Below are 57,671 nucleotides of genomic sequence, written 5' to 3'. Positions count from 1 at the left end.
GGGATTGTCGACTGGCTGATAACGATAGCGCGCGGTCACGGTGTCCCGCCCTAACTCGATGGGCTGCAGGAGACCAGTTGGTCGGCCAGATTCCACCAACCAGTCTTCGGAGACATTGGGGCGGTCGAAGGCCAATGTCTCACTGCGCTGATGCTCGTAGCCGAGTTCAAGAGCATGCCCGCCTGCAAAGCGACCGCTCAATTTCACCAAATACCCTTCACCGCTGTATTCCGTGAGGTCCACCACCCCCCCATCCCCGGCCTCATAATCGGCCCGATCGGTGTAATTGGCGGAAAGAAACAACCCCCAATTGTCACTCAGCCGGGTGGCGAGGGTTTGGGACAATTTGAATCCTTCGCCATTGGAATAGTAGAGCCCCTTGCTCAAGCCCTTGAATTCCTCGTCGGGTCCGAGGAGGTCAAAGGCCCCCTTGGTCTCGAAGCGGACCGCGCCATTCAACGCGCCCAAGCCCTGCAAGGCATTGCCCGCCCCGGCCTCGATGGCCACCTGCTGGATGAGCTCGGGCTCCACAAACACCGAGCCCGCATGGTGATAGAGACTTCCCTGCACCGCACCATCCACCGTCACATTGCTGAGAGGCGATTCCAAGCCATTGACGAAAATTTGCTGGGCCTGCGCGCGACCGCCATTGACCATCACCGAAGGAGTATTCTGGAAAATATCGTTCAAATCGGCTGCCTGCAGATTCTCCAATTCCTCAGCATCAATGGACTCGGTAACGTGGGGAGAAAGCAGCTCGGCCACCGGCTCGTCCTCAGCGGTCACCGTGGACGGGTTCAAGGTCTCAAAGGCATCTTGAGAGAAAGCCAGTGGGCTGGCCGCGAGAAGAAAGACGGCGGAATAGGATGTCGTTCGCATGAGCGCCAGAAGCTGCTCGAAGCGCCCCTTTTCCTCTAGCGGTCGCTTGCCATTTTCAGACCGCCAGTTGCCTTCAACTCCCCCCTTCTCGCCCGAGCAGAAGTCATGGCGGCACGATTCACGCTTTCCTCTTGCGCCTGACGAGTACAGTTTGCGACCAGAAATGAAACTTTTCGAACCTTTCGACCTCACTCCAGGACTCACCCTGCCCAACCGCATCGTGATGGCCCCCCTCACCCGCAATCGTGCTGGAGACGGCAATGTCCCCACCGACCTGATGCGCGAATACTACCAACAGCGCGCCAGCTTCGGTCTCCTCATCTCCGAAGCCACCCCAGTCAACGAGGCAGGCCACGGCTATCCTTCCACCCCCGGCATCTATACCCCAGAACAGATCGAAGGCTGGAAGAAGATCACCGCCGCCGTCCACGAAGCAGGCGGACGCATCTTTTGCCAGCTCTGGCACTGCGGACGCATTTCCCACCCGGCCTATCAACCCAAGCACAAGTTCCCCCCCGCACCCTCCCCCATCGGGGCTCGCGACAGTCAAATCTGGAAGCCGGATTGGACCCCGGTGGAAAAAGTGGTCAAACCCCGCCAAATGAGCGCCGATGATATCGACTTCACCATCGAGGACTACCGCAAAGCCACCCGGGCTGCTCGCGAAGCCGGATTCGACGGGGTGGAAATCCATGGAGCCAATGGCTACCTCATCAACCAATTCCTGGCCCCCAATAGCAACAAACGCAAAGATGAATACGGAGGCTCCCTTCCCAACCGGACCCGCTTCCTTTGCGAGCTCCTCGACGCCGTGACCACGGAGTGGCCCGAGCGCGTCGCCCTGCGCCTCTCTCCTCCCGGCACTTTCAACGACATCGATAGTAGCGACGCCGAAGCACTCTACACCCACCTCATCGAAAAGCTCAACGACTACGATCTGGCCTATCTGCACCTCGTCGAGCCCCGCATGTTTGCCGACTACGACCTGGCGACCTACGACCTTCCACTTTCCAGCAAAACCTGGCGGCCCCTCTACAAAGGCACTCTCATCTCCTCCGGAGGCCACCAGAAGGAAAGCGCCACCGTGCTGCTCAACCATGCCCAGGCCGACCTCATCGCCTTTGGCCGTCTGGCCATCGCCAATCCCGACTTGCCGGAGCGCTTGCGCCTCGACGCCCCTCTCAACGACTACGACCGCGAAACCTTCTACGGAGGCACGGAAAAAGGCTACACCGACTACCCCACCCTCGCGGAAATGCCGGAACCGACCCCTGACCCAGCCCCCAATCCCACCCCTGATTCAGAGCAAAGGGAAAATCATGACACAGCCGACGAGGAGGAGAACACGACCACCCCCGCCGCACCCGAGCCAGGAGACACGGAGAAAGACCTCCCCCCGAGTTCAGAAGAACCTGATGAAAGTCAAACGGCTATCGACCCCACTCCCTCCGTCCAGACCGGAGAGGACCATCCGGGCGAAGAAGGACGCGAGCCCTGAAAAGGTCCGGCAACCTGCCTGCGAGCCATTTTTTTGAAACTTCTTTCACTGTGACCTTGTCGCTTCCCAGCTGATACGGTATACATACATTGTATGATAACGCAGACGGGACACTTGACGGAGGATCTAGAAAAAGACCTGGAGCTTGTTTCAGCCGAGCTTCACAATGAATTGGTGCGAGCCGAGCGGGAACTGGAGCTGGAACACGCCCAGCTGAAGGCCCTCGTCGGAGAGGACAATCCCGAGCTCGTGGAGCAAATGAAGGCCATGGAAGAGAGCATCACCCGACTCTACAATGGCCTCGAAAAGGCCGTCCTCTACCTTCAGCTGGCACAGGGGGAAAGCTACATCTTGCGCCAGCAAATGCAGAGCCGGCTCCCCGCTACCCGGCTGGACCGCCTATCGCCGGTAGCCTGAAAAAATCCTCCCTGACACGGACACACATTGCCGTAAGATTGTCTGGCTTCCAACGGGTTTTCAGGCACGCTAGCGTCATGGATAAAGAATTGGCTCTCATCGCGGACGATCCTTGGCTGGAGCCCTACGCCCATGCCATCACGGGTCGGCGTGATCGCTTCCGCGAAAGTCTGGCCCACAACGACTGGCGGGCCCGTGCGCAACTGCACCGGAAGCACGGCCTCCAGTTCGATGCCGAAGCACAACTCTGGTGCTACCGCGACTACGCTCCCAATGCCTATCAGCTCTCGCTGGTGGGCGACTTCAACAACTGGGACAAGAACGCCCATCCGGCCACCCGGCAGGAAAATGGCATCTGGGAGCTCACCCTCCCCGCCACCGCCCTTTCCCATCTCTCCAATTACAAAGTGTGCGTCAGCGGGGACAACGGCACCCACCACCGCCTCTCGCCCTTCACCTACTACGCCACCCAGAATCCCGAGAATCACGAATTCACCGGCACCATTTGGCAGCCCGCCAACCCCTACCAGTGGCAGAACGAAGCTCCCCCCAAGCCGACAGCCCCCCGCATCTACGAGGCCCACATCGGCCTCGCCACCGAGCGCGAAGGCGTTGGCACCTACGAGGAGTTCCGCACCTTCGTCCTGCCTCGCATTGCCAAGCTCGGCTACGACACTGTTCAACTCATGGCCATCGCCGAGCACCCCTACTACGGATCCTTCGGCTATCACGTGGCCAACTTCTTCGCCCCCGCCAGCCGCTTCGGCACCCCAGACGAGCTGCGCGCCCTCGTCGACGAAGCCCACGGCCTCGGCATCTCGGTCGTCCTCGATCTGGTCCACTCCCATACCGTCAAGAACTTTGCCGAAGGCCTTCGCGAGTTCGATGGCCGCGAGGGCTACCTCCTCCACGCCGGGCCCGCCGGCGAGCACGAGCAATGGGACTCCCTCCTCTTTGATTACGGTCATCCCGCTACCCTCGACTTCCTCCTCTCCAACCTCGCCTACTGGTTGGAAGAGTTTCGCTTCGATGGCTTCCGCTTCGACGGGGTGACCTCCATCCTTTATCACCACCACGGCGACACCACCTTCGACCACTACGACAAATACTTCTACGATGGCGTCGAATGGAACGCAGTCACCTACCTGCAACTGGCCAATCACCTCATCCGCGAAATCAATCCCGCCGCCCTCACCATCGCAGAAGACTTCTCCGGCCTGCCCGGCTGCTGCCGTCCCCCCGAAGATGGCGGCCTCGGCTTCGACTACCGCCTCGGCATGGGCATCCCCGACCATTGGATCAAGCTCCTCAAGCACACCCCCGACGAACAATGGAACCTCCAGGAAATCTGGCACCAGCTTTCCAACCGCCGCTCAGGGGAAAAAACCGTAGCCTACGCCGAGTCCCACGACCAAGCTCTGGTGGGAGATAAAACCCTCGCCTTCTGGCTCATGGACAAGGAGATGTATTGGCACATGAGCAAAGGTGACGAAAACCCCATCATCGACCGCGGCATCGCCCTGCACAAGATGATCCGCCTCCTCACCATGATCGCCGGAGGAGAAGCCTGGCTCAGCTTCATCGGCAACGAATTCGGCCACCCCGAGTGGCTCGACTTTCCCCGCGAGGGCAACAACTGGTCCTACAAATACGCCCGCCGTCAATGGTCCCTGGCTGATAATCCAGAGCTAAAATACGGCGGTTTACAAAACTTCGAAGCCGCCCTCCTCAAACTCGTGCGCGACCACCGCGTCCTCGAAGCCGCACCCGCGCAACTGCTCAATATCGACCAAGACAATCTTTCCATCCAGTTCGAGCGCGCCAACCTCCTCTTCGCCCTCAACTTCCACCCCCACCACAGCATCGAGGGCTATCAATTCCCCACCCACCTGCCAGGTAGCTACCGCCACCTCCTCGACACCGATCAAGCCGAGTTCGAGGGACACCAACGTCTCGCCGCTGGCACCACCCACGAGGCTCCGGAGGGGACAATCAGCATCTACCTCCCCGCTCGTTGCGGCGTGATTCTAGAAAAATGCTAAACCTCCGAAAAGGGGGCGACCCGCGCAGAGCGGTCTCCCCCTTTGCTTCCCCCCGCCTTTGCTTTTTTGCCTTTTCCCGCACCCGGTCTAGCCTGGAGGCATTCCCGTGAGCGACCGCCCTCTCCTTCCCCTCGACACCCGCCCCGCCCTCTTTCTCCCCGAGCTTGGGCTCCATCTCGACGCCCCCCGCAAGCAGGCCTTCTCCTTCGTCTCCCACGCCCACGCCGACCACTTTGCCCGCCACGAGCGCATTCTTTGCTCCCCCGAGACCGCCCACCTTCTCCGTCGGCGCTACCAGGTCGCCGCCGATCGCCTGCACCCTCTCGCCTACGGAGAACCCTGGCTCCATCAGGACCATGAAATCCGCCTCCTGCCAGCCGGACATATTTTCGGCTCCGCCATGCTCCATCTCACCCGAATCAGCGATGGATCCAGCCTCCTCTACACCGGAGACTTCAAACGACGCCCCTCATTGACCTGTCAACCAGCGCAACTCCAGCCCGCTGATTTTCTCATCATGGAGACCACCTTCGGCCTTCCCCGCTACCGCTTCCCTCCCCGACAGGAGCTCACCTCCCGCCTTCTCTCCTTCGTCAAAGACGCCTTCGCCGAGAACCGCACCCCCGTCGTGCTCGCCTACTCCCTTGGCAAAGCCCAGGAAGCCCACGCCATTCTCTCCGCCGCCGACCTCCCCACCGTGGCAGCAAAGAGCGTTTGCGAGATGTCCCAAGCCTGTCACGAAGCAGGTCTCACCCTACCACCCCCCCCAGCTCTCGCAGACCAAGTGCCCCCCGGACACACCCTCATCGCCCCGCCCCAGATTCGCCGCCAAAAGCGATTCGCCGCTCTCGGTCCCACCCGCACCGCCATGCTCTCCGGCTGGGGTCTCGATGCCAGCGCGCGCTATCGTTACCGCTGCGACGCCGTCATTCCCCTCTCCGACCATGCCGACTACGACGAACTGATCCAAACCGTGCAAAGCGTGAACCCGCAACGCATTCTCACCGTCCACGGGTCCACCCGCGCATTCGCCCGCGACCTCCGTCAACACGGCTACGAAGCCTGGTCCCTCGACGGCAATGACCAGCTCGAATTCCCCTTCCAAACCCTCTGAAAGCTTCCACCCTGAAAGAGAGAAGGCCCTTAAGTCTCTCAACTTAAGGGCCTTCATTTGGTTACGGGGCTCAGATTTGAACTGAGGACCTTCAGGTTATGAGCCTGACGAGCTACCTGGCTGCTCCACCCCGCGATTTTGTTAGTTCCAGTGGCTCTCGCCGCCGGGAGGGGGACGTTATCTCACTTTCCGACCGGTGCAAGAATCTTTTGCCAGTTTTTTTCGTTTTTTTTGGAAAGAGCTTTCTTTCACAGCCCCGGCCCAAAATCCGCACCTACAAATTGGCGGAGAGGGAAGGAATCGAACCCACCAGACCCCGTGAGAAGTCTCAACGGTTTTGAAGACCGCGGCGGCCACCAGGCACGCATTTCTCTCCGCCCTCAAGGTGAAGGTGTTTGCTCTCGGGCGCAAGTCTCTCTTCGCTTTCCGCACCTTTCCTCCCCAACCTCAGCGTTTGGCGGGCCGGAGGGCGTAGGCGCAGGCCGCAGCGAGGGCGAGGAGGAGGAGACAGGCTCCCACCAGTTCCGGCCGGCCGGAATTCGCGCTTCCATTGGCAAGGGCGAGGCGCAGGGTAAGGGGCTCACTCCCGGCCACCCGCACGGAGCGGCGGAAGATCAACTCCTGACCCTCGGCCGGCACGGGCACGGCGAGGGCCTGGGGGGCGGGCTCGCTGGTTTTCTGGTGCTTGAGCAAGCGGTCGGCAATGCGCCGTAGAAAGTCGTTCTCCTCGGCGGAGTTGCCCAGCAAGAGCTGCTCCAGATCGGTGGGCTTGAAGTTCACTTCCCCTTGCAAGATGCCATTGGCGGCAGCGGCCACTTCCAGTTCATTGTTGCGGGCACTGGCGGGGTCGTTGAGGGCGTTGTCGAGGTAGAGGCGCTGGCGCCGCGAATTGAGCCCGACCACGATTTGATCACTCTGCACGCGATTGAGTTTCACGCGGGCGTCTTCGTTGAAGGCTCCGTCGAGGCTGTAGTTGTTCGCCACATTCTGGTAGAGCAAAAGGGCCTCGGCCTGTTGCCCGGCCTGCAGGAGGCTGTCGGCCTTGTCGAAGGTGGCGATCGCTTTTTCTTTGGCCAAAGTGGAGCGGTCGGCGAGAGCACGCAGATAGGAGTCCTTGCCGAAGCGCTTGGAGGCCGCCGATTCCTCCTGCAAATCGAGATCACCGGCGATTGAGCCCAGCTCAAAGTCCTCCGGCACGATGACGCGCCAAACGATATCCTCCAGAGGGACGGAAATCTCCGGGCTACGAAAGGTCAGGCTCTCCGCCACTTCCCCGGCCTGGGCGTAGGCAAATTCCACCTCGGCGGCAGTCTCCCCGGCGCCGGGCACGACGTAGAAGAGGTAGCCCCCGCCATCGCGCACGATGTTCACGCTCTCGCCATTGACAAAGACATGAAAGAGCTCGGCTCCGCCCGGAAAAGCGATGCGCAGTGAGCTGCGTTGCACGACCTCGACCTGGAGCCGGGCGGCGGTGAGGCGATCACCGAGGGGTGAGACGACGGTAGTGAATTGCCCTTGCGAGACACGGAGCTTGAGGGCTTCCGCGATGGCATGCCGGGTGACCTGAACGGTAAGAGGGCCGGGCCCCGCGCGCAGGACGGCCGCCGGACTGCCCCCTTCCCCAGCGCGCCGCAGGGAACCGGGTAGAGCGGTCCAATCAACACGATACCACCCTTCTGGCAGGTCCGCGAAGGTCACCTCGAGATGACTTCCCGCGCGAAAAGCGAAGGTGGTGTTCGCTTGCCGGAGGGCAGGAAATTCCGCTCTGGTGAGCCGCTCCTGTCCGCCCGTCCGCTCGCCCGTGCGCTCCCACTCCAGGCGCACGGCCTGGGAGCCGAGGACGCGGCGCTGGAAGGTGATTTCCCAAAGTCCAGCCTCGCCGGGAACGGGAAAAATCCCGCTCACCGCCTCTCCACTAGCCCGCAGCGTCTTGGCCATTTCCTCGCTGAGGTCGGGCAAGGCGACCCGTAGGGTGCGGATGGCGGCATTCTCGATCTCCAGGGAAGCGAGCAAGAGATGGCGCGTCTGCCCTTCGCGCAGGGTCACTTCTTGCAAAATTTGCCCCGTCACCCAGGGTTCCAGTTCCTCGACACCGAGGGTCAGCTCCCACTCTTTTTGCAAAAGACGGTAGGCCAAGGCGGAGTCGCCCACCGTGCGCAAGCCGGCCGCCCGGGGGTCTAGTTCGGAGACATTCTTGCGCTCCAGGGTGCGCAGGCGCAGTCCTTGCTCGGCCCGGACAATCAGTTGCCCGCTTTGGCGAGTGGCCTCGGCGACCACCACCCGCGGGACAGTCCAGCGATCGCTCCGGGGAGAGTCGTCGCCGGTCTCCTCGCCTTCAAAGGTTCCCGTTTTGGCCAGGACGAGGGAGAAAGCATTTTCCCCCAGGGTCTGCCCGCCGAGATGAGCGATCACCACGCGCTCGCCGTTCTCTTCGCTCTCGTCCCAGTGGCTGAGCGCCTCCCCGCTGAAGGACTCCACCTCGAAGCCCGGAGGCAGCGGCAAGCGAAAGCGGAAAATGCCCGCTCGCAGGATGGTCACCCGCAGGTCGGATTTCAGCAAAATGCGTTCCGCTCCCAGCGAGAGCACTTCCTCGCTCTCGACCCGGATTTCGGGCTCCACCGGCACCATGCCCAGCTGCAGGGTGGCCGCCTCGGCCCCGTAGCGATAGGCCCGGTGCAGGACCTCCCCCTCGGCCCGCAGAAGACGGGAGGGAAAGTCGCGGGCGTGAATCTCCAGCAAGCCGGTGGCGGTGACCTTCCCGGCCTGGGCTTCGCCTCCGAAAGCCAGCCCCAGCGAGCCCACTTCGCGCTCGGCTCCTTTCACTCGCAGAGGAGCGAGGGCGAGCTCCAAGGGCAGGGCCCCGAGACTGCGCTGGGTGACGACGAGGAGGGAAAAATCCTCCGCTTGCGGAGTAGCGAGGTCGACCACCAGCTCGCGGCTGGCGACATCGAAGCGCCAGCCAGCCACCGGTCCCTCGCCCACCCGGCTCACGGTGAGCCCTTCCGGGACGAGCAGGCGCACCTGCCGAACGACCCCTTGCGCGGGGCGCAGAGTCGCGTGATGGCGCCCTTCCAAAAGCCCCGGACCGGGGAGGTAAGCATTGGCCACCTCCACGAAGAACGCGGTCTCCTCACGCAGGGGATCACGCTCGCGGGGACGCAGGGAGAGAGTCGTCTCGGCCTGAGGGAGCAAAAGAAGGCGCACTACCGGCTGCCCGTCCTCCGCGCCTTCCTCCACCACCAGGGCGGAATCGGAGACCACTTCCCAACCGGCCTTGGGGAGAGCGAGATCGAGTCGACTGACCGCCGCAGCCGGAGTGGGGAGGGTCAGGGAGGAAGGCTCGGCTGGCATCTGGTAGGAAAAAGTCGCCTCGCGCCATCCGGGATCGCGCCCGGCGCCCTCCTCCCTCGCGTCCCCGGCCTTTGCCTCCGGTGGGGACTCCTTGTCAGGCCCAGCAGTGAGCGTGAGCCAAAAGCCGCTTTCATCGGAAGAGAGAAGAAGCCCTTCCCCCGAGAATCCCCGCAAGGTCGCGGCCGGACCCAGCAACCGGAAGCGGTCACCCACCTCCCCCCGGAGGGTCAGCTGGCCTTCCGCCGCGAAGCGTTCTCCGCTCATCTCTGCCACCTGCCGCAAGGACTCCGCAGCCGGGATTTCCGCCCCTTCACCGCGCGGAGCGCCCGCGAGAGTCACGCCCAGCATGAGCCCGGCCAGACCGGCGGAAGGACGCAAGCCCTTCCCCCGGGTTCGCGGGGAGGACCTTTTTCCCCCCAAGAGGCTCAGCAAAATCAGCCCCATCGCGCCCCCCAAGAGAACGAAGAACCAGAAAGCCCCGCCTGGCAGCCAGAGAGCCCCGGCCCCGGCGGCGAGAAAAGCGGACAAGCGAATGCCCATTCCCCAGCCTCGCAGCGAGGCCAGAAGAGTCAGCAGGACACCCCCGCCCATGAGCGCCAGGCTCCAGACGTCCCACCCGAAGCGACCCTTCTCGGCGTGGACAAGACGCGCCACCACCTCTTCTCCGGGGGCGAGAACCGGCACGCTGATTGAGACTTGGGAAGAACCCGACCCGGGCTCCGCAAAGGAAAGCGTCAGCAAGTAAGCCAGGGCGAGGAAGGCGGCCATGAGCAAGCCAAAGGCCACCCAGCGGGCGGGACGGGCCAAAACCGCGACCGCTGCCAGCAAGGCCAGCAAAAGCAGAGTCGGGAAAAGCCCGCGCTCCACCAGCCAGACAAAGCCGCGTTCACCCTCTGCCAGAGCGGACCCGGCCCGCAGGCGCAGCTCGCGGCGCTCATCCCCGGCGATGTCCCAAGCGGTTTGCAGAACCGGAGCGGCCAGGGTCGGCAGGGCGAGATCAAGGGCGCGGGAAGACTGGGCGGCTTGACCGTAGCGCAGCGAAACCGCCACCCGCTCATTGGCATCGGTGCCCGGCGGCAAGGGAATGAGGGTGCTGCCCTCATCGACCCGGGCATTGACAGCCTCGCCGGCCACGCGAGTTTCCCACAAACTCACCCCGGCGGGCAAGGTCACGCGCAGAATCCGGCTCCCCCGGCTACTCAAACTGTAGTTCATATCGGTGACCACTTCTCCATCGCGCGAGACCCGGCTGCTCGCTTCCGCGAACTCCACCACCTGCGCCACGGTCTCGCCCGGTTCATACCAATCGATAGCCAGAGCCAACTCAAAGGGACGAGCGGTGTATTGATAAACGGCCAGCGAGGGAGCGGAGCTGGACAGACGGAACTCGGCCGGAAGCTCGAGGACATCGAGCTTCAGCAGCCCCCCGGAGGCGGTCGCGACCTCGCACTGCACCTGCACCGGGCTGACCACCTGCACATAGCCGCGCTCGTCGCGCACCCCCAGCGGCTGCACCCGCCCGGGCCGCAGGGAGCCCCCTTGCGCTCCTACTTTTTCCTCGCAGGTGAGCAAGAGAGTGAACAGTCCCATCACGGGCTGTTGCAGGGTCACAATGACCTCCTCGCCCTCCCGCCGCCAGGTGCGCACCTGCTGGCCATCGATGGCCACATTACCCACCTCGGCGGGCACGCGCAGACGCCACTCATCGACGGGACTCCCCGTCACAAAGTAGTTCACCACCACGCTGCCGTAGGCGGTGCCATCCTTGAGAGAATAGAGATGAAAGACATCGGCCTCCACACTGCCGGGCAGGCGCTCCACCTGCAAGGTCGCCGACCAGTCGCGCTCCCGCTGCCGGAAGGCCAGCTGCAGCCCCGCCGGTCGTTTGGGGAAATAAGAGAGGGGCTTTTCGGCCAACTTGACGGCTTCTCCCAGCGACACCCGCACCCCCGGTTCGGCGGCGATGCCCAGGTCCCCCCGCACCGCCTGGGCTCCCGGGTAGCCCAACTTGGGCAGGACCCAGTCCCCCTCCGGCAGTAACTCGTTATTCTCCAACTGCACCCGCAGGAGTTGGCGCCCGGCCACTTCTTCCGCGAAAAGTATGCGCAGCGAGCGCCGCTCGTTTTCCTCGCCACCACTCACCACGTAGTCGGCCACCGCCGCCCCGCTGACAGAGACCACCGCATGGGCTGCGGGAAGTTCCAGGGTCCACTCGCGCAGGGTGGACTCGCGGATATCCAGCTCGACCTCCGCACTGAGAGCCCGCCCGCTTTCCCCGAGCTGATAGAGCACGGTCTCGTTGACCATGACCTCGGGCACGATTTGGCTCGCCTGCAGGGAGAGAGCGTAGTCGGCGGAGGGAAAGCGGTAGACGAACTGTTGGCGGGCGGCCCGGCTCGCGCCGGGAAAAGCCTCGGGGGGAAGCTGCATCAGGCCCCGCTCGGGAGTGACCTGGAGATGCACCGCTCCCCCATCGCGCACCCGGAGGTGCCCGGAATGGCTCACCGCCGCACCGGGGGTGAGCTGCAGGGGAGAAGCCTCCACCGGAAAAGCCCCCAGGGCCAACTGGCTGGTGACCTGCAGCGAGACCGAGCCCGTGCGGGCCTCACGCAGAGCCACCACAAGCCCCTCCTCGTTCCGCTCCCATGAAAGCAAGTCTGGTCCCGTGACTGCGAGCACTTCGCCCGGCCCGGAGAGCTCCAGCTGCAGGCTGCTCATCTCCCCCTGCAGAATGCGGAAGGAAAAGTCGCTCTCTTGGCGCAACAGACCCGCCCCCACTTCCACATCGACCTCCGCTTGACTCGAAAAGAGGAGGGCCCCTTCCGACGCGGGCAAAGCCTTTTGCCAAGCCAGTTGAAAGCGTCCCCCGGCAGGAAGGTAGGCCAACCACTTTTCTCCTTCCGCCTGGGGAAGCAAGGTTTGCCCGGCGGGAAAGGTCACCTCCGAGAGCCCTCGTAGCTCAACCGGCAGCAGGGTGGCCGCCGGAATGGTGAAGTCCATTCCCCAACCCGCCTCCTGCGACAAGAGAGGAGCCAGAAAAGTGAGCGTCAGCGGATAACTCCCCGCCTGGGCCACTTCGACAAAGTAGGTGTCCCCGCGCAGAAAAAAACGCAGCCCGGCGACCTCGGGCAATTCGCCCACCGCTGCCGAGCCCTTCAGCAACGGGAGCTCGACCCCATCCTGCGAGGCGACCACCTGGCCCCGCAGCTGGAAACGCGCCCGTCCCCCCTCCTCCGTCACCGTCCCCCGCAGAGAGGCCGAGCGCAGGGCAACCCGCTCCCCGGGCGCACCATCCACCGCCACCGCGAGCAAGATCTCGCCCCCCGTGGCCGTCATCAACTCACGCGAGACCGGCCCCGCTCCCAAGAGATTTTGCCAACCACTCTGCTCGCGCTCCTGCCGTTTGGGGCTCACCTCGAGCAGCTTTTCAAAATGCCCCACCAACCCCTCGGCGATCGTGACCGTGATTTCGGACTGGAAGCCCACCGCCTCCCCGGAACCCAGATTCCACAAGCGGATTTCGGCAGGCAGTTCGGTCAGTTCCTGCTCGACTTGAATTTGAAAGCGATAGGACTCCTGCCCCTCCCGCACGGCGAGTTCGAGATAAGCCCCGTCCAGCCCCCGACGGGTGGACCAGCTTTGCAAAGGACTCTCCCCGCCTTCGTCCTCGTCCTCAGAGAGCGCAACCACCTCCCGCACCCGTCCCCCACCCTGCAGGGCAAAGGAAAAGGTCTCCGGCTTGCCCTGAATCACCTTCACCGTCAGCTCGGCGGTGTGGCTGACGAGTTCCCGGTGGGCTTCCGCCGTTTGGCTGACATGGGCCGAGTAGTAGAGCGGCACGGGCTCCTTCTCTTTCACATCGATGGTCACCGAGGCCTCTTCAGCCCCTAGGAAGGGAAAAAGAGTCAGCAGCAAGAGAAAGGCAGAACAAAGAAAGGTTTTCATGATGAAGTTAAAAAAATCCAGATTCAGGAAGCGAGACAGAGAGAGAGCCATTTTAGGGAGCAATCTTGCGGGCATTTTCGATCATGGCTTCCAAGTCGGTCAGCCGGGATTGCTGGGGAAAGATCTTCTGCAAGAGCCGCACTTCGGCGAGAAGGTCGGCCCACTCCACGCGCTCGCCCACCGGACTGGAGGCCAGTTTTTCGGCAAAAAGCCCGGCCACGGCGGCCAAACGCACTTTCGGATCAGCGGTCAGCAGGGAAGGCGCCTCCCCTTCGTAGGGAATCTCCCACTCCCGCTCCACCATCTCATCGCGGGCGACATCGCGAAAGCGCACCCGCACCACGCCCAGCGGGCCCTCCCCGGCGGGCTTCACCTCGGCATGATAGAGAGCCACGCCCTCTTCCTCGGCAGCCAGCTCGGCGGCATCGACCGCATCGTTGCGAAAGTCCTCCTTTTTCAGCTCATGATTATCGAAGCCATAGAGCCGCCACTTGCCCACCCGCTCCGGATTCCAGAGCACCTGCACCTTCACGTTGCTGGCAGCGGGACGAAGGGCACCCGCCACCTGTCGGGCGAATTCCGCGCCACTCTCCGCCGTGCTCCCCAGGAGATAGTAGCGCCCATCGCCCTTGCGGGTGAGCGCCTCCAAAATCTCGTCATTCAAGCCCTCGGTCCCCACCCCACAGGCGTCAAAGGCCACCCCTTCCTCGCGCAGGGACTCCACCTGCGCCATCAGTTGGGCAGGCACCTCGGTGCCCAGATTGGCAAGACCGTCGGTGAGCAGAATGACCCGGTTCTGAGCCTCGGGGGAAAAGTGCTCCAAGGCCTTGGCCCGGGCCAGCTTGAGAGCTTCCTCCACATTGGTCCCCCCCTCGCTGGGGGTCTCGCGCAGAATCCGCAAGAGCCGATCCCCCTCGCTGCCATCGACCTGATCGGCCAGCAGGCGCGGGGTGCGGGAAAAGCCCACAAGAGTGACCTTGTCGCCGGGACGCAATTGCTCGGTAAGGACGCGGAAAGCCTCCTCAATGGCCCGGGCGCGGTCGACGCGCTCCATGGAACCGGACTTGTCCAGCACCACCGTCAGGCGCAAGGGCACGTCCGCCCCGCGACCGCTGGCCGCTGTTTGCAAAGAAACCCGCAGAAGATTCCGTTGGGCGAGAAAAGGATGGGCCACCTGCTCCAAGGCCACGCCCACTCGCTCTCCAGGCAAAAGACGACGTTCCCCGTAGGAGAAGGCGTTCACAAATTCCTCCACCCGCACCGTCTCCGGCCACTCTCCCTTGGCCAGCGCGGCTTGCGCGAGCTTGAAACTGACATCGCTGATATGCAGCGAAAATGTCGAGTCCGCCTGAGTCGCGGTGTCTTTTTCACTCAAGGTCTCCGCCTCGCTGCGCGCCTCCACCCGACGGGCCAGAGATTCCACGATGGCATCCACTACCTCGAGATTCTCCATCGTATTCTTGACGATGAAAGCCCCGCTCTCCGGCTGATAGAGCACCTCGCTGCCTTCCGCAAATTCCACGCCACTGGCCTCCAGAGCCTCTTTTTCGGATGGGATCTCCGCCGCCTCCTCATCTCCCTCTGCGAAGGGATCGTTCTCATCCACTTGAGCGGACTCTATGAGTTCGCGGTATTCCTCCGCACTCATCCTCCAAATACGGGTCACCAAATCCGACGAGGCATAAGCTCCCAGTTCTGCCAAGGACACCCCGCCTTCATCAACAACATATCTTTTCCCTGTTTTACCCGCGACGTATTCTAAAGCCGTCCCAAGGGAAACATTGCGCAAACGCAAAATATCAATCGTTGCTCCCTCCTCCCTTTTTCCCAATAAAAGATGCTCCCCTTCGTCAGAGAAGCTCTCCTCTTCGACATCGAGGGAAATCTCGACCCCGCGACGCCCCACTTTCGGATCAGGATCCAATTCCTTCGCTTTTTGAGAAAGCATGGCCACGGCATCCTCCAAGCTCGTATTCTCAAAATTGATTTCGGGGATAATGATGTTCTGTAGTTTCGCCGCCACCGGGTTGGAACCCGCTGCCTGGGCCTCTTGCAAGAGAGCCAGCTGCCTTTTCTTAAGCTTCAAATCATTTCCCCCATCCTCAGTTCCTCGACTTGTGAGGACCTTCTCTTGCCTTGCAATCTCACTCTGCAGATTCTCTATCGCATCAGACGAAATCTCCCCAAAACTCTCTCCTCCAGCAGCAACCCACCCCAGACTGTCCTGACCACCTGTGATTTGCTCGGTCAAGGCCTCGGTGTCAGCCAGGTTAGCAGCAGAATTCCTCACGATCAATTCACCGGTGGCAGAGTTGAAGCGGGCGCTGGCTCCTTCCGGGAATTCGATGCCAGAGTCAGCGAGCAAATCCTGCACCGACCGACGGGCAGAGAGGCCAGCTCCCCCCAAGTCCTCGTCGCTAGCAAAAGGATCGTCCTCATTTTTTCCTGCCAAGCCCACATCAAATGAAGAAAGGAAATTCGGAGGAACGACGAACCGCTGGGTGATGAAATCCTCGCTATTTGTAGTCGCCGCCCACCTGTAGCCATTTGATCCAAACGAGGTCTCTTCCCTGGGAATGGGCAGCCCTCTAGAATTATCGATTTGAGAAAGCAATTGCGAAGATTCTCCCGTATCACCCCAGCCTTCTCCAAAATCATCAACCGTTCCCAAGTCGGCGTAAGCCAGCTCTTGCTCTTCCTCAGGCACGGACACAGCTTCCGACTCCGCAGTGTTGGCTGCGATCGTCCGAGACATGGCAGAGGACGGAGCGGCGGGTTGCCGAGAAGACGGCTCATTCTGTGCCAAACTCTGGCCTCCCCCATCAGGACCCTCTCCGCTCGACTCCCATGCTTTGACCTGATCCACTTCGACGGTATCCCCGGGATACAGGCGTTCGTTGCGGTGCTTTTCATTCCGCAGGTTGAGGGTGTATTTCTTTCCGTCGCGATAAACATTTACCCGCTTGGGAGTGCCGAAAGTGGCTACTCCTCCCCCGGCCTCGATCGCCTCCGATAAGGTCATGCCCTGGGAATGAGCCTTGGCGCCAGGCTCTATGACCTGCCCGGCCACCACGACCTGCTGAGACAACTCATACTTTTTGCCGGACGGGTCAGCTTCCTTCTGAGCAGGGGCTTTCGCACCCTCCTCCCTTCGTTTCTCCTGCTGGGCCACAGCTGCCGCAGATTCAGACAAAGGTTTCATCGGAGGAATCACGAGCAACCCTCCCGCCACTAAGAGCCCCAGCCAAAGGGCCGCCTGCTGCCAAGGTCGCAATGCTAAAACGCGACGATGCGGACGGGGTGAGGGTGCAACAGTTTCTTGTTCGGCAATCTTCTCCAGAACGGCCCGCCTCCGCTCCGCGGACAGCTGCCACTCTTTGCTACTGGATTCTGGTCGCTGATCTCTGGGGTCTCCCAACAATCCATCCACTGCTTCCAAGCGACGGCGGAAGAGAGCGAGCTCGGGGTGTTCGTGGCAAAGACGGTCCACTTCTTCGCGTTCGAAGGCGGAGGCTTCGCCGAGAATGACAGCCACGATGCGGGCTTCGCGCGCGGCGTCTCCGACAGGTTCGAGCTTATCTTTCATAGTGAGAAGGGGTTAGGACAGGATGGGGTTGGGTTATTGACGGGGGCTTTGGGGGTGCGGACAGAATGAACGGAATGAGACAGTATTTTTGACGGGGCTTTGGGGGTTTTGGGACAGGATTGACAGGATGAGACAGGATTTTTGACGGGGGCTTTGGGGGAGAGGACAGAATGAACAGAATGAGACAGAATTTTTGACGGGGCTTTGGGGGTTTTTGGACAGGATTGATAGGATGGGACAGGATTTCTGACGCAGGCTTTGCGGGGACGGCTATAGAGGCGGGATTTTGATTTTTGAGTTTTTGAACATTCGGTTTTTTTTGCCCAACCCGAGAGAAAATCCACGCACCAGGTCTCCTTTCGTTTTTAGGTCTTTCGACGTTGGTTTTTGCCCACCAAACCGCCTGTCGTTCTCGAAAAGCCCTCATCCCAGCCTCCCTTCCACCCCGACTTTGCGCAGTCCGTCGGCGAGGGATTTGAGGAGGTGATGCAAGCGGTAGCCCACGTTGCCGACCGACATTTTGGTGCGCTCGGCGATTTCTTTGTAGCCGAGGCCTTCCTGATACTTGAGGCGAAGGAGTTCGCCATCGCGTTGGGCGAGTTCGGCGATGAGGAGCTGGAGCTGGCCGGCGGCTTCCAGCCGGGCAAGAACGGTGTCGGGTGATTCCCCGGCGTCATCGGGGGCCTCGGGGAGAGTGTCGTCGAGAGTTTCCCGCTGGCGTTTGCGGATTTCGTTGAGCGCCTTGTTGCGGATGGCGCGATAGAGCCAGGCCCGGGGATTCTCGACCTGGTCGAAATTTTCGAAGAGTGCGAGAAAGCCCTCCTGCACGATTTCCTCCGCCACTTCGCGCCGACCGAGGAGCCCGTAGGCAAAGCGGACGAGCGGAACTTCTTCGCTTTCGAAAAGCTGCCGCATGGTGGGCTTGGGAGGCGCGGCCTCACCCTGAGGGAGTCGGGGCAAGGTCATCACGTTCTGGGCGGCAGAGTTCGGCATCTCATCATCCTTTCAAGAAGAACGACACCCCGCCGGAGGATTTCTTGGAAGGTTTGCGAAAAAAATTTTCACTGAGGCTCTGCAGGCTCGTGCCAGGCAAGCGGTGGATCACTCGCCTGGACTTCTGCTGTGCAGACCCGCTGCTGGCAGCTCTGCCGGGCCGCTGCGGGTGGGAGAGTCAATCCCGCAAGGCCTCGAGACGCTCCATGGCATCACCGCTGGCGATGAGACCCCGGGCGATCTCGATGCCGTCACCGAGGTCGTCAGCCAAGCCCGCGCAGGCAAGACCCGCCCCGGCATTGAGCAAGACCATATCGCGGCGTGGCCCCTTCTCGTCGCCACCAAGGATGTTGACGAGAATCTTCGCGTTCTGCTTGGCATCGCCGCCGACGAGGTCTTCGATTTGGCAAACGTCGAGGTCGAAATCGGAAGGGTGGATTTCCTCGTCTTCGGAGTCTTGCAGGGAACCGCTTTTGCAAATTCGGGTCGGTCCCAACAAACTCACTTCATCGACTCCGCGGCCGTCTTCGGTGGTGCCGTGGACAGCCCAAACCGATTCCCGATCCAGGCGCTGGAGAATATCGGCAAAGGTCGGGGCCATCTCACGCTCGGTCACCCCCACCAGCTGGCACTGGGGACGGCAGGGATTGAGCAGCGGTCCCATGATATTGAAAATGGTGCGAATTCCTTCCTGGCCCAATTGGGCGCGGACCGGGGCCACGACTTTGAAGGCGGGGTGATAGTTGCGCGCATAGAGGAAGCCCACTCCCACCCGGCGCACGGTTTCGCGAAATTCTTCCGGACCTTGCTCAATATTGATGCCGAGAGCTTCGAGGACATCGGCTCCTCCACTTTTGGAGGTCACCCCCCGGTTGCCGTGCTTGACCACCACTCCCCCGCCAGCGGCGATGATGAACATGCTGGTGGTCGAGACGTTGAAAAGATTCAGGCCATCGCCTCCCGTGCCACAGACATCGATAGTTGGACCATCTAGCTCTTCTGGTGGCAAATCAACGGTCACGGAATGCTCCAGAAAGGCTTCCACGAAGGCCGCGATCTCGCCTGCGGTCTCCCCCTTTCTCGCCAAGGCCCGCAGAAAGGCAGCCTTCTTTTCCCCCTGTGCGCGTTCATCAAGAAGAAAATCCACCGCCGCCGCCACGTGCCGATCATCCAGATCGGCCCCCGCCTCCACGTCCTTAATCAATGCGTCCATGTCGGGTAGCCTATAGCTCATTGCCCCTCCGCTCCAAACATTTCTTGCGAGTTCTTTGCGGACCTTCTACCACTCCTCTCCCATGGCCGGCATCATCATCAAACCCCGTTCCCGCATTTTTCAAGGTCACGACTGGATTTACGCTTCGGAGGTCAAGAAGACCTTTGGCGAGCCCGAGCCGGGTGAGGTGATCACGCTCAAGGACTTCAAAGACCGCCCTCTGGGAGCGGCTATTTACAATCCCCAGTCCCAGATCATCGCCCGCCGCTTTTCCCATCGGGCGCAGGATATCGACCTCCCCTTTCTCGTCCGTCGCCTTGAGCGGGCCTTCCAAGTGCGGCAGAATCTGCCTCTCGACGAGCGCGTCTGCCGGGTGGTCTGGTCGGAATCCGACGGGCTACCGGGAGTGATTTTAGACCGCTTCGACGACGTCTTCGTGCTCCAGACCACCACGCTGGCCTTTGATCAACGCAAGGATTTGCTGGTGGAAGCGATCGCGCAAGTCTTCTCCCCCCGAGCCATCATCCTGCGCAACGACACTCCCATGCGCACGGCCGAGGGGCTGGAGAGCGAGAGCGGCCTTCTCCTCGGGGAAGATCCCGGCCCCATTGAGGTCACGCTTGATGGTCTCACCTTCGAGCTCGATCTCGCCAATGCCCAGAAGACGGGGCTCTATCTGGACATCACCAACGCCTATCCCGCGGTGGCCCGCTTCGCCAAAGGGGCCAAGGTGCTGGACATGTTTTGCAATCAGGGCGGCTTCGGCCTGGCCTGTGCCCAGGCGGGCGCGGAGTCAGTGACAGCGGTGGATATCTCCGAAAAAGCGACGGCGGCGGCGGCACGCAATGCCGAGCTCAATGGGCTCACTCTCACCACCGAGACCGGCAATGCCTTTGACAACCTGCGCCACCGGGAGAAGCGGGAAGAAAAGTATGACCTCGTCATCCTCGATCCTCCCTCCTTCACCCGCAACAAAAAGACCGTCAATTCGGCGATGAAGGGCTACAAGGAGATCCATCTCCGCGCCATCCGCCTGCTCAATCCCGGGGGACGGCTGGCCACTTTCTGCTGCTCCCACCATGCCACCCGCGAGCTCTTCCTCGACTCCGTGCGCGCCGCCGCCAACGATGCCAAAAAGACCCTGCGCCTGGTGGAGAGCCATGGTCAACGGGCCGACCACCCCATCCTGGCCCACCTGCCGGAGACCGAATACCTCAAGGGCTTCACCTTCGAGCTCATGGGAAGCTTCTAGAGCTGCGCCAGAAGGCGGGCCCAAGCCGCCCGCTCCCGCTCCGGAGCGAAGAGTGCGCGCCGCGCCCGCCCCGCAGCCTGCAGCTCTTGGTAAAAGACTTGCTCCTTCTCGACCCGGGAAAGAAGCCCGGCCAAAGCCCCGGCGTCGCCGGGCGCGAAGTATCCGGGAAAATCCTCCCCCAGCAGGCCGACCACGCCATCGATGGCACTGCTCAGCACGGGGGTATCCAGGGTCACCGCCTCCCCAATCACGCCCGGTCCGCCCTCGGAGGTTGAGGTCAGGACCATGAGCTCGCTCCGGGCGATGAGCTCCAGGGCCTCGCCATGCGCCAGTTCCCCCAGCCATTGGTAGCGGGGGTTCTCTTTCTCTTCCCGCGCCACCGCCGCGCGGTATTTTTCCTCTAGAATCGCGCCCGCTTGCAAGAGCCGCACCCGCGAGCAATCGGGCAGCCGGCGCACCGCCCGGGCCGCCAATAGGGGATCCTTCTCCGCCCGCAGATGCCCCACCACCGCCACTTGGAAGAAACCATCCCGGGTCCGGGGAGCGAAGTCGGCCCGGCAGGCTACACTTTGCAGGATCAGGTGAGCCTTCTCCTGCTCAGCGGGCGTGAGGGCCTGCAGAGCTTTTTCCTGCAGCACAACCAAGGCGTCGGCAGCCGCCACCGATTCCTGCCACTCCCGCGAATCGCGTCGGTTCAGGTCCGTTCCCGTCACCGCCAAGACCAGTTTGCCATGGGGAAAGCGCCTCCGGAAGTCCGTGATGATCCGGTGGCTCTTGACCGCATTGAGCGCCACGAGCGTGTCGCCAGAGGCCAGCTCCTCCCCTTCGGCGAGGCGTGCGGGCACACCCAAGCCGTTCAAGAGCGCCAACCACCGCTCGGCCGTCCGCAAGTTTCCAGTCCCCACTCCGCCGTGCGGGGGCAAGACGATGGCTACTCTCCGGGGGTCACCCATGGCAGGCGGGACAAACTCCATAAATCTCCAGCTCGTGGTAGAGATTGCGATAGCCACTGGTGCGGGCCACTTCTTCCTCCAGCTCCTTTACGGGACAAGCGAGTTCGAGAATTTCCACCGATCCGCAATCTTTACAAATGAGGTAATCGTGGTGCCCCCCCGGCATCGCGAGGGTGAAGTAGGCCGCGCGCTCGTGCAGGCCCAGGCGGCGGACGAGTCCGTGCTCGCTGAGGCGATTGAGAAGGCGAAAGAGAGTGGTGCGGTCACAGAGCCCCGCCACCCCCGGGGCTTTTTCCAAATCATTGAGTGGCATCGGCGTGCCTTCCTCCGCCAGAGCGGTCACCACCGCTTGCAAGGCCTTGGTCTTGCGCAAGCCCGCTTCTTTGGCCCGCGCCAAAATGGTATCGGCACAGACATAGTGGCCATGTTCACATCGCTCCATGCCCTAGGATTGTCTCGAATCAGCTTCCTTTCAACCCCGAAGCTCCCGCGCTTGCGAAAGCCGCCCCTTCTTGCCAGACTGCCCTCCAAGTGAGTGTCTCCATCCCTCCCTCCCGAATTCTCGCCCCCGCGTGCTGGCGGGAGCGGATAGAGTGCCATCGTGCGGAATTGGCTCCCCTCACGGAAGCCTTCCGCGCCCGGCGCGCCCGGGGCCAGCTACATCCGGTGCACGACTTTCTCTTCAGCTACTACTCCTACCCGGCAGGCAAGCTGGAGCAGTGGCACCCCGCAGTGGGTGAGGCTCTGGTCCCCGCGGGCTCCTTGCCCCGCCACTTTTCCCAGAAATACTACCGCCGGGAGAGCGCTACCCTCGCTCTCGACCCCTCCCTTCTGCGGGAAAAGGACTGGGAACGCTTTGCCTTCGCCCGTCGGCTCTTGGAAAAAACAGCCGCCCGCCCGGCCCACTTCTCCTGCTACGGACTCCACGAGTGGGCCATGGTTTACTGCAGCGAAGACGTGCGCCACCGCGAGCGCGCCCCTTTGCGCCTGAGCCCGGACGACATTGCCGCCTTTGTTGATTCCCAGGCCCTCACCTGCACCCACTTCGATGCCTTTCGCTTTTTCACCCCCGCCGCCCGCCCGCACAACCGCTGGCAACCCTCCTTGCGCGACCGCGAGGAGCTCGAGCAACCCGGCTGCATCCATGCCAATATGGATCTCTACAAATGGACCTTCAAGGCCATGCCCTGGCTGGGGTCGGACCTCCTGCGCGCCACCTTCTTTCTCGCCCGCGACTTGCGCGAGCTCGATATGCGGGCTTCGCCCTACGACCTGAGCGACTATGGCTACGAGCCCATCACCATCGAGACGGCGGCCGGGCGCAGCGAGTATGTCCGGCAGCAACAAGATCTTGCGAAGAAAGCCGCGGCCTTGCGCGTCCAAGTGCTCGCGGCCTTGGATCACTTGTTCGCGCAAGTGACTCTTTCGCCCTCCTGATTAGTCAAAAAGCCTGAACCGACCATGCCTCGCTTTCTCAGCCTCCTCCTCTTCGCCTGCCTCCCCCTTTGCCTGACCGCTTGCGGGGGCCGGGAGGAACCTCCCCCGCCACCCAGCCAAGCGATCCGGCTTGATGTCAGCTTCGATTCCGCCAATCGCGCCCTCTTCTACTCCGGCTCCGCCACCACCAGCGGGCGCTTCAATAGCCAGCTTCCCTTCTCCCTTTGGTTTTCGCTCGCGGCGGATCCCCTTTCGGCGGAAAACGAAGCCACCCGCATCTTGCTCGACAACCACGGCCCCCATCTGACTCAACGGGCTCGCTATGAATCCTCTGACGGGAAAAAGGGCGAAATCGCGCTGCTGGGAGGGCGGCTCATGTTGCGCGGGGAATCCCGCCGCCAAGGCGAGCAGCTGGAAGGCACCTGGTATTTCGACGGTTTGCCGGGCGGCACCTTCTGGATCGCCCCCGCTGGAACGATTTTTCCCCGCTAAGGGAGAGCCACCCGAGCAGGCGGGGAAGCTCAGCGCCGTTTCCCTTGGCCGCGATACGGCTTCTTGCCCGGACGACCCCCATCGATGCCACCGGGAGCCCCCGTGTTGCGATCGAAGTCCAGCCGGAAGGGTTTGCCCCGGAGCTTGGCTTCCTTGGAGACCGCAATCGCCTCCTCGGCCACGTCGCTCCGCACCTCGATGAGGCAATGCTTGGGGAACATATGGATGCGCCCCACCGCCCCGCGCGGCAGATTGGCCTCATTGTAAAGCAAGCCTGCGATATCCTTGGGCTGTAGATTGACGAGCTTGCCCATGTTGAGGAAAAGGCGGGTCATCCCCTCCTCCGCGCCGCCCTTGAACTCCCGATCTCTCCGGGGCTCGCGCTCGCGACGCTCGCGACGGTCGCCGCCCATTTCGCCGCCGCCATCACGGGGTTCCCGCTGCTTGAAGCCCGGGCGATCCTCCGCAATCTCTTCCCCCTCGCGACCCTTGCTCTCGGCCAACATATCGAAGAGCACGGAAGCGACATCGGTGGCCGTATGCCCCTGATCGAGCAAACGATCCAACTGTCCGGAAAAGTCTTTCCATTCGCCCGCCTCCAGCTTCTCCCGCACGCCCTCGAAGAGCTGATCGGCGAACTTGCCCTCCACTTCTTCCAAGGAAGGAATGCGGGCCCGCGGAATGCGCTGCTTGGTGTAGCGCTCGATATTCTGCAGACGATAAATGTCGCGCCCATAGACGAAGGTCACCGCCCGGCCCTTGCGTCCGGCCCGCCCCGTGCGACCAATGCGGTGCACATAGTCCTCGGGATCCTGCGGCAAATCATAGTTGGCCACCAGGTCAATCTCGTCGATATCGATGCCCCGGGCCGCCACGTCAGTAGCCACCAGAATCTCGACCGTGCCCTTGCGGAAGCTGCGCAGAGTGCGCTCGCGCTGATCCTGCGAAATGTCGCCATGCAACTTGTCGGCGGAGTAACCCCGCGCATTGAGGGTCTCGCAAACCTCGTCCACCACCCGGCGGGTGTTGCAAAAGACCACCGCCAGACGCGGCTCGTCCATGTCGAGCAAGCGGGAAAGCACCTCCACCCGCGAGCGGTTGCGCACCTCGTAGGAGACCTGCTCGATGGCCTCCACAGTCAGGGTTTTGCGCTCGATCTCGATGGTGCGCGGTTCCTTGCCAAACTTGCGAATGAGCCCGCCCACCCCTTTGTTCATGGTCGCGGAGAAGAAGAGGGTCTGCCGATCCTCCGGCATCTCGGAGAGCAGCTCTTCCATTTCCTCGCGGAAGCCCATGTCCAGCATGCGATCGGCCTCATCGAGAATCACGGTGCGGACTTTTTTCGGATCGAAAGTGCCTCGCCGCAAGTGGTCCTGCAAGCGACCCGGAGTCCCGACAATGACGTGAACCCCTTTGCTGAGCTGACGAAATTGCCGATCGATGGGCGCTCCACCGTAAACCGGAATAGCCCGAAAGCCGTCCAGATGCTTGGCCAGGGAATGAACTTCCTCACAAACCTGATTGGCCAACTCCCGGGTGGGGCAAACGATGAGGGCCTGCGGAGAGGCATCACTGAGATCGATTTTCGCCAAAACGGGCAAAGCAAAAGCCGCCGTTTTGCCCGAACCGGTCTGGGAAAGCCCCACAATATCTTCTCCCGTCATCGCGGCCGGAATCGCGGCGGCTTGAATCGCGGAAGGGTTTTCGAAGCCCAATCCCATCACTGCCTGCAACAAATTCTCCGGCAGGCCCAACTCTTGAAACGACAAATCACTCATGGTTCACAAATCCCCACTTCGATCCGACAAGTCAAAAATCAGGCTGAAGTCAGCTCCCAAGATCCTGCGGGGGCTGGGGCGCTTAGCAGACATCCCCGCAGAAGGAAAGAAAATTCGGTCCCCTTTTCCAAATTATGGCGGTTTCGTCACCGAGAAGACATTCCTGCTTGGTGCAAGAAGTGCTTCATTTGCTTCCGTTCGGTCCCCAACCGGCCGTACTTAAACAAGTTATCTCCTTACACCCCATGAAATTTATCACTGCACTCTCTTCTCTGGCCATGGCTGCTTCCAGCCCGGCAGCACTCATCATCACCGCTGCCTATGACGGTCCTTTAACTGGAGGAACTCCGAAGGGAATCGAAATCTATGCGACCGCGAATATTGCCGACCTCAGCATCTATGGTCTTGGCTCTGCAAACAACGGAGGTGGCTCGGATGGGGAAGAATTTACATTCCCCACCGTCAGTGTTGCCCAAGGAACTTTCCTCTATATCGCTTCTGAAGCTGTTGAATTCGCTAATTTTTTCGGTTTCTCGCCCGATTATACTAGTGCCGCGATGGCAATCAACGGAGACGACGCGATTGAAGTATTCATGAATGGCGCTGTAATCGACACCTTTGGAGACATCAACACGGACGGCACAGGCGAACCTTGGGAGCACCTGGATGGCTGGGCTTACCGAGTATCAGGCACAAGTGCCGGACCATTCGTCCTCGCCGACTGGACCTTTTCGGGTCCCAACGCTCTTGATGGCGCAACAGACAACGCAAGTGCCGCGACTCCGGTCCCGATCGGCACTTACACCATCCCTGAACCCACTGCGGCCCTCCTTGGTGGACTCGGCCTTTTGAGTCTTCTTCGTCGCCGACGCTAAAGGCTCCGCTCCTCAAAGGTTTTCTGAGCAGCTCTTTTCAGAGCTGCTTTTTTATTCTCCCGCGAGGGCGATGACTCCCACGCCCAGCTTCTTAGCGAGCGTGGTCGCTTCTTCCCAGCCCAGAACAAGGGTCTTGCCCGCCTCGATGGCGATGGCACCGACCCCGGCCTCGGCACAGATGCGAATGGTATCGGGACCAATCACCGGGACATCAAAGCGCATGTCTTGCTTGGGCTTGGAGACCTTGGCCAACACCACTTTCTTGCCTTTGCCCAGTGCTCCCCCCCGCCGGAGACACTCATTGGTGCCCTCGAAAGCCTCCACCGCCAACACGGTGCCTTCCCGCACCACCACGCTCTGCCCGATATCCAGGCGGCTGGTCTCTTTGGCGATGCTGAAGCCGTATTGCGCGGCCTCCAGCTCATCTTTCCCCAGCTCGCGCCCGAGAACCGGGCCCGCCGGGGGTAAGAGATGATCCAGAAAGGTCGTCGCGGGCAAAACGGTGATGCCATCCTTGGCAAACTCGTCAGCCAGGGCCCCAAAAAGAGTCTCGGCATTGCGCTGCTTCAACTTGGCCAGCGCCATGGTGATGCGGAGGTCGGGCCGGAACTCGAAGAGATTCTTCGGCGTGATCTGCCCCACCATGACAATCTCGCTCACGCCTTCCCTCAGAAAAAATTTAATGAGTTTTCCCAGTTGGCCCACGCGAAACCACTCCAGAACATCGACTTTCGACTCCAGAGCCGGGTCTGTTTCACCATGAAAGGCCACCGACACCAGCCGCAGCGGCTCCCCTTGGCGACGGGCCCCCTCCACAAAAGCTTCGGGATAGAGTCCTTTGCCAGCCAACATTCCAATCGTCCTCACGCCCCCAAGTGAAACGAACTTTCTGCCCGGCGGCAAAACCTAAGCGCCCCGGTGACGGATTTCATTGCAGGGAAGAAGAAAACCGATAGCTTCTGAGGCCATGGACCTTTCCATCATCTTCCTCGCCTTGGCCGCCCTCGTAGCCCTGCTCTTCATCCTTCTTCTCGTCAACTTTTTCAATATCTGGCTGCAAGCCCGCGTCTCCGGGGCTCCCGTCGGCTTCTTCAACCTCCTCTTCATGCGCTTGCGGAAAGTTCCGCCCGCTCTCATCGTCAACAACCGCATCACCGCAGCGAAAGCGAATATCGAAATCTCCACCGATGACTTGGAAGCCCACTATCTCTCGGGCGGTGATGTCACCAACGTCGTTCTCGCCCTCATCGCGGCCGACAAGGCCAGCATCCCCCTCCCCTTCGCCCGCGCCTGCGCCATCGACCTCGCCACCAAGGACACCGGGAAAACGGTCTTGGAGGCGGTGCGCACTTCCATCAACCCCAAGGTCATCGAATGCCCCAACCCGAACACCGGCGTTTCCAAAATCACTGCGGTGGCCAAGGACGGCATCGCGGTCAATGTGCGGGCCCGCGTGACGGTGCGGACCAATCTGGAACGCTTCGTGGGCGGAGCCACTGAGGAAACGGTCATCGCCCGGGTCGGGGAAGGAATCGTGACCTCGGTTGGTTCGGCTTCCTCTTACAAGGACGTTCTGGAGAATCCGGATTCCATCTCCCGGCTTGTTCTCCAGAAGGGGGTGGATGCCGGCACGTCCTTTGAAATTCTTTCCATCGATGTCGCTGACGTCGACGTGGCCGACAACATCGGTGCCCGTCTGCAAGCCGAGCAAGCGGAGGCCGACAAGCAGGTGGCGCAGGCGAAAGCCGAGATGCGCCGAGCGGCAGCGGTCGCCAGCGAGCAGGAAATGTCCGCCCGCACCCAGGAAATGCGCGCGAAAGTAGTCGAGGCCGAGGCCGATATCCCCCTCGCCATCGCCGAAGCCTTCCGCAATGGCAACCTCGGCATCATGGACTACGTCAAGTATCAGAATGTCAATGCCGATACCGACATGCGCAAGTCCATCGCCGACGATCAATCCTAAACCCGGCCCCCTCCCATGCCTCCCGAAGACTTTCCTTTTCAGCTCGTCATCGTCCTCGTCTTTCTCCTCATCGGGGCGGTGCGCTGGGTGCTGGAGAACCTCTTTGCCAAAAAACGCCCTCTCGACGAGGACGATTGGGAAGACTACACCCATGAGGGAAGCCCCACCCACCCGCAGCCCCCCTCGGAGGGAGGAGGTAGCTTCCGCGACTTTTTCGAAGAAGCACGCCGGGAAATCCTCGAGCGGCAAAACCGCCACACCCCCGACCCCGAGGACTTGCGGGAGAGGTTGCGGGGTGAACAGAAGCCAACTCCGCCTCCCCTCCCGGCTGCCGACGAGAAAGCGGGCCCGACCATAGCGGCCCGCCCCGAAGACTACATCCGGCGGGCTGGGCGAAAAAAAGAACTCACCGCCGAGGAAAAACGGGCCGCCGCCGCTTTTCAGCAACTGGATAAAAAGAAGGCCGACGCCCGCCAGGGAAGCCAGGTGCGCCAGCTACTGGCCAAACCCCATTCTGCGCGCGATGCCATCGTCTTGGCCGAAATCCTCGGCAAACCCAAGAGCTTGCAATGAAATCGCCTCTGCGCGGCAAGACTGCCTCCTAAACGAAAAGCCCTTTTACCAATCGGCGTTATACCCGCGGGTATCGATATGGGTGAAGACGTTGTAGCGGCCCACTCCACCTTGAAAGAGACCGTTGTTCCGCAATTCGCGGGCCACCCGGGCCACGCGGGAGGGGGAGGTATTGAACATCAGGTCCAAGGCCACATTCTGCTTGTGGTAGGAACGGGGCTTGGCTCCGGGGCAGCGGGAATTGTAAGCCGGGCTGCGGTAGGCGGAGGTCACTTCCTTGAGACCACATCCCAGGGCTTCCGCCACTCGGTCCGCCGCCTTGAGAGTCGGCCCCATATTGTCCCAGGTCGAGCGGGGCGGAATCTCGTTCCACACCGAACCCTTGACCCGGGCGTGGGCCTTGATGACGTCGTGCACGGAGATTTTCTCCAAACGCAGCTTGGCCAGGTAGCGGGCGTAGGCTTGGAGATTATCGCCCTGCAGGCGAACCCACTCTTGGGGCAGGTCATCGACATTCAGGTCGGACTTGCCACCGAAGAAGAAGAAAGCTTCCGATCGTTGGACGCTCAAAGCGAGGGAACCTGCCATCAATCCAGCGGTCGCCATGAATTTACGCCGGGGCGTCAAAGGGGCGAGAGAGGGTTCAATAAGCTTTGCAGCAGTCGGCTCTTGGGCGCTAGAGGCGTCTTTCGGGTCGATCATCGGGACGACCCTTGCAACAAACATGCCAATAGGCCAAGCTTTTTCCTACCGAAATTTCGCACCGCATATTTCAACTTTCCAACAATTTTTCGAAAAATTCATCATTCTTCGGGGTTTTGCGCTCCTTACGGGCCGTTCTTGCCCTTCATGGTCACAATCGGTAAAACGCGTCATGTCCTCTCCCCGCCGTTCCCACTTGCTCGGGTGGTTCGTCGCCGGAGCTTGCGGAGTCGTTTTGCTCGTCAGCCCGCAGGCCTCCCCCCTCATCCCGCCGCTCGCGGCCCTGGCCTTGCTGGCGCTGACGAGGTCCGCCGGGTGGAGCTTGCTGGCCGGGAGCCTGCTGGGGGTCGCGCTCTTGACCCCGGGCCCCCTCTGGACCGTGCCAGGAGTTTGGCTCCGTGAACATCTGGGTCCCGCCTTGACCAGCTCGTGGCATTGGTCCGCTCTTCTTTTCACCCTTCTCTTGGCAGCCTTTGCGGCCGTGGTCGATCGCTCTGGAGCACTAGCAGCCCTCCTCCAACGCCTCACACGAACCGCTCCCTCCGGAGGAGCCGGGCAGCGCTTTCAACTGGCCATCGTTTCGCTGGGGCTGATTTGTTTTTTCGATGGCTTGGCCAACGCCCTCATGCTCGGCCGGGTAGGACGCTCGCTGGCAGACCGCTGCGGCGTCACGCGCGAGAAGCTGGCCTATTTGGTCGACACCACGTCCTCGGCAGTCGCCTGCGTGGCCTTTCTTTCCACTTGGTCCGTTTTTCAACTCACCCTGATTAGTCAAGAATTGGCGGACTCTCCCTTTTCGGAACCCGCTTATCTACTGTTTCTCAAATCCATTCCCACCAACTTCTACTGTCTCGGCTCCCTCCTCCTCGTGGTCCTGGCCGCCCGATGGAACTGGTGCCCGCCACCGATGAAGGGCAGCCGGGCCCGGCGCCCGCCCCAGACCGCCGAAGCCACCCTGCCGCTTGACAAGGATGGCTGGCTGCCCACGGTGGGTCCGCTGGCGATTCTCCTCTTCTCCGTCCCCTTGGCCTTCTGGATCGTAGGCGGAGAGGGCTCGCTCCCGAGCTCCCTGGCCTCCATTCAGCAAGCCTTCGCCACCAGCCGGGGACCCTACGCCCTCATTCTGGCCGGCGCTCTTGCCCTAGCCGGAGCGCTCCTTTGTTTTCCCAAAAAACGGTGGGGGGAAGGCCTGCGTGCCATTCCCGAAGGCGTGCGCTCCATTCTCCCCGCCCTCCTCGTGCTCGTGCTGGCCTGGACCCTGGGCTCGACCTTGAGCGCACTCGGGACCGGAGCTTATTTGGCGGGCCTTCTCGGGGAGAACTTCCCCCTCTCCTATCTACCCGGAGCGACCTTTCTCCTCAGCTGCCTCATCGCCTTTGCCACCGGCACCTCCTGGGGAACGATGGCTCTGATGATGCCCCTCGCGCTGGGCACCTTCCTCACCATGCACGACGAAAGCGCCCTGGAGGTCGCCTCGGCGGCTCCCCTCCTCCCTGCCATCATCGGCGCGGTCTTTGGAGGAGCGGTTTTTGGCGACCACGCCAGCCCTTTCAGCGACACCACCATCGTTTCAGCCTTGGCCTGTGACATCACCACCACCGCTCATGTGGCCACCCAGCTGCCCTATGCGGGGCTCGCGGCTGCCATGGCGCTCCTCCTGGGCTACCTCCCGCTGGCCTGGGGTCTCCCCCCCGGTCTCACCGCAGTCCTCCCTCTGGCCGGAATCGCGCTCGTGGTCCTATTCACCCGAAAGAAATTCTCCCTCAACGAGGAATGAGAAGAGATTGCCCCAAGCGGATGGTGGTGCCACCCAGACCATTGGCTTTCTGGATGGCCGCCACGGTGGTGCCATACCGTCGGCTCAGGCTGTAGAGAGTATCATCCTTCACCACGGTATGGCGACGGGGCGAGGGAGCCGCCGGCTTGGGAGCTGGCTTAGGCTTGGCCGCCACGGGTTTGGGAGCCGGCTTGGGCTTGGCCGCGGGTTGGGGCACAGCGGCCACCACTTTTTTTACAACAGGTTTGGGGGCGACGGCGGGCTTGGTGGAAGCCGTCAAAATGCGTGGAGCCGGCTGGGGCTCCCGCACCACTGATCGCACCACGGCTTGGGGCGCAGGGGCCGACACGGTGGTGATAGTCTGGCGAGGCTGGGCTTCCACTTTGGCCAAAAGCGGGCGCGAAGGCTGGGAGACGGACTCGCTTTGTGAGGTCTCGCTCTTATCCGGCTTGGAACGACGGGCAAAGAAGCGCTTCTTCACTGGCTCGTCCGCCAGAGCGGTTACATAATCGCCGTTTTCATCAAAAGGCCCCATATCCGGGTGGTAAATGTCACCACTCCCACCACATCCGGTGAGAATGAGCGTGAGAATGCCGCCAAGCAAAAAGAACAAACCGACCTTCATAGCGGTATTGTCCTGAATTCACCCCGGGTTTCAAACCCCAATCGAGTAATAACGGCCCGTCGCGCCTCGTTCCTCCTCCGAGCCCTCCGAAAAATGAGGAAAGAAAATACCGAGAACAGGACTCGAACCTGCACACCTTGCGGCACCTGAACCTAAACCAGGCGTGTCTACCAATTCCACCATCTCGGCAAGAGAGCGGATTGGTAACGCCGGGCCAACGGAGATGACAAGCGAAATCGATCCCCGCGGGAAGAGAAAGGTCATTCTTACGCAAAAACATTCGCCATGGGAGCGCGAGCGCTTATGGTCCCCAGAAATTTCAGCTCATGCTTACCTTTCACCCCATCCCGGAGATCATTGCCGATATCGCGGCGGGCAAAATGGTCATTGTCGCCGACGATCCCGAACGCGAAAACGAAGCGGACCTGATTGCCGCTGCCGCCCTGGCCACCCCCGAGATGATCAATTTCATGGCCACCCACGGGCGCGGACTCATTTGTGCGCCCATCACTGCCGAGCGTGCCAATGCCCTCGACCTGCCGCCCATGACTCCCCGTAACCGGGAGAACCAGAAAACCGCTTTCACCGTCTCCATTGATGCCGCGGAGGGAATCACCACCGGCATCTCGGCCGCCGACCGGGCCCGCACAGTCCAGCTCCTCACCGATCCCGCGGCGAAGCCCGACTCGTTGGTGCAGCCGGGGCACATCTTTCCGCTGCAAGCGATGGCCGGGGGCACTCTCCGGCGGGCAGGCCACACCGAGGCGGCGGTCGATCTGGCACGTCTCGCCGGTCTTCCGGAGGCCGGCGTGATCTGCGAAATCATGAACGACGACGGGGAAATGGCCCGGGTGGGCGATCTCGGTCCCTATCAGAAAAAGCACGACCTGAAAGCCTGCACCATCGCCCAGCTCATCGAGTATCGCCGCCATTTTGAAAAACTCATCGATCGCGAGCAGACCATCAAGATGCCGACTGATTACGGCCCCTTCGACTGCCACCTCTATCGTGTCCGTCTCGATCAGAGCCACCACCTGGCCTTTACCCGAGGCGCCATCGACCCGGAAAAGCCCACCCTCGTGCGCGTCCACTCCGAATGTCTGACCGGCGATGTCTTTGGCTCCCGGCGCTGCGACTGCGGGGGGCAGCTGCACACCGCCATGCAAAAGATTTCCCAGGAAGGGGGCGTGCTCCTCTACCTGCGCCAAGAAGGGCGCGGCATCGGACTCCCCGCAAAAATCCACGCTTACAAGCTGCAGGAAGAAGGCTACGACACCGTGCAAGCCAACGAAAAGCTGGGTTACCCCGCCGATCTGCGCGACTATGGCGTGGGCGCCCAGATGCTGGCCGACCTGGGGGTGAAAAAAATCCGCCTCTTGACCAATAATCCCCGCAAGGTGGTGGGCCTCACCGGCTACGGCATTGAGATCACCGAACAAGTGCCCCTCAAACTCCCCTCCAATCCCGACAACCAGGCCTACCTCGACACCAAAAAGTCGAAACTGGGCCATCAGCTGTAAAAAAACGACCCGGCTCGCCCTACAGACTCATCCCCAGGAGGCAGACGTCATCGTCGAATCCCCCGCCTTCGGTGAAGCTCTTCACCTCTCCCAGGATGGTATCGAGCTGTTCCTCCAAAGGCATGCGACGGGCGCGCTTGACAGTCTGCACTAGTCGGTTCTGCAAGAAGGCCTCCCCTTCGGAATTTTCCACTTCGTAAATCCCATCGGTGAAAAGAAGGAGACCAGTCACTCCCTCCAAGGGAATGGACTCTTCGCCATATTGAGTCCCGGGGATCAAGCCCAACCCCGCTCCTTTTCCCCGCCCACCCAGCGGCAGAAGACTGGCTCCATCCTCGCTGCTCATGATCCCCGCCGGATGCCCCGCACTGCTGTATTCGATACGGCCTTTCTTGAAATCCACCACGAGATAAAAGGCGGTGGCAAACATGGTCACCTTGGCCTTTTTCAAAAAAGTGACCAACCCATCATTCAGCGCTCCGAGAAAGAGCCCCGGAGTCTCCGCCTGATTTCGCGCTTGGGAGACCAGTCCCCGCAGCAGACTGGCTACCAGCGCGGAGCGAATCCCATGACCCATCACATCGCAGATGAGGAGGCCGACCTTGTTCTCGCCCAGTTCGATGACATCGAAGAAATCGCCTGCCAATCCGGAAATCGGGAGGTAACGGTGACCGAACTTCGCCGACCGCACCGCAGGATACTCCGAGGGGAGAAGACCCTGCTGAATCTCCCGGGCCAAAGCCATTTCCTCCTCATACGCCTCATTGCGCGCCTTTAATTCCGCCGCCATCTCGGCCAGCGAACGCTGGGTCCGCACCAATTCCGTGACATCGCTGGAGACCCCGAAGGTCCCCATCAATTCACCCCGCCGGTTCCGATACGGCATCTTGGTGGTGAGCACCCAGGTGTCTCCCCGGCCTGACCAGGTCTCTTTCTCGATGACGGACTCCATGGCCTCGCCCGTCTCCAGGATATGCTGTTCATCGGCCAAGGCTTGCTTGGAATGCTCTTCGCCAAAGAAGTCAGCATCCGTCTTCCCAAGCAATTCCTCTGGTTTCTCCCGATGCATCCACCGCGCCATCGGAGTATTCACCATCGTGAAGCGCGATTTCTTGTCCTTGAAATAGATATGCAAAGGCACATTCTCCACCAGGGTCTTGGTCAGGTGCTGCTCCTCCAAAAGGGCCTGCTCCGCTTCCTTGCGCAGGGAAATATCAATCAGCGAGCCCGCCAAACCGGTCAGCTGTCCTTCATACTTGACCGGAACCCCGCGCACGCGGAACCACTTCCATTGCTCCCGCCCCTCTTCGGTCACACCAGTCCGCACGCGCGGCTCCACCGCCAGAATCTCGCTGCGCCCCTCCCTCACCGCCTGAATAGCTGCGGCCAAATGCTGCCGGTCATCCTCATGAACGAAGGAGTGGTCCGCAAAAAAATTGGGGACCTCCTCCTTGGGACAGCCGAAGAAATCCCCCACCCGCTCGGTGAAATCAATCGTCCCACTCTCAAAATCCCAATCCCAGATCCCTTCATTGGATGCTTCCAATGCCAGATCCAGACGTTCCATCGCATTTGCGGCCATACTTTTAGCCTAGCAGGATGAAGCCCGGGCCCAAATGAAAAATATTCCCGAAAAGCTCCTCCTCTCCTCTCTCCCCGCTCTTGTGTCTTGCTTCTCCCCAGACTCTCCCCTAAATGCATCGGCCATGACCCGTCCGCAAATCGAGCTCAGCATCAAAATCTTCGTCGTCCTCCTCGTTATCACCTTCATCTACGCCTGCTACCGCGTGCTGGATCTGATCGGAATCGTCTGATTCCCATTCCCCCACAGCCAATCGCCACTCTCCCCGAGTAGATTTTCCCTGCCGCCCTGAGAGCGGGAATTTATTCTGATATTGAGACTCAGTCTCACTTTGGGCTGGACAATTGCTTTTGAGTGCTGTTTTTAGACCCCGTCTTGCACGCAGCCCTCAAAGCCTTGTCCACCGTCTATCAGCAGACTCTTCACCAAGAAAGCACACCTCTCGCCCTTTCCCTCCGCCATCTCAAGGTCGCGGCCGGCACAGGAGCCAAGTGGCAAGACCAGCTGCGCCCGAATAGTCTCCACTTCGTGCTCAATCTCCGGGGGGAAGGCTTGGTCATGGCCCCCGGCACGCGCCTGACCCTGCTCCCCTCCACTTTGGCCATTTTTACCATTGGGGAGAATCCCGGCCAAGCGATCGCCACCCGCTTTGAGGGCTCGGAAGGGCATGATTTCCTCGTTCTCTCGCTGGAGAGTCAATCCCTTGGCCGCCTCTTTCGCGCCCCCATTCCCCTAGTGGAAAAGAACCTCGGTTTCCTGCGCCGATGGTCCTCCCGCGAGGAACAATTCTACCAGGACTTGATCAATCCCCCCGTTGCCGAGGTCGCCCGCCACGCCTGGTTTCAGGCCAAGATCCTCGAACTGCTTTCCCTCCACCTTTTCCACGAACCCCATCGGCGGGAACCTCTCTTTTGTAGTCAGCTGAAGCAGAAAGCCCATCGCTACACCCGGCATGCCCTCGAGCTTTTGCAAGGGCGCCTGGATGAACCCCTCGATTTGAGCAACCTGGCCAAGGATGTGGGCTGCGCGCCCCATTATCTCAGCCGCCTGGTGAAGCAAGATACCGGCAAGACTCTTTCTCTCCATCTCCGCGCCTTCCGGGTGGAGCGGGCCGCCGAACTCTTGGGAACGAATCAATACAACGTCACCGAGGTCGCGATGGAAGTTGGCTATAACTCGCTTTCCCACTTTTCGAAAGCCTTCGTCGAGGAGCAAGGCCTCACCCCCTCCGCCTTTCTCAAGCGATCCGCCTGAGAAACAACGGAGCGCCAAAGAGTGACAAGCCAGCGCGAGCGGGGGCGCGCCCATTCCGGCAGGGTATCGGAACTATGGTTTATTCAAATATCGATAGCCGCATGTCCGGACGCCAAGCCTTCATCTACCTGCCGGTGCGACCGGGTTCGCCCCAGGGAAAGAAGCAGGCCAGCAAAAAAGGGAAGAGCTCACCAGAGAAAACTTCACCCAAGAAAGGACAATCATGATCTCCTCCGATCGGCAACGCTGGCTCAATGAACTGGAGGTCACTCCCCAACTCTGGGAAAGCCTGCCCCTCCTCGGGGAAGGCCAATTTCTCTGGCAGGGTGCCGAGGCCCGCTACCGGGGTCCCCTACAACTGGGAACTGCCTTTCTGGTCCATCAAGGCCCCTTTCTCATCAGTGAGCCCAGCCTGACCCTCGAGCCCTCCCTGCTCGACCGGGTCTACATCTCGGAGACGGGGGACGGTCGCGCGAGCGCCTTGGAAGTGGACTTTCCCCACCGGCGCACCCGGCTCGAAGTCACCGGGAGCGACCACCTGCAAGAGAAGCTCTCCCAACTGGCAGCCATCTTTGGCTGGGAAATGAAGCCCGAAACGCAGCCCCTCGCCGCCAGACGTGCCCTCCGCGAGTCGCCCCTCTGTCCCTGCTGCACGGAAGCCTGCGAGCAACGCGTGGCTGGCATGAGCAACCACCCCCTGGCTTGGATCCTCGCGGATCGGATCGATGCCGGGGAAGGGCTCTTTCTCACCCTCGCCACCCCGGGAGCCCACCTCGCAGCCCTTCACCGCCCGCAGTCACTCCACAGCGAGGGGCCCCACCTCGTCTCGCGAGGAGAAGAAGGGGAGTTCGCCCTAGACATGCGCCACCTCTACAGCCTGCGCACCCACCCGGTGCGCCTCGACGGGGAGGAGCACCTCCAGCTCACCCTCATGAATACCCGTGGCGAGGAGATGCTCTCTCTGGCCGCACCCTCGGCCTCTGTCTCCCGCATTTGGCCCCGCTTTCTGGGAGCCGTCAGGCCATGAGCCCGGCACAAGGAAGCAGCCGCAATTGAGCGCTAGTGCTTGGCAAGCCCGCGTTAGCAACATTCCCCGAGTACCGCAAAGATAACTCCCATGCAACCCGTCCTCCTCTCTGGATTCCTTTCCCTCCTGGCGACCCAAGTCCTATTCGCCGAAAGTAAATTCGACCAAGACCGCTCGGCCATCCTGGGCATGGCCGGCACCTTCGCCGTGACCTTCCACTTCGAAGAAACCATCGCCCTGCAGGAAGGCTACGAGCTCACCAAACCCTACCAAACCGAGGCGGTGGAACTGGTCAAAGTAGTCGAAGACCTCGGCACCAGCATCACCCTGCAACACCTCCTCATCGTGGAAGATCTCGATGGCCCCGCCGTCATCAAGCACTGGGCCCAGATTTGGCAATACGAAGACCCTCACGCCCTCACCTTTGAGGGTGACCGCACCTGGCTCCCGGTTAATTTCGACAAAAAAGAGGTCAAAGGCACCTGGACCCAGTTCGTGACCCAAATCGATGACAGCCCCCGCTACAAGGCCGTCGGTGAATGGGAGCACTCCGGCAACTACTCGGCCTGGACCTCCCAGCCCTCCACCCGCCCCCTCCCCCGGCGCGAATACACCAAGCGCGACGACTACGACCGCCTCCTCGTCACCAACCAACATCTCATCACCCCCGAGGGTTGGGTCCACCTCCAGCACAACCGCAAGCAAGTGCGCCGCGCAGGCCGCAACGAAACCCTCTGTCTCGAGAGCGGAACCAACACCTACCGCCGCATCACGCCCGAGAAAGACAGCGACCAAGCTCTCGGCGTGCAAAAAGCGGAAGAGTATTGGGAAAAGACCGCCCCCTTCTGGAAAGTGGTGCGCGATCACTGGGCTGAACTTCTCGCCGAGAGCGAAGGCCCCGTCGCCTACCATAATCCCAAAGACCAAAAACCCCTCATGCGCCGGATGGCCGCCCTCGCCGAAGAGCAAACGGGCGCAGACGCCAGCCTCGACCCCGCCGCCATCCATGCCCTCATCGCCGAACACCTCCGCTAGGCCTCTTTTTTCTCAACGCAACAAATACCAATCATGAAACACACAATCGCTCCGCTGTTCGTGGCTTTCACGGCCACCGCCACCTCTCTCACCGCCGCTCTCTCGGTCACCCTTCCGGGGAACTCGACCAGCGATGGCTGGGACCAATTGACCAACTCCCGCCTCTCCGGCTACGGAGGCTATCCCGGCCTCACCCCTTGGACCACCCCCATCGCCGCCAACACGAGTGGTTCCGACCAGAATGCCGTTTTCAACAAAATCAGCGGCGGAGGTTACCTCGCCAACAACTCTTTCTACGATGGAGGCAATAGCGGGACCCTCGCCCTGCAATCCGACAACCCCATTGCGAACTTGGCCACCGTCATCTTCCAAGTGGACATGGGGATGTCCACCTTTGCCAGCGCACCCCAGCTCCTCATCAATGGCACCGACCTCCTCGATCCGGTTGCCAGTTCCATCACCCAAGGCGCCTACTCTTCCGGCCAACCCGGCCAGCCCCCCTCTTTCACCAAGAACCACGCCTTCCAATGGGACCTCACCGGCTATGGAGCGACCATCGACGACTACCAGGTCCAGTGGACCACCAGCATTCACACCACCATCTACGAGATGCACCTCGACAGCGGCGACTCCTTCGCCACCGTGATTCCCGAACCCTCCACCGCCTTCCTCGGAGCCCTCGCGGGTAGCCTTCTTCTGCTACGACGTCGCTCGTAGACTCCTCTTCTTCATACAACGGTCTGGTGTGAAGTAGCCCGTAGCTGGTGATAGGGTCCAGCTGCGGGCTCTTTTTTAGATAAATCCAATAGACTCTCGGACAGTCACTTACCTATCAAAAAAAGCAACCAATCGTCAGCCCGTTAACACTAAAGTTGTCTAAACGAAAGACTTTTCTTCGCTCCCCGTATCATTGGGCGTGAAGACGAAGGTCCCCCTGCTCCTGGCCGCCATCAGCGCACTCTGCGTGAGCTGCGTGCAGCACCAGGTCACCACCTCAGTCGCCGAGCACGCGGTGGTTGAAGGCTCCCGCTATGCCGAAGAGGTGGCGGCCCAGTCGCCCTTCGAAACCAAGGAAATGAGTTGGCGGGAAGCTGCGGAACTGATGAAAGTGCGCAACCACGACTTTCTCGCCGCCAAAGAGGCCTACCAAGAAGCCAACGAGAAGCAGCCTCTGGTGCAAAAGTTGACCACCGAGGTGAAAAGCGCGGTCAATGTCTCCTTTGGCGACCTCCTCAAACCCCAATCCGTGCTCAAGCTCCTCAACGAGCCCGTCACCCAGGTCCCCAAGCGACTGGCCTCCATGAGCAAGCTCAAGGACATCTCCCACTCTGCCGAGACCAGCGCCTGGCAGCACACCGCCAGCTCAGTGGATGCCGAGCTCAAGATGCGCGCCGAGAAGGTCAAACTGCAGGAACTCCTCCGCGAAGGCCACCTCCTCGACAGCGAGTTGCAGCTGGTGGAAGCCGCTCCCCCCCTGCCGCAAGATGCTGACCCCAAGCTCCGCAAATCCGTGCAGGATTGGAAAAACAAACTCACCACCGAGCGTCAAAAGTGGCTCAACGAAGTGCGCAACTTCTTCAATGCCGAATACGGCGATGTCAAATTCGTCAAAGACGAATCCGGCCTCCCCACCTACCGCAACGTGGAGAAACCCGACCTCACCCAGTGGGAGCGCTGGTGCCAGCTCCGCCGGAGCAAAGAGCTCGTCAAGGTTTTGCAAAAGGCCCACAAAGCCGACAAACCGGCCATCCCCGGCACCGACATGGTCAAGAACAAGCTCGCCAGCTTCATGACTGGCGACGAGGATAATCCCGACCTCGTCCTCGACACCCAATCGGTGCGCAACGAAGTCCGCCAGCTCATCCAGAACTGGCGGGAAATGAAAGAAGCGCAGGAAAAGGCGCGCAGCTTGGAACAACAGGCCACCGACAGCGATTTCGGTAGCATCGCGGGAATCAACCGCCGCCAGTCCATCTTCAACTTCCGCCAACGGGAGATCCAACACGCCAGCCAAGTCTGGCTCCGCGACGAGTCCTGCTGGTAGCGGAGGGGAAGACGAAAATTTCGGAATTCCGTCTCCGGAGGCACGGTTGTATAGTGGAGTTGGCTAGCCAATCGATCTCATGCGCCTCTATTTCCTCCTTCTCCTTTTTTTCAGCCTTTCTCTGCTTTCGGGCGCTCCCCACCCCGCCGACTCCAATCAGGATTTCCGCCTCACACGGGACGAGGTCGCCTCCGTATACGGACCGGAGGGCTTTGCCGATGCGGAGTTTGCACAGGCCTGGTTCATCTGGCGAGCCGGTGAGAGCTACGAAGACGAAGCGACTCTGGCCAGCCCCTATCGGTGGCGTCCGCTTCCCCAGGGTGGACCCGCTTTTCTTTCCCTCAGCGAGCGCCGTTGCCTGCCCCTCACCCCGGTGAAAGTCATCGGCCTGCCCGCCAACCCCGGGCCTCTCACCGCACGCTTCCGCCCCCTCCACACCGGGGAATGGCTTTCGCTCGACCTCACGGTCACGGGCCCGGAGGTGAGCTTTTTCGCTCCCTACGTCCCCTCTCCCTGGTTGCCAACCCGCGAAATCGAAATCGAGATTGCGAGCGACTCCACCACCTGGCGAGCGGGTCAACTCTCGCTCGCACCCATTGAACTGACGGGCATCTCGGTGCCGCAATTTCTCGACGACACCGCCACCGCCCTCGCCTCGGTGGGCGATTGGGACGCGGACGCCACCGTCACCCGGCTCGCCCAAGGGCACGCGGTGGATGATTTCGAACTCCTGATGGGCTACTCCTACGCCTACCTCCAGCACACCGCCGAGTCCTTCCGCAGGTTGGCGCAAGCTCCCCCGACTCCGGAAAGCGAGCTCGAACTCCTCGTCGCCCGCGAGCTCCTCGCGCTTTACCTCGGCAACAGCTCGGCCGGCGAAGTGACGAATCGTTCCCGGCCCCTTCCCAAGCGAAAATCAAACGCAAAAGCCTCTGGCTCCGATTGCGTCCCCATCAACAATTGGACCGATCTCATTTACTACACCCGTCTCCGCGCCAAGCTGGAGGCCTGGGAGGACAGTGACTCCCTGCAAAAGAAAGCCACTGAAGAAGGCCTCGGCAAGCTCCAGGAAGGAGCCGAAAAGCTGGGCGATTTCTTCAGCAGCACCGCCGACAAATTCGCCAAGAGAGCGGCCCTCGCGATCACCATTCCTCTGGAGCTGCACGGCTTGCTCTCGGAGTGGGACCGCACCATGCTTCCCAAAACCTTTACCCGCATCGATTACCAGCTGGAGGACGGCAATTACGCCCCTCTTTCCCAGCCCATGCCCACCGATAGTCCCTACCCCTCGGGCGAGTGCGGCACAGCCCACTTTGCCCACCTGAAGGCCACCATCACCTCGGAAGGATTTCGACTCGGCAAATACCTTCTCGACAGCAAGGTCCCCGAGCCCGGCGACTTGGCTGAGGCGGTGCAGGGGCGGAAAGGTGAGATCGCCAAAAAGGTCGTCGACTACTACGAAGAGCCTCTCGGCGAATTGCGCCAGCAGGCCATTGACCGCAGCTACGAGCAAGTCAAGGACCTCGATTACGCCCCGGGGGGCTGCACTTGGAGTGGCATCGACATTCCCCAAACCCGCGACGATCCCAAGATCGAGTTTAGCAGCCAGACCGGACGTTTTGCGGTCAATGCCAGCGTCGCCAACGGGCTTGATCCGGTCGGACCTGGTCCCGATGTCATTGAACTGAAAATGCTGACCACCTCCGAGCTCGAGCTGACCAATAGTCTCCCCAACACCCCGGCCTTCACCCAGCTGGCACCCCTCACCTCTGGCCGGCCTCGCCTCGACTTCCGCCCCCCGGCCTACTCGGTGGATGATGTCGAGGATCCGCCCCGCTTGACCGTCGAGATTTCCCAATCCTACGAAAACGAGAAGCTTCTTTGGAAAATCTACGACAACACCGGGAAACTGCATTATCAGGAGCTGACCACGGCCTCGGACCAGTCCTCTCCCACGGAATCCACCCATCATCTGGATAATTACCTCGTCCCCACTGATCACGAGAAGTATCCCCTGCTCTGTCTCGTGGAATCGCAGGCGCAAGGCTGTCTGGAAGGCTCCGGATTGCCACCGGTGCAGGAATACGCCACCCTTTACTACCGCGCCAAGGTCTTCGACCTCAGTCCCAGTCGCATTTGCCGGGAACCGGGCGAGGTCATCACCCTCACCGCCACTCCGGCCAAACCGGATCCGGATTTCGAAGTCGGTTCTTGGGAAATCATCCAGGGAGGAGGCACTCTCGAGCCCCTCGACGAGACCACCGCCACCTTCACCTTCCCTCCCGACCCCGAGGCAGAGATCACAGTGCGGGCCACGGGCAAAGACGACTTCATCGCGCAGGCCTACTTCACCACCGGGCCATGCCTCAAATTCGTGCAAGCCTCCACCAGCTACGCCTTCAATCCCGCTACACTGGCGGAGGGCGAACTCCACCCCACCACCGCCTTCGGGCTCGCGGCCGCCTACGGAGACTTTGTCACTGGGCAAAACAGCCTCATTCCTCTGGCGGCGGAGACCTATCCGGGTGCGGAAATCGTGACGGGCATCGGCCAAGCCATCACCCACTTCAAGAAGGAAGTGACCAACACCGACCCCTCCACGCGGACCTTTGAAGTGGAATCCTCCGGCATCATTCTGGCTCTGGTCGATGCGGGCGAACCGCGACCTCTCTGGACCATTGAGGCCGCCCAAATCGGGGGCAGCTACTTTCGTGATGAGGACTTTGCCGACGATCCGCGCGAACATGTCTGGCTGCCCACCCCCGGAAAAGGCGAGGGCCATCCCTTGCCCCAGCTCGTCACGGTCACTCCCGATGTCTATCAACTCCATTTTGCCGAACCGCTCACGAAGACCTCTTCCTTGGACGAGACCCAACTCGCGGCCACCTGGCTGAGCGCCCAAGGAACCGTCATCGCCACCGGGGGACCCGTGCCCGATGCGGACGATCCGGAAACCTACTACCTGACGGCAACCATCGAGTATCCCCGCACGGTGAGCCAACCGGATGTCAACTTCACCCTCTCCGGCACCATCCACTACCCCGATCCCCAGAATCCGGACAGCGACTCCTTCTACTCCTCTTGCTCGGTGAGCCACCAAATCATCGAGGTCAAATCCTCGGGCACGGTGCGCTTCCCCATTGCGGAAGAGACTCTCGTCTTTTGCGGACCGACCTTCGGAGAGACCGCGCCCAGCTCCCGCCCCTTTGCTCTCTACAATCATTGCTGCGGAGGAATCGAGCTTCAGCAATTTGAAAAAGTGCGGGGAGCGGCCCGCCGGAATTTCCTCGCCTCGGCCTACGCGGCCAACGATCCCGAGCTCGGCCGCCACCTCACCCTCATCAGCAATTACACGGACGACGCCAACATCCTCTACTGTGAAGAGCAGCGCAAAAAGCGGGAAGAGCACCCCATCCCCCCCGAAGATCTGCCCGAACCGCCGGATCCCGAGGACCCCGATCCGGAGCCCGAGGACACCCCCGAAGAACTGGAGGACTTTTTCACCAATTCTCCCTCCAATCTTGATGGGCCCGGCGACTTCCCGTCCCCGGAAACACCCCTGCCCGCGACCACCTCGGGAGCCATTCTCCCCGAGGCCAGTGGAGTGAGCTATCCCCTCGACAGCACCAGCCTCTTCACCTTCGAGACCTCGCTGGAGCTCGCCCACTTTGCGGCCAATGGCTCCTTCCAAAACAGCACTCTCTGGCTCGACCAAGAGACCCGCCAAGCCGTGGCCGACGAGCTGACCCTCGTCCTCTACGGGCAAGTGAGTCCAGGCGGGGACCGCGGACTTTTCGTTGAACGGGAATTCAATGGAAACCACTACTTCGAATTCTGGCGCCGGGACGCGGTCACGGGGAAATTCGTCGCCCGCACCCTGCTAACCCTTCTTCCCGGGCAACATATCATTGGGCTGGGCGACTTTGACCAAGACGGCCATCTCGACCTCGCCGGACGCGATCAAGACGCCAATCTCCTTGTCTGGCGAGGCCAGGCAGACGGATTCGCAAGCTCAGCCCAAACCCTGCTGGCCAGCCAAGGAAGCTGGCTGCCCCGGGCAGCGGCCGTCAATCCCGATAGAACCACCCTCCTCCTCTCGGAAAGTCACGAATCCTCTTCCTACCGGCACCAAGTGCTCACCCCGACCGGAGCAATCAGCCACGACCGCACTGCGGAGCGTCCCCAGGGGATGAGCGTGCAATCGCCAGCCGACTTCAATGACGATGGTTGGCCCGACCTCCTCTTTCACCTCTCCGGCTTCGGCTCATTTGAGGTCCACTACGGAGCCCCCGGTGGGGCGGTCAGCGGGGGGCTCACTTATTCCCTCCCGGACCCGAATACCACTTACCTCTTCACCACCCTTCCGCAATCCAGTCGCAACGAACCCTGAGCCCACTTTCTCATGAAAAATGCCCTTGCTCTCCTGCTGCTTCCTTCTCTCTCGCTGGCAGGGACTTACACCCTCGAAGTCGGACCCGCAAGCGGAGCCAGCTTCATCGAGCTGGCCCTCCCGGCAGCCACCGAAGTGACCTTTGCCAGTCACGGCGGCAGTTTCGATGCCAGTCGCCAGGTGCTCAAGTGGGGTCCGCTGCTCCCCACCCCGGACCTCCTCCACTTCACCCTCTCAGGCGAGCCGGAGGGGTTTTCTCTCGTCGCCTCCAGTCAAAACGGAGGGCCCGTTGTCACGGCCGCCACCACCCAGGCCGATGGCGATGACGATGGCCTCCCCGACAACTTCGAACAACTGCACGGGCTCGATTCCTTCACGGCCGACGGCCACCTGGATCCCGATGGTGACGGCCTCTCCTCCTTGGCTGAGTTTTTTCTGGGAACCAATCCCCGGGACGGCACCGATGCGCTGGAATTCCGCGATCTGCAGCTCACCCGGGCCACTCCCTTCTGGACGGTCTCGCCCCGCTTGCCTGCCGGGGCCCGCTTACAAAGTTCGTCCCATCTCGAGCCCCAGAGCTGGCTGCCAGTGGAGGCCACTTTCGTTCACGAGGACGACACCACCACCATTTTCCTGCCCGCTACCCGGGGTGAAAGCCAGACACGCTTTTTCCGCCTCCAACTCAGCCCCCGCTAAACAACCCGGCACAAAAATCACATTTGAATCGAATGTGACATTTTCGCGTCCATTTGAACGATTCTTGCATCCAGGCGCGTTGTAGGAACATTCGAATAACATCATGAAACTAACGACCTATGGCCTGGCGGTGCTCTCGGCGGGCTCCCTCCTGGCGGAAGACCTCTTCAATGGCAAAACCCTCGACGGCTGGACGGTGGATCCGGCCGCCCTCAGCACCCACTGGAGCGTGGCTGACGGCGTCCTTGTGGGCGACAATCCCGACAAAAAAGGTTCGGTGCTCTGGACCGAGGACGACTATGGCGACTTCGAACTGACGGTGGACTTTCGCACCGAGTCTCCCGACTACGATTCCGGAGTCTTTCTGCGGGGCGAGAGCCACCAGGTGCAAATCGGTATTTCCCGCTCCCTGAAAAAGGACCTCACGGCCTGCATCTACGCCCCCATCGATGGCGGAGCCTCCTACCCGGCGGTTTCCGACCAGGTGGAGAAAGTGCACAAGCCGGGTGAGTGGAATACCCTGCGCATGGTGGCCAAAGGCAACAAGCTGAGCACCTGGCTCAATGGTGAAGCCTTCGTGGACTACGAGACCAAGAAGTGGCCCGAGACCGGGGCGATTGGCTTGCAACTCCACGCCGGAGTCCACCAAAAGATGGAGTTTCGCAATCTCGAACTCAATGAGCTGACAACGGCAGCCAATCCACGCACCCCGAACGTCATTCTTATCTACAGCGACGATGTCGGCTGGGGGGACCTGAGCTGCTATGGAGCGGAAAAGATCCAGACCCCCCATCTCGACAAACTGGCGGCAGAGGGTCTGCGCTTCACCGACGCGCATTGCTCGGCCTCCACCTGCACCCCTTCGCGCTACTCACTGCTGACCGGGGAAATGGCCTTCCGCAAAGAAGGAACGGGAATTTTGCCCGGCAATGCCAAGATGGCCATTTCGCCGGACCAATTCACCTTGCCGGATGTCTTCAAGGCGGCGGGATACACCACCGGTGGCATTGGCAAGTGGCACCTCGGCCTCGGCGATGGCAAGATCGACTGGAATGGCGAAATCAAGCCCGGACCCCGCGATCTGGGCTTTGACTACATTTACCTGATGGCGGCCACCAACGATCGGGTGCCCTCGGTTTACATTGAGAATGAGCGAGTGGTCAATCTCGACCCCGCCGACCCCATCACCGTGGTTTACAACTACCGCAAGGACGCTCGCATCCCGGACGATGTCCCGGGGACCGCCTATCCCGACGGACGGGACAATCCCGAAGCGATGACCTATTACAAGAATAGCCACGGTCACAACCAGACCGTGATCAATGGCATCGGCCGCATCGGGATGATGAAAGGAGGCCAGTCCGCCCTTTGGGACGACGAGACGATGAGCGAGGAATTCCTCGGTAAAGCGCGGGAATTCGTGGGTCGACACAAGGACGAACCCTTTTTCCTCTACTTCGGCACCCAGACCATCCACGTGCCCCGCGTGCCCAACGAGAAGTTCAAAGGCAAGAGCAGCCTCGCCTATCGCGGCGACGTCATGCTGGAGCTCGATTGGACCGTGGGCGAAATCATGAAGATGCTGCGCGAAGAAGGTCTCGATGAGAACACCGTGGTCATCTTCAGCAGCGACAACGGACCCGTCTACGACGATGGCTACGAAGACGGCACCACGGTGCAAACCTCCACCCAGGAAGCGGACAATGGCCACGACGGCTCCGGCCCTTACCGGGGTGGCAAATACCAGATCTTCGAAGGGGGGAATCGCGTGCCTTTCATCATGCGCTGGCCGGGTCACATCCAGCCCGGAGTCTCGGACGCCCTCATCTCGCAGGTCGATCTGCTGGCCTCGACCGCAGCTTGGCTGGGAGTGGAAGTCCCCGCCGGACATGCCATCGATAGCCGGGACTACGGAGCCGCCCTGGTGGGCAAAGACCCGAAGGGAGCCGAGATCATCCTCGAGCAAGCCCGCACCCAGGCCATCCGCCAGGGGGATTGGAAATACTTCGAGCAGGGCAAGCAGAACCAGCCCCATCTCTATTACCTGGCCGAGGACCCGGGCGAACAATTCAATCTCGCAGGAGAAGTGCCCGACAAAGCCAGCGAGCTGGCCGCTCTCCTCGCCAAGTATCGCAAGCAAGGATTGGCGCAATAGCCGACTTCTTCTCCCTTTTTCCAGGCCTCCCGGAAGCACTCCCGGGGGGCTTTTTTTTGTCCCGGCGGGAGCTTTGAATCGGACAGAACCAGCCGGGAAAAACGGTCATCATGACAGCAACGAAAAGGGCCGCCCCCCCCAGGACGACCCTTCTCTTTACCGTGTTGCAGAATTCATCCTGCGAACGGAAGTTTGTTGCTAAAGCTCCACCATTTTGCCCGTGCGGAAACTCTCGTCGGCAGCCAGCACAATGCGCATCGAATTCAGAGCATCGGCCAGGTGGTCCGACAGATCCAGATCTTCCTGGATGGCCTGCAGAAAATACTCCTGCTCCCGCTTGCACAACTCATCGTGGTCGGGTTCATCCTCGGTATCAATCCAATCGTCTTCCTTCACAAATTTCCCATCGGGCCCCAGCTCGCTGTGGTGCAAACGGAGAGACTCGGTCTTGGTATGGGCGTCGACATTGGCCGAAGCTCCGGAAGCCCCCGCGTCCTTGGCCTCGATGGTCACACAGCCCTTGGGACCGACGACGTCCTTCACAAAAAAGGCCATCTCGCTCATCATGGGACCCCAGCCGGCCTCATACCAACCGACCGAGCCATCCTCGAAGGTGACTTGCAGTTGGCCATAGTTGACCATTCCTTCGGGCAGTTCGTCGGAGAGACGAGCTCCAATGCCGCTCACCCGCACTGGTCGCGAGCGCACCATCTGGCACATCACGTCGACGTAGTGGACGCCGCAGTCGACCACCGGAGGGATGGAAGCCATCAGATTCTTGTGGGTCTCCCAAGCTTCTCCGCTGGATTGCTGATTCAGATTCATGCGCATCACCAGCGGCTTGCCCAAGGTCTGGGCGACCTCGATGAACTTCACCCAGCTGGGATGAACGCGGAGGATGTAGCCGATGACGACCTTGCGCCCCAGCTCTTGGGCCTTGGCCACGATGGCCTCCGCTTCCTCCACGGTCTCGGCGAGAGGCTTTTCCACAAAGACATCCGCCCCGGCCTCCATGGCCGCAATGGCATACTCGGCATGGGTGCCGGGATAGGTGGAAATGGAAACCGCATCGGGCCGGGTCTCGCGCAAGGCTTCATAGAAATCATTGAAGCCCGCAATTCCCCCCCCCAGCTCCTCGAGCAGCCCCTGCCGCGAGCCTTCGCTCCGAGTGACCACCCCGCAAATCTCAAATCCCTCGATGGCGGCATAGGCCCGCGCATGCGACTTGCCCATGTTCCCCGCCCCCACACATAACACTCGAATTGCTTTACTCATCGTTCTTCTTGAAATCAGTCGTTCTCCTCTCGTCCTCCCACCTTGGTCTTGTCCCAGAATGCCAGCGCGAAAATCACGAAAATCACCGCTGCCATCACAGCCGGGAAGATCCAAAAACTTTTCCACTGTTCCATGGCAGTCGTGACCAATCCCCCGTCAAGCCCTTCGGGCAAGCCCACAGAAAACATGCGCCCGAATCCTTCTGCAAAGCTGACCGACTGCTCGCCCCGGGCCTCGCTGATGGCGGCATCGAGGGGGGCATAGCCTTCCACCTTTCCAAACTGGGTGAAAGCCACCCGGTAGCCGAAATACATGCCCACCCCCTGGGTCAGAAAGACCAGCAAACTTTGCGCCTGACCCCGCACCTGACGCGGAGCCACCCGATCGGTATACATGAATCCCGTCACGAAAAAGAAGTCATAGCAAATTCCGTGGAGCAGAATCCCCAGGAACATCATCCAGGCAATCTGATCGGGAGCTCCAAAAGCGAAGAGAAGATAGCGCAGCACCCAGCATCCCATGCCCACTAAGATCATTCCCTTGACCCCAAGGTAACGGAAGAAAAACGGGATGAGCAGCATGAAAACAATCTCCGACATTTGCCCCAGAGACATGGCGGAGGCCGCTTGCTCAAAGCCTACGTTGGTGAGGAACTGGGAAGTGACGCCGTAGTAATAGGCCAGCGGAATGCAAATCAGGGTCGAACAAATCACGAAGACCAGGAAAGAGGGCTTCCTCAACAACTGGAAAGCATCCACCATCAATAATGCCTTGAGATCAAGCTTCTCACCTTTGGCCGGAGCCGGAGTATGGGGCAAGAAAAAGGAATAAACGCCGAGAGCCAAAGCGCTCACTGCAGCAAGCCAAAACATGTTGAAACTCGATGACCACCCTAGGAAGCCAACCACGAGACCGGCCACAATCCAGCCGATGGTGCCCCAAACCCGGACCCGGGGAAAGGTCAACGCGTCGACGTGGGTGAAGGCGATGGTATTGGCCAAGCCCAATGAGGGCATGAAACAAAGCATGTGCCCGAGCATGAGCCAAACCATGAGACTGCCATTTCCAGAAGCCGCCGCCCCGGGAACCAGCATCATCAAGGCCCCACCGACGAGGAAAAGGACCCCCATCACCACTTGGGAGGCGAAAAAACGGTCCGCAATCAATCCCAGAAAGAGTGGCGCAATCATCGCGGCCAAGGGAGCCGTGCCATAAGCCCCACCCCCAAAGTCGCCCAAGCCATTTGCGCCCAGGCACTGCCCAAGACTCACGAACCACGCTCCCCAGACAAAGAACTGCAAGAACATCATCACCGACAATTTGACGGCCACCTCTGGATTCCCTTTTTCGTCGTTCATCATTTTGTGTGCGGACAGACCTACGAACCTTGGCCCCCAAGCCTTGCGGCCACTACTCAAGCAAATTTCCGAAAAGAAACAACCCTTTTTGAAAACTTTTTCCTTTTGTTTACGTTTTTGATTATGCTAACAACTTCTCACGATGATCCTTTCCGATCCTTTCTGCGACCAAATCCTCGATCCTGAATTTCTACCAGCCATTGAGTTTTTCCGTGCCTATGACCAGGACGCGGCCAGGAATCCCTTTGCCACCCCCGTCACCCTTGCTCTCTGCCGACCCGACGGCTTGTGCTTTCACCACTCCTTCACCCTGCTTCCAGACGAGCCGGCTTTCGCCAGCCGCACCCTGACCTTCCTGGAGCGCACCCTCAAGTTCCTCCTCTGGATGCAAGGGGGCTCCCGGGTGCACTTCCACGGCCCCCCGGCCTTTGCGGAAAAGCTGGCCGCCATCTATCATCACCCCCGGGGCAAGCGGGCCTTCGATTCCCACTTTCTGGGAAAAACCGTTTTTGGCGAAGCCATCGAATTCATCACCCACTCTTCTGCCGAGGATTTGCCCGCCGCCCGCGACCGCGAGACTTCACTCGGCGGTCACCTGGACGGGTGCCGCATTGGCTTCGATCTGGGCGGTTCGGACCGCAAGGCCGCTGCCCTCATCGACGGTGAGGTGGTGCATTCGGAAGAGGTTCCCTGGGATCCTTACTTCCAATCCGATCCCGAATATCATCTCGCGGGCATCCGGGATTCCTTGCAATCCGCAGCGCGCCATCTGCCCCGGGTGGATGCCATCGGAGGTTCAGCCGCCGGGGTTTACCTCAACAACGAAGTGCGCGCCGCTTCCCTTTTCCGCGGAGTCACCGACCCCGTTTTGCAGCAGGATTTCGTGCGCCCTATTTTCAAGAACCTCCGTCGGGAATGGAACGACGTCCCCTTCGAGGTGATCAATGACGGAGAAGTCACCGCCCTAGCGGCAGCCAATTCCTTGCAAGCACACTCTATCCTCGGCATCGCCATGGGCACCTCCCTCGCGGCCGGATACTGCAATCCGCGGGGCGGCATCACCCCTTGGCTCAATGAACTGGCATTCTCCCCCATCGACCTGCGCCCCCAGGCCCCCGTTGACGAGTGGTCCGGGGATCAAGGCTGCGGGGTGCAGTATTTCTCCCAGCAAGCCGCCGCCCGCCTCGCGCCCTTGGCGGGATTCCACTTTGGCAAAATGCCCTTCCCCGAGCAATTGGTGGAACTGCAGAACGCCGTCAAAGCCGGAGACGACCGCGCCCTCTCCGTCTTCCACACCATCGGGCACTACCTAGGCCACACCATTCCTCTCTACGCCCGCTTCTATGAGCTGGAGCACATCCTCCTGCTGGGCCGGGTGCTTTCCGGCGACGGAGGCCAGGCCATCATCGACACCGCTGCTTCCACCCTGGCTTTACACGAGCCCGAGCTGCATGATCGCATCGCCCTGCACACCCCGGATGAGAAAATGAAACGCCACGGGCAGGCCATCGCGGCGGCTTCCCTCCCGGAGCTTCCGTAGCTTCGTTCTGCAGGCTTCATTTGCCTTTTTACCAACAATGACAACACCACACATTCCCGATGACAGCCCCCTCTCCCAAGCCCTTCCCCGCACCACCCACCTCGCCATCGGAGCCCATCAGGACGACCTCGAGTTCATGGCCTACCATGGCATTGTCACTTGCTACGACCAGGCCGACCGCTGGTTCACCGGAGTGACTTGCACCGATGGGGCAGGTTCGGCGCGCACCGGCCCCTTCGCGGGACTCAGCGATGAGGAGATGCAGCAGGTGCGCCATCAAGAACAAATCCAGGCCGCCAATCTTGGCCAATACACCGCCCAGTATCAGCTCGGCCACCCTTCCGGCGTCATCAAGAACCCCAGCGAATCTCCCCTCGCCGAGGAACTCGCGACCATTATCCGCGAGACCCGGCCGGAGGTGATTTACACCCACCAACCTGCCGACAAACACCCGACTCATCTGGCAGTCTTCGCCGCGACTGTCGCAGCCTTGCGCTCACTGCCCCGCGACTATCACCCCCAGCGCTTCTTGGGTTGCGAGGTTTGGCGCGACCTCGATTGGTTGCCCGACAAGCGAAAGGTCGCGCTCGACGTCTCCGCCCGTCCCGAGTTGGCCGAAAAGCTCAATCTCCTCTTCCAGTCCCAAATCGCGGGAGGGAAGAACTATCACGAGGCCGTCATGGGTCGGCGGACCGCCAATGCCACTTTCTCCAATCCCCACGCCACCGACGAGGCCCGGCACTTGACCTTCGCGCTCGACCTGCAGCCTCTGCTGGCCGACCCCGCTCTCTGCCCCCGGGCCTTCATCGCGGAGCACCTCGCCGCCTTTGGCCACGAGGTCGACTCCGCTCTTTCGGCTCTTTTGCCGGCCTGACTCACAAGAGCCAAGCCCCGGATTCCCGGTCCAAAATCACTCGTGCCGCGCCATGCTCCTGCAGGAAACTGGCCGGCACTTCTTCACTGACCGGCCCCGTCAGAGCCCGCTCCACAATCCCAGCCTTCCCTTTGCCCCAAGCCATCATCACGAGCTGGCGACCTTCCAAGATCGTGCCCAAGCCCATCGACATGGCCTGGGTGGGCACCTTATCGAGACCACCAAAGGCGGGCGCGGCATCACTGCGGGTGCGCTCGGCCAGCGCCACCACCCGGGTGCGGGAGTCGCGGGGTGATCCCGGCTCATTGAACCCCAAGTGACCATTGCCGCCGATGCCCAAGAGCTGCCAGTCAATGCCGCCCGCCTCCGCGATGGCCCGTTCATAGCGCGCGCACTCCTCTTCCGGATTGGCCGTGAGCCCGTCCATGAGGTGGATCTGCGCCATCGCCACATGCTGATAGAGCTTGCTGTGCATGTAATGGGAGTAGCTCATCACATCGTCAGCCGCGAGCCCCAGATATTCGTCGAGATTGAAGCCCACCACTTCGCGCAGACAGGCCCCTTCGGCCGCCGCCCGGCGCCCCAATTCATCGTAGAACCGCTCCGGGGTCCCCCCGGTGGCAAAGCCCGCCACCAGGCGTCCGTCCAGGGCCCGGCCCAGGAAATCCCCGGCTACCGCCCGACTGGCCTCTTCCGGGCTGTTATACACTTCCACCCGTAATCCGCCCCCCAAATCGCGCTCGCAGAGAAGCGCCTCTCGGTCACAAACAGTCATAGAAAGAGAGGGTAAACATTTTCGACCCGAATTCCAACAAAAAGGAGAACTTACGCACGATTTTTCCCTTCCCGCCTAACTACAAGGAAGCCCGATCAACTCGCCCCCTTTGCTCGCCGGGCTTGTCTGTGGCGAAGAACGTGCTAAGGAGAGGGCGCGATGAGTGACTTCACACCCTTTCGGGAAAAAATGACGGCAGCGGGCTTGGGCGAAGCCGCTATTGGCGCCTTCGAACGCGGCTACCAACTGCTTGCTTCCGGGGAAAAAGGCCTCCTGGGCGAGGAAAGTATCCATCCGGCCGACTCCGTGCCCAACTACCTTTCCGTCGCCAGCGAACACCCCGAATGGCAGCCGGAGTTACTGGCCAAGACCGTCGTTCTCAAGCTCAACGGAGGCCTCGGCACCGGCATGGGCCTGCAAAAAGCCAAAAGCCTGCTGGAAGTCAAAGATGGCGAGACCTTCCTCGACCTCATCGCCCAGCAAATCGCCCATCTGCGTGAGGAAACCGGAGCCCACGTCCGTTTTCTCCTCATGAACTCCTTCTCCACCAGCGAAGACACCCTCGCCGCGCTACAGGGAGGGCCTCTGGAAGGAGAAGAAGTGGAAATGCTCCAAAACAAAGTTCCCAAAATCGAGGCGGCCACCCTGGCTCCGGTGGCCTGGCCCGCCGACCCCGACCATGAGTGGTGCCCCCCCGGCCACGGCGACCTCTACCCTGCCCTCGTGGGCAGTGGCTGGCTCGACCGCCTCCTCGCCGATGGCATCGAATATGCCTTTGTCTCCAATAGCGACAATCTCGGCGCCACCCTTGATGCCGGCCTGCTCAGCTGGTTCGCCGAAAGCGGTGCCCCCTTCGCCATGGAAGTCACCCGCCGCACCGAAGCCGACAAAAAAGGCGGCCACCTCGCCGTGCGCAAGGACGACGACCGCCTCGTCCTCCGCGAGGTCGCCCAGTGCCCGGAGGCCGACCTGGACTTTTTCCAGGACATCTCCCGCCACCAGTATTTCAACACCAACAACCTCTGGCTCCACCTCCCCGCCCTGAAGGAAGCCCTTGAAGCCGCTAACGGAGTGCTGCCCCTACCCGTCATCCAGAATGCCAAGACCGTCGATCCCCGCGACAAGGACTCGACCCGGGTCTATCAGCTGGAAACCGCCATGGGCGCGGCCATCGAGTGCTTCGAGGGTGCCCTCGCCGTCGAAGTGCCACGCTCCCGCTTCGCCCCCGTCAAGACCACCTCCGACCTTTTTGCCCTCCGTAGCGATGCCTACGAAAAGCGCCCTGACGGCAGCGTGGGCCTGGTCCCCGCCCGGGCCGGCAAGCCTCCAGTGGTCAAGCTCTCCAGCGAATACAAGCTCGTCGACAGCCTGACCCAGCTCGGTCAGGTCCCCTCCCTGGTGGAAGCCAACAGCCTGACCGTGGAAGGCCCGGTCGCCTTTGCCCCCGGCGTGATCATCACCGGCGACGCCAGCTTCACCAATTGTGGCGAAATCCCCGCCGGACGCCACGGAGCCTAACCGCTAATCCTAACACTGCCCCATAATATCCTTGCCCCTTTCGTCTCCCGCGCTCAACTAGCCCCGTGATCAAGGCCGCACACATCCCGCAACTCGTCCTCGACGCCTTCTGGAAACCCAAGTGGAAGAAAGAAGCGCTCGGCACCTTGAAGGGCGGACAGAAGTTCCTCAACTACAAGCGTGACCTCCTCGAGCCGGATCGCATCCGCGAAATCCAGTCACGCATCAAGGACCTGAAAGTCGCCATCACCGAGCGGGATCAAACGGCCGTCAAGGAAGCCTGCAAGCAACTCCAGGGCACCTGCGAGCATTCCCTCAAATCCTACCGCCCGCCCGATGCCTTGGCCGAGAATCTGGAGGTCATGTTCGTCGCCATCGCGGTCGCCCTCGGCATCCGCGCCTACTACATCCAGCCCTTCCGCATCCCGACGGGTTCCATGCAGCCCACCCTCAACGGCATCGTGGGCCATTCCATCGACGAGAAGAGCTGGGACAAGCCGAACTTCGTGGTGCAAGGCTTTCACAAAGTGACCGAAGGCCGCACCTACGTGAAGGCCATCGCCCCGGCTGACACTGAGATCGTCGACATCGTGGAAAGCCGCTGGATGTGGTTCTTCACTCGCACCACCATCCTCTTTGGCAATGGCGAGAAGCTCACCCTCAGCGGTTCCAAGAATGCCATCGTCAACGGCCTCGGCATGGGCAAACGCCTGAACTTCTACACCAACGACGGCGAATTCTACGGCTTCGAGCGCGCCGACCGCATGGGCCCCCGCGCCCGCCGATTCCCGGTCAAGGAAGGCCAAATCCTCGCCCAAGGCTGGGTCGACACCGGCGACCTCGTCCTCGTCGACAAGTTTTCCTACCACTTCCGCACCCCCAAACGCGGCGAAGTCTTCGTCTTCGAAACCCGTGGCATCGAAAACATCATCTCCGAATACCGCAACCGCGACCAGGAAGCCGGCTCCCACTACATCAAACGCCTCGCCGGGGTCCCCGGGGACGAGCTCCGGCTCGATCCCCCCCACCTCTGGGTCAATGGCAAGCTGGCCAGTGAAAAGGGCTTCAAACGGGTCGCTTCCCAGGAAAACGGCTACGAAGGCTACGTCTCCCCCGGCTCGCAGACCGGACGTTACCTGACCACTCCCCAAGACCGCCTCACCCTTGGCGAAGAACAATACTTTGCCCTCGGCGACAACTCCGCCAACTCCTCCGATTCCCGCTACTGGGGCGAAATCGACGAATACCTCCTCGTCGGGCCCGGCCTCTTCACCCTCTGGCCCTTCGAGAACTTCGGCTTCATCCGCTGAACCCCCAACCGCCCTCACCCCTTGTCCGAAGCCCGCGAAATCACCCGCAAAGCGAAGTCCAACCTCGCCTTCGCCCTCCTCAGCCTGCCTAAGGAAAACCGCGAAGACGTCACCGTCTTCTACGCCTTCTGCCGCTGCATCGACGATATTGCCGACGACCTCGGCACCTCCTTGGCAGACAAAAAAAGCGGCCTCGAGCACTGGCGCCAGGTCCTCCGCGGCGAAGTCCCCTCCCCCACCCCCCTCGAACAAGCCGTCCTCACCCTCCGGGAAAAACACGCCATCCCCCGCGAGCACTTCCTCAATCTCATCGAAGGCTGCGAGATGGATCTCCATCCCCAACGCTTCCAAACCTGGGAAGATCTTCAGACCTACACCCACCGCGTGGCCTCCACCGTCGGCCTCGTCTGCCTCCCCCTCTTCGGCGCCCGCCATCCCGACTCCCCCGCCTACGCCGAGACCCTCGGCCATGCCCTGCAGCTCACCAACATCCTGCGCGATGTCGGCGAAGACCTCGACAACGGCAACCGCATCTACCTCCCCCTCGCCGACCTCGCCCGCTTCGACTACCACGAGGACGACCTCGTCGCCAAAGTCTACGACGACCGCTTCCGCGCCCTCATGCAATTTCAGGCCGATCGCGCCAGCCAACTCTACGCCCAAGCCCTCTCCCTGCTCCCTGCAGCGGACCGCGATCCCCTTCTTGCCGCCGAGATCATGCGCTCCCTCTACCAGCGGCTCTTGGAAAAAATGGAAGAAGACGGCTTCCGCGTCTTCGACCGCCGCTACCGCCTCTCCAAAGGCCGCAAAATCGGCACTCTCTTCGTGCAAGGCCTCCTCACGCGCTTCTCCGCACGTTGAGCCGCGCCTGCCGCAGAACCTCCTCCGGCGAAACCCCCGCCTCTCGCAGAGTCGCGATCGCCAGCGCATCATGTCGCTTCGCCAAGCGCTGTCCCCCCTCATCCACCACCAGGGGATGATGGAAATAACGCGGCTCCGGCAGCTCCAGCAGCACCTGCAAAACCCGGTGGATATGGGTCGACTCCAGCAAATCCTCCCCCCGCACCACCTCACTCACCTCCTGCGCGGCATCATCCACCACCACCGCCAGATGGTAGGAAGTCGCGATATCCTTGCGCGCCAGAACCGGATCTCCCAGCAAGGTTGGCCGCACGCGCACCAGGCCCCGGCTTTCCTCCTGAAAAGTCAAAGGCCCCACCAGATCAGCCGCCCGCGCCATATCCATCCGCCAGGCCCACCCCCGTCCCGCCGCCTCCCGTGCGGCCCGCTCCTCCGCCGACAGCCCCCGGCACGTGCCCGGATAGAGCTGCGCCCCATCACCCTGCTGGGGAGCACTCGCCGCCAGCTCCCGGCGCGTGCAGAAACAGGGATAAAGCACCCCCCGCTCCCTCAGACGCGCCAGCGCCTCCTCATAAGCCGCCAGCCGATCCAGCTGCCGCCAGGCTGGCTGCGGCCACTGCAAGCCCAGCCAACGCAAATCCTCCTCGATTCCCTCATAAAACTCCGGCCGCACCCGGGTGTGATCGATATCCTCGAAACGCAGTAGAAACTCGCCACCCTGCTGCACCGCCCGCTCCCAAGCCAGCCACGCCGAATAAGCATGGCCGAGGTGGAGCCGTCCGGTGGGCGAAGGAGCAAATCGCGTGCGCATCCCCCACCAACAGCAACAAACGGACACCAAGGCAAGAACAGGCAAAGCCCCACCCTCAAAAAATGGCCCCCTCGTAGCCAACACCCCGTCGGCCCCAGAGCTCACGTCTACCCACAAAGCACCGAACCCATAAACCCCGTCCCACCGCAGGCCCGGCGCCCCAAGCCCACCCCAAGCCCAC

General features: G+C 61.3%; 41 protein-coding genes and 3 tRNA genes (1 of these 44 running past the window's edge). 25 read left to right on the top strand and 19 right to left on the bottom strand.

The features are described from left to right. On the bottom strand, window positions 1-879 hold the beginning of the coding sequence (locus JIN78_RS06970; RefSeq protein WP_200391230.1) for a TonB-dependent receptor domain-containing protein. The gene continues 1,041 nt to the left of window position 1, outside the view; only the first 879 of its 1,920 coding nucleotides appear in the window; it begins with the start codon at window positions 877-879; its stop codon lies beyond the left edge, outside the window. Window positions 880-1,042: 163 nt separating this feature from the next. Here JIN78_RS06970 and JIN78_RS06965 point away from each other — a divergent pair, with 163 nt between their 5' ends. The 4 genes from JIN78_RS06965 to JIN78_RS17715 all read left to right on the top strand — a co-directional run bounded on the left by JIN78_RS06965 (window position 1,043) and on the right by JIN78_RS17715 (window position 5,950). Beyond that, window positions 1,043-2,377, top strand: a complete 1,335-nt coding sequence (locus JIN78_RS06965) for an alkene reductase (RefSeq protein ID WP_200391229.1) — start codon at window positions 1,043-1,045, stop codon at window positions 2,375-2,377. Window positions 2,378-2,470: 93 nt separating this feature from the next. Then, window positions 2,471-2,794, top strand: a complete 324-nt coding sequence (locus JIN78_RS06960; protein ID WP_200391228.1) for a hypothetical protein — start codon at window positions 2,471-2,473, stop codon at window positions 2,792-2,794. 77 nt (window positions 2,795-2,871) lie between these two features. Next, a complete protein-coding gene (locus JIN78_RS06955; protein ID WP_200391227.1) occupies window positions 2,872-4,836 on the top strand; it encodes an alpha-amylase family glycosyl hydrolase in 1,965 nt (654 codons plus the stop codon). Window positions 4,837-4,942: 106 nt separating this feature from the next. Then, entirely contained in the window at window positions 4,943-5,950 is a 1,008-nt protein-coding gene (locus JIN78_RS17715; protein ID WP_200391226.1) for an MBL fold metallo-hydrolase RNA specificity domain-containing protein, read from the top strand. 58 nt (window positions 5,951-6,008) lie between these two features. On the opposite strand, the gene JIN78_RS06945 is transcribed toward JIN78_RS17715, so the two are convergent. The 6 genes from JIN78_RS06945 to trpD form a co-directional block, all read right to left on the bottom strand. Continuing rightward, window positions 6,009-6,085, bottom strand: a tRNA-Met gene (locus JIN78_RS06945). A 147-nt stretch (window positions 6,086-6,232) separates the two neighbouring features. Next, window positions 6,233-6,326 (bottom strand) — tRNA-Sec (locus tag JIN78_RS06940). Between the two features lie 71 nt (window positions 6,327-6,397). Further along, window positions 6,398-13,246, bottom strand: a complete 6,849-nt coding sequence (locus JIN78_RS06935; RefSeq protein ID WP_200391225.1) for a hypothetical protein — start codon at window positions 13,244-13,246, stop codon at window positions 6,398-6,400. Between the two features lie 52 nt (window positions 13,247-13,298). Further along, on the bottom strand, window positions 13,299-16,832 hold the full coding sequence (locus JIN78_RS06930) for a YfbK domain-containing protein (protein WP_200391224.1): 3,534 nt from the start codon (window positions 16,830-16,832) through the stop codon (window positions 13,299-13,301). Between the two features lie 423 nt (window positions 16,833-17,255). Continuing rightward, entirely contained in the window at window positions 17,256-17,825 is a 570-nt protein-coding gene (locus JIN78_RS06925) for an RNA polymerase sigma factor (RefSeq protein WP_200391223.1), read from the bottom strand. Between the two features lie 178 nt (window positions 17,826-18,003). Continuing rightward, window positions 18,004-19,038 (bottom strand): anthranilate phosphoribosyltransferase, encoded by a 1,035-nt coding sequence (trpD, locus tag JIN78_RS06920; RefSeq protein ID WP_234037851.1) that lies wholly within the window; start codon window positions 19,036-19,038, stop codon window positions 18,004-18,006. Window positions 19,039-19,120: 82 nt separating this feature from the next. Between trpD and JIN78_RS06915 the strand changes: the two genes are divergently transcribed. Beyond that, window positions 19,121-20,290 carry a class I SAM-dependent rRNA methyltransferase gene (locus tag JIN78_RS06915; RefSeq protein WP_200391221.1) on the top strand — a complete coding sequence of 390 codons (1,170 nt, stop codon included), beginning with the start codon at window positions 19,121-19,123 and terminating at the stop codon, window positions 20,288-20,290. On the opposite strand, the gene senB is transcribed toward JIN78_RS06915, so the two are convergent. Beyond that, on the bottom strand, window positions 20,287-21,243 hold the full coding sequence (gene senB, locus JIN78_RS06910; RefSeq protein WP_200391220.1) for a selenoneine biosynthesis selenosugar synthase SenB: 957 nt from the start codon (window positions 21,241-21,243) through the stop codon (window positions 20,287-20,289). The two genes, JIN78_RS06915 and senB, sit on opposite strands and share 4 nt — an antisense overlap. Continuing rightward, window positions 21,236-21,685 (bottom strand): Fur family transcriptional regulator, encoded by a 450-nt coding sequence (locus JIN78_RS06905; protein WP_200391219.1) that lies wholly within the window; start codon window positions 21,683-21,685, stop codon window positions 21,236-21,238. The genes senB and JIN78_RS06905 overlap by 8 nt, the downstream gene beginning before the upstream one ends. 167 nt (window positions 21,686-21,852) lie before the next feature. Here JIN78_RS06905 and JIN78_RS06900 point away from each other — a divergent pair, with 167 nt between their 5' ends. After that, entirely contained in the window at window positions 21,853-22,680 is an 828-nt protein-coding gene (locus tag JIN78_RS06900) for a hypothetical protein (RefSeq protein ID WP_200391218.1), read from the top strand. A 24-nt stretch (window positions 22,681-22,704) separates the two neighbouring features. Then, complete coding sequence (locus JIN78_RS06895) at window positions 22,705-23,172, top strand: hypothetical protein (protein WP_200391217.1); 468 nt, start codon at window positions 22,705-22,707, stop codon at window positions 23,170-23,172. Window positions 23,173-23,201: 29 nt separating this feature from the next. Here JIN78_RS06895 and JIN78_RS06890 read toward each other — a convergent pair whose 3' ends face one another. Continuing rightward, entirely contained in the window at window positions 23,202-24,950 is a 1,749-nt protein-coding gene (locus tag JIN78_RS06890; RefSeq protein ID WP_200391216.1) for a DEAD/DEAH box helicase, read from the bottom strand. A gap of 245 nt (window positions 24,951-25,195) precedes the next feature. On the opposite strand from JIN78_RS06890, the gene JIN78_RS06885 reads away from it, so the two are divergent. Further along, on the top strand, window positions 25,196-25,825 hold the full coding sequence (locus JIN78_RS06885) for a hypothetical protein (protein WP_200391215.1): 630 nt from the start codon (window positions 25,196-25,198) through the stop codon (window positions 25,823-25,825). 51 nt (window positions 25,826-25,876) lie between these two features. Here the strand turns inward: JIN78_RS06885 and JIN78_RS06880 are convergent, their stop codons facing one another. Continuing rightward, window positions 25,877-26,692 (bottom strand): LpxI family protein, encoded by an 816-nt coding sequence (locus JIN78_RS06880; protein WP_307832984.1) that lies wholly within the window; start codon window positions 26,690-26,692, stop codon window positions 25,877-25,879. A 100-nt stretch (window positions 26,693-26,792) separates the two neighbouring features. Here JIN78_RS06880 and floA point away from each other — a divergent pair, with 100 nt between their 5' ends. After that, window positions 26,793-27,788: a flotillin-like protein FloA gene (gene floA / locus JIN78_RS06875; RefSeq protein WP_200391214.1), complete on the top strand. Its 996-nt coding sequence runs from the start codon at window positions 26,793-26,795 to the stop codon at window positions 27,786-27,788. 15 nt (window positions 27,789-27,803) lie between these two features. Beyond that, a complete protein-coding gene (locus tag JIN78_RS06870; protein WP_200391213.1) occupies window positions 27,804-28,361 on the top strand; it encodes a hypothetical protein in 558 nt (185 codons plus the stop codon). A 45-nt stretch (window positions 28,362-28,406) separates the two neighbouring features. Here the strand turns inward: JIN78_RS06870 and JIN78_RS06865 are convergent, their stop codons facing one another. Continuing rightward, window positions 28,407-28,967: a D-Ala-D-Ala carboxypeptidase family metallohydrolase gene (locus tag JIN78_RS06865; RefSeq protein WP_200391212.1), complete on the bottom strand. Its 561-nt coding sequence runs from the start codon at window positions 28,965-28,967 to the stop codon at window positions 28,407-28,409. A gap of 268 nt (window positions 28,968-29,235) precedes the next feature. On the opposite strand from JIN78_RS06865, the gene JIN78_RS06860 reads away from it, so the two are divergent. Next, window positions 29,236-30,840 carry a Na+/H+ antiporter NhaC family protein gene (locus JIN78_RS06860; protein WP_200391211.1) on the top strand — a complete coding sequence of 535 codons (1,605 nt, stop codon included), beginning with the start codon at window positions 29,236-29,238 and terminating at the stop codon, window positions 30,838-30,840. Here the strand turns inward: JIN78_RS06860 and JIN78_RS06855 are convergent. Beyond that, a complete protein-coding gene (locus tag JIN78_RS06855) occupies window positions 30,827-31,465 on the bottom strand; it encodes a LysM peptidoglycan-binding domain-containing protein (RefSeq protein ID WP_200391210.1) in 639 nt (212 codons plus the stop codon). The two genes, JIN78_RS06860 and JIN78_RS06855, sit on opposite strands and share 14 nt — an antisense overlap. A gap of 107 nt (window positions 31,466-31,572) precedes the next feature. Then, window positions 31,573-31,654: transfer RNA gene (locus JIN78_RS06850), tRNA-Leu, on the bottom strand. 137 nt (window positions 31,655-31,791) lie between these two features. Here JIN78_RS06850 and JIN78_RS06845 point away from each other — a divergent pair. Next, window positions 31,792-32,985 carry a bifunctional 3,4-dihydroxy-2-butanone-4-phosphate synthase/GTP cyclohydrolase II gene (locus JIN78_RS06845; RefSeq protein ID WP_200391209.1) on the top strand — a complete coding sequence of 398 codons (1,194 nt, stop codon included), beginning with the start codon at window positions 31,792-31,794 and terminating at the stop codon, window positions 32,983-32,985. Between the two features lie 19 nt (window positions 32,986-33,004). Here JIN78_RS06845 and JIN78_RS06840 read toward each other — a convergent pair whose 3' ends face one another. Continuing rightward, complete coding sequence (locus JIN78_RS06840; protein WP_200391208.1) at window positions 33,005-34,567, bottom strand: SpoIIE family protein phosphatase; 1,563 nt, start codon at window positions 34,565-34,567, stop codon at window positions 33,005-33,007. A gap of 375 nt (window positions 34,568-34,942) precedes the next feature. On the opposite strand from JIN78_RS06840, the gene JIN78_RS06835 reads away from it, so the two are divergent. The 8 genes from JIN78_RS06835 (at window position 34,943) to JIN78_RS06800 (ending at window position 47,168) form a co-directional block, all read left to right on the top strand. Continuing rightward, window positions 34,943-35,821, top strand: a complete 879-nt coding sequence (locus JIN78_RS06835) for a helix-turn-helix domain-containing protein (protein ID WP_200391207.1) — start codon at window positions 34,943-34,945, stop codon at window positions 35,819-35,821. Window positions 35,822-36,044: 223 nt separating this feature from the next. Further along, window positions 36,045-36,848, top strand: a complete 804-nt coding sequence (locus tag JIN78_RS06830) for a hypothetical protein (protein WP_200391206.1) — start codon at window positions 36,045-36,047, stop codon at window positions 36,846-36,848. A gap of 90 nt (window positions 36,849-36,938) precedes the next feature. After that, window positions 36,939-37,883: a DUF6607 family protein gene (locus tag JIN78_RS06825; RefSeq protein WP_200391205.1), complete on the top strand. Its 945-nt coding sequence runs from the start codon at window positions 36,939-36,941 to the stop codon at window positions 37,881-37,883. A gap of 33 nt (window positions 37,884-37,916) precedes the next feature. Next, window positions 37,917-38,600: a hypothetical protein gene (locus tag JIN78_RS06820; RefSeq protein WP_200391204.1), complete on the top strand. Its 684-nt coding sequence runs from the start codon at window positions 37,917-37,919 to the stop codon at window positions 38,598-38,600. Between the two features lie 199 nt (window positions 38,601-38,799). After that, a complete protein-coding gene (locus tag JIN78_RS06815; protein ID WP_200391203.1) occupies window positions 38,800-39,927 on the top strand; it encodes a hypothetical protein in 1,128 nt (375 codons plus the stop codon). A gap of 79 nt (window positions 39,928-40,006) precedes the next feature. Then, complete coding sequence (locus JIN78_RS06810) at window positions 40,007-44,317, top strand: hypothetical protein (protein WP_200391202.1); 4,311 nt, start codon at window positions 40,007-40,009, stop codon at window positions 44,315-44,317. 12 nt (window positions 44,318-44,329) lie between these two features. After that, window positions 44,330-45,013 carry a hypothetical protein gene (locus tag JIN78_RS06805; RefSeq protein ID WP_200391201.1) on the top strand — a complete coding sequence of 228 codons (684 nt, stop codon included), beginning with the start codon at window positions 44,330-44,332 and terminating at the stop codon, window positions 45,011-45,013. A gap of 103 nt (window positions 45,014-45,116) precedes the next feature. Next, on the top strand, window positions 45,117-47,168 hold the full coding sequence (locus tag JIN78_RS06800; protein WP_200391200.1) for a sulfatase-like hydrolase/transferase: 2,052 nt from the start codon (window positions 45,117-45,119) through the stop codon (window positions 47,166-47,168). 198 nt (window positions 47,169-47,366) lie between these two features. On the opposite strand, the gene JIN78_RS06795 is transcribed toward JIN78_RS06800, so the two are convergent. Together JIN78_RS06795 and JIN78_RS06790 are read right to left on the bottom strand one after the other, a co-directional pair. Beyond that, the gene (locus JIN78_RS06795; RefSeq protein WP_200391199.1) at window positions 47,367-48,443 is read right to left on the bottom strand and encodes a Gfo/Idh/MocA family protein; all 1,077 of its coding nucleotides are present in this window, start codon (window positions 48,441-48,443) and stop codon (window positions 47,367-47,369) included. A 14-nt stretch (window positions 48,444-48,457) separates the two neighbouring features. Continuing rightward, on the bottom strand, window positions 48,458-49,801 hold the full coding sequence (locus tag JIN78_RS06790) for an MFS transporter (RefSeq protein WP_200391198.1): 1,344 nt from the start codon (window positions 49,799-49,801) through the stop codon (window positions 48,458-48,460). A gap of 142 nt (window positions 49,802-49,943) precedes the next feature. Here JIN78_RS06790 and JIN78_RS06785 point away from each other — a divergent pair, with 142 nt between their 5' ends. Beyond that, window positions 49,944-51,341, top strand: coding sequence for an ROK family protein (locus JIN78_RS06785; protein WP_200391197.1), 1,398 nt, complete (start codon window positions 49,944-49,946; stop codon window positions 51,339-51,341). 37 nt (window positions 51,342-51,378) lie between these two features. Further along, window positions 51,379-52,215, top strand: coding sequence for a PIG-L deacetylase family protein (locus tag JIN78_RS06780; RefSeq protein WP_200391196.1), 837 nt, complete (start codon window positions 51,379-51,381; stop codon window positions 52,213-52,215). A gap of 1 nt (window position 52,216) precedes the next feature. Here JIN78_RS06780 and JIN78_RS06775 read toward each other — a convergent pair whose 3' ends face one another. After that, window positions 52,217-52,990 (bottom strand): glucosamine-6-phosphate deaminase, encoded by a 774-nt coding sequence (locus JIN78_RS06775; RefSeq protein ID WP_200391195.1) that lies wholly within the window; start codon window positions 52,988-52,990, stop codon window positions 52,217-52,219. A 159-nt stretch (window positions 52,991-53,149) separates the two neighbouring features. Here JIN78_RS06775 and JIN78_RS06770 point away from each other — a divergent pair, with 159 nt between their 5' ends. The 3 genes from JIN78_RS06770 (at window position 53,150) to JIN78_RS06760 (ending at window position 56,679) form a co-directional block, all read left to right on the top strand. Then, on the top strand, window positions 53,150-54,508 hold the full coding sequence (locus JIN78_RS06770; RefSeq protein WP_200391194.1) for a UTP--glucose-1-phosphate uridylyltransferase: 1,359 nt from the start codon (window positions 53,150-53,152) through the stop codon (window positions 54,506-54,508). 65 nt (window positions 54,509-54,573) lie between these two features. After that, window positions 54,574-55,818 carry a signal peptidase I gene (gene lepB, locus JIN78_RS17505; protein ID WP_200391193.1) on the top strand — a complete coding sequence of 415 codons (1,245 nt, stop codon included), beginning with the start codon at window positions 54,574-54,576 and terminating at the stop codon, window positions 55,816-55,818. A gap of 21 nt (window positions 55,819-55,839) precedes the next feature. Further along, on the top strand, window positions 55,840-56,679 hold the full coding sequence (locus tag JIN78_RS06760) for a phytoene/squalene synthase family protein (RefSeq protein ID WP_200391192.1): 840 nt from the start codon (window positions 55,840-55,842) through the stop codon (window positions 56,677-56,679). Here the strand turns inward: JIN78_RS06760 and gluQRS are convergent. Next, on the bottom strand, window positions 56,657-57,490 hold the full coding sequence (gene gluQRS / locus JIN78_RS06755) for a tRNA glutamyl-Q(34) synthetase GluQRS (RefSeq protein WP_200391191.1): 834 nt from the start codon (window positions 57,488-57,490) through the stop codon (window positions 56,657-56,659). The genes JIN78_RS06760 and gluQRS overlap by 23 nt on opposite strands. Between the last annotated feature and the right edge of the window lie 181 nt (window positions 57,491-57,671).

It is taken from the genome of Roseibacillus ishigakijimensis (genome assembly GCF_016595415.1).
GTDB lineage: Bacteria > Verrucomicrobiota > Verrucomicrobiia > Verrucomicrobiales > Akkermansiaceae > Roseibacillus > Roseibacillus ishigakijimensis.
Note: the sequence above shows the minus strand (reverse complement) of the source record. Positions and strands in the feature narration are given on the sequence as shown.

Excerpts from the sequence above, each read along its gene's own strand:
- JIN78_RS06965 (WP_200391229.1), top strand. The coding sequence starts at position 1,043 with ATGAAACTTTTCGAACCTTTCGACCTCACTCCAGGACTCACCCTGCCC.
- JIN78_RS06960 (WP_200391228.1), top strand. The coding sequence starts at position 2,471 with ATGATAACGCAGACGGGACACTTGACGGAGGATCTAGAAAAAGACCTG.
- JIN78_RS06955 (WP_200391227.1), top strand. The coding sequence starts at position 2,872 with ATGGATAAAGAATTGGCTCTCATCGCGGACGATCCTTGGCTGGAGCCC.
- JIN78_RS06935 (WP_200391225.1), bottom strand. The coding sequence starts at position 13,246 with ATGAAAACCTTTCTTTGTTCTGCCTTTCTCTTGCTGCTGACTCTTTTT.
- JIN78_RS06930 (WP_200391224.1), bottom strand. The coding sequence starts at position 16,832 with ATGAAAGATAAGCTCGAACCTGTCGGAGACGCCGCGCGCGAAGCCCGC.
- JIN78_RS06925 (WP_200391223.1), bottom strand. The coding sequence starts at position 17,825 with ATGCCGAACTCTGCCGCCCAGAACGTGATGACCTTGCCCCGACTCCCT.
- trpD (WP_234037851.1), bottom strand. The coding sequence starts at position 19,038 with ATGGACGCATTGATTAAGGACGTGGAGGCGGGGGCCGATCTGGATGAT.
- JIN78_RS06915 (WP_200391221.1), top strand. The coding sequence starts at position 19,121 with ATGGCCGGCATCATCATCAAACCCCGTTCCCGCATTTTTCAAGGTCAC.
- senB (WP_200391220.1), bottom strand. The coding sequence starts at position 21,243 with ATGGGTGACCCCCGGAGAGTAGCCATCGTCTTGCCCCCGCACGGCGGA.
- JIN78_RS06905 (WP_200391219.1), bottom strand. The coding sequence starts at position 21,685 with ATGGAGCGATGTGAACATGGCCACTATGTCTGTGCCGATACCATTTTG.
- JIN78_RS06895 (WP_200391217.1), top strand. The coding sequence starts at position 22,705 with ATGCCTCGCTTTCTCAGCCTCCTCCTCTTCGCCTGCCTCCCCCTTTGC.
- JIN78_RS06890 (WP_200391216.1), bottom strand. The coding sequence starts at position 24,950 with ATGAGTGATTTGTCGTTTCAAGAGTTGGGCCTGCCGGAGAATTTGTTG.
- JIN78_RS06885 (WP_200391215.1), top strand. The coding sequence starts at position 25,196 with ATGAAATTTATCACTGCACTCTCTTCTCTGGCCATGGCTGCTTCCAGC.
- floA (WP_200391214.1), top strand. The coding sequence starts at position 26,793 with ATGGACCTTTCCATCATCTTCCTCGCCTTGGCCGCCCTCGTAGCCCTG.
- JIN78_RS06870 (WP_200391213.1), top strand. The coding sequence starts at position 27,804 with ATGCCTCCCGAAGACTTTCCTTTTCAGCTCGTCATCGTCCTCGTCTTT.
- JIN78_RS06865 (WP_200391212.1), bottom strand. The coding sequence starts at position 28,967 with ATGGCGACCGCTGGATTGATGGCAGGTTCCCTCGCTTTGAGCGTCCAA.
- JIN78_RS06860 (WP_200391211.1), top strand. The coding sequence starts at position 29,236 with ATGTCCTCTCCCCGCCGTTCCCACTTGCTCGGGTGGTTCGTCGCCGGA.
- JIN78_RS06855 (WP_200391210.1), bottom strand. The coding sequence starts at position 31,465 with ATGAAGGTCGGTTTGTTCTTTTTGCTTGGCGGCATTCTCACGCTCATT.
- JIN78_RS06845 (WP_200391209.1), top strand. The coding sequence starts at position 31,792 with ATGCTTACCTTTCACCCCATCCCGGAGATCATTGCCGATATCGCGGCG.
- JIN78_RS06840 (WP_200391208.1), bottom strand. The coding sequence starts at position 34,567 with ATGGCCGCAAATGCGATGGAACGTCTGGATCTGGCATTGGAAGCATCC.
- JIN78_RS06830 (WP_200391206.1), top strand. The coding sequence starts at position 36,045 with ATGATCTCCTCCGATCGGCAACGCTGGCTCAATGAACTGGAGGTCACT.
- JIN78_RS06825 (WP_200391205.1), top strand. The coding sequence starts at position 36,939 with ATGCAACCCGTCCTCCTCTCTGGATTCCTTTCCCTCCTGGCGACCCAA.
- JIN78_RS06820 (WP_200391204.1), top strand. The coding sequence starts at position 37,917 with ATGAAACACACAATCGCTCCGCTGTTCGTGGCTTTCACGGCCACCGCC.
- JIN78_RS06810 (WP_200391202.1), top strand. The coding sequence starts at position 40,007 with ATGCGCCTCTATTTCCTCCTTCTCCTTTTTTTCAGCCTTTCTCTGCTT.
- JIN78_RS06805 (WP_200391201.1), top strand. The coding sequence starts at position 44,330 with ATGAAAAATGCCCTTGCTCTCCTGCTGCTTCCTTCTCTCTCGCTGGCA.
- JIN78_RS06800 (WP_200391200.1), top strand. The coding sequence starts at position 45,117 with ATGAAACTAACGACCTATGGCCTGGCGGTGCTCTCGGCGGGCTCCCTC.
- JIN78_RS06795 (WP_200391199.1), bottom strand. The coding sequence starts at position 48,443 with ATGAGTAAAGCAATTCGAGTGTTATGTGTGGGGGCGGGGAACATGGGC.
- JIN78_RS06790 (WP_200391198.1), bottom strand. The coding sequence starts at position 49,801 with ATGAACGACGAAAAAGGGAATCCAGAGGTGGCCGTCAAATTGTCGGTG.
- JIN78_RS06785 (WP_200391197.1), top strand. The coding sequence starts at position 49,944 with ATGATCCTTTCCGATCCTTTCTGCGACCAAATCCTCGATCCTGAATTT.
- JIN78_RS06780 (WP_200391196.1), top strand. The coding sequence starts at position 51,379 with ATGACAACACCACACATTCCCGATGACAGCCCCCTCTCCCAAGCCCTT.
- JIN78_RS06775 (WP_200391195.1), bottom strand. The coding sequence starts at position 52,990 with ATGACTGTTTGTGACCGAGAGGCGCTTCTCTGCGAGCGCGATTTGGGG.
- JIN78_RS06770 (WP_200391194.1), top strand. The coding sequence starts at position 53,150 with ATGAGTGACTTCACACCCTTTCGGGAAAAAATGACGGCAGCGGGCTTG.
- gluQRS (WP_200391191.1), bottom strand. The coding sequence starts at position 57,490 with ATGCGCACGCGATTTGCTCCTTCGCCCACCGGACGGCTCCACCTCGGC.